Annotated in this window: 52 protein-coding genes and 2 pseudogenes (2 of these 54 only partly in view); 30 read left to right on the forward strand and 24 right to left on the reverse strand. The window is 66.9% G+C overall.

The window, feature by feature from the left end; all coding sequences use genetic code 11:
- From ACQPYR_RS14575 to ACQPYR_RS14610, 8 genes and pseudogenes are all read left to right on the forward strand, one after another.
- Positions 1-297, forward strand: partial view of a PaaI family thioesterase gene (locus ACQPYR_RS14575; RefSeq protein WP_433632398.1) — the 3' portion only. It extends 174 nt beyond the left edge of the window; only the last 297 of its 471 coding nucleotides appear in the window; its start codon lies beyond the left edge, outside the window; it ends in the stop codon at positions 295-297.
- Between the two features lies 1 nt (position 298).
- Complete coding sequence (locus ACQPYR_RS14580) at positions 299-1,777, forward strand: aldehyde dehydrogenase family protein (RefSeq protein WP_433632401.1); 1,479 nt, start codon at positions 299-301, stop codon at positions 1,775-1,777.
- Positions 1,747-2,262: pseudogene (locus ACQPYR_RS14585) on the forward strand (NAD(P)-dependent oxidoreductase); the annotation flags it as partial. The gene ACQPYR_RS14580 and the pseudogene ACQPYR_RS14585, both read left to right, overlap by 31 nt.
- Positions 2,248-2,664: an NAD-binding protein gene (locus ACQPYR_RS14590; protein WP_433635131.1), complete on the forward strand. Its 417-nt coding sequence runs from the start codon at positions 2,248-2,250 to the stop codon at positions 2,662-2,664. The pseudogene ACQPYR_RS14585 and the gene ACQPYR_RS14590, both read left to right, overlap by 15 nt.
- The gene (locus ACQPYR_RS14595; RefSeq protein WP_433632404.1) at positions 2,657-3,484 is read left to right on the forward strand and encodes an N-acyl homoserine lactonase family protein; all 828 of its coding nucleotides are present in this window, start codon (positions 2,657-2,659) and stop codon (positions 3,482-3,484) included. Before ACQPYR_RS14590 ends, ACQPYR_RS14595 begins: the two co-directional genes overlap by 8 nt.
- The gene (locus ACQPYR_RS14600; protein ID WP_433632406.1) at positions 3,481-4,629 is read left to right on the forward strand and encodes an acyl-CoA dehydrogenase family protein; all 1,149 of its coding nucleotides are present in this window, start codon (positions 3,481-3,483) and stop codon (positions 4,627-4,629) included. The genes ACQPYR_RS14595 and ACQPYR_RS14600 overlap by 4 nt, the downstream gene beginning before the upstream one ends.
- Positions 4,630-4,658: 29 nt before the next feature.
- The gene (locus ACQPYR_RS14605; RefSeq protein ID WP_433632409.1) at positions 4,659-6,704 is read left to right on the forward strand and encodes an acetate--CoA ligase family protein; all 2,046 of its coding nucleotides are present in this window, start codon (positions 4,659-4,661) and stop codon (positions 6,702-6,704) included.
- Positions 6,704-8,029: an MmgE/PrpD family protein gene (locus ACQPYR_RS14610; RefSeq protein ID WP_433632411.1), complete on the forward strand. Its 1,326-nt coding sequence runs from the start codon at positions 6,704-6,706 to the stop codon at positions 8,027-8,029. Before ACQPYR_RS14605 ends, ACQPYR_RS14610 begins: the two co-directional genes overlap by 1 nt.
- Positions 8,030-8,295: 266 nt before the next feature.
- On the opposite strand, the gene ACQPYR_RS14615 is transcribed toward ACQPYR_RS14610, so the two are convergent.
- The 5 genes from ACQPYR_RS14615 to ACQPYR_RS14635 are packed head-to-tail and all read right to left on the reverse strand — an operon-like array spanning position 8,296 to position 12,753.
- Positions 8,296-9,135, reverse strand: coding sequence for an enoyl-CoA hydratase-related protein (locus tag ACQPYR_RS14615; protein ID WP_433632413.1), 840 nt, complete (start codon positions 9,133-9,135; stop codon positions 8,296-8,298).
- A gap of 52 nt (positions 9,136-9,187) precedes the next feature.
- Entirely contained in the window at positions 9,188-10,408 is a 1,221-nt protein-coding gene (locus ACQPYR_RS14620; RefSeq protein ID WP_433632416.1) for an acyl-CoA dehydrogenase family protein, read from the reverse strand.
- Complete coding sequence (locus ACQPYR_RS14625; RefSeq protein WP_433632419.1) at positions 10,405-11,199, reverse strand: enoyl-CoA hydratase/isomerase family protein; 795 nt, start codon at positions 11,197-11,199, stop codon at positions 10,405-10,407. The genes ACQPYR_RS14620 and ACQPYR_RS14625 overlap by 4 nt, the downstream gene beginning before the upstream one ends.
- Entirely contained in the window at positions 11,196-11,936 is a 741-nt protein-coding gene (locus ACQPYR_RS14630) for an SDR family NAD(P)-dependent oxidoreductase (RefSeq protein ID WP_433632421.1), read from the reverse strand. The genes ACQPYR_RS14625 and ACQPYR_RS14630 overlap by 4 nt, the downstream gene beginning before the upstream one ends.
- 1 nt (position 11,937) lies before the next feature.
- Positions 11,938-12,753 (reverse strand): enoyl-CoA hydratase/isomerase family protein, encoded by an 816-nt coding sequence (locus tag ACQPYR_RS14635; protein WP_433632424.1) that lies wholly within the window; start codon positions 12,751-12,753, stop codon positions 11,938-11,940.
- Positions 12,754-12,921: 168 nt separating this feature from the next.
- On the opposite strand from ACQPYR_RS14635, the gene ACQPYR_RS14640 reads away from it, so the two are divergent.
- Genes ACQPYR_RS14640 through ACQPYR_RS14650 form a run of 3 tightly spaced genes read left to right on the forward strand, consistent with a single transcriptional unit; the run spans position 12,922 to position 15,821 of the window.
- A complete protein-coding gene (locus ACQPYR_RS14640; protein WP_433632426.1) occupies positions 12,922-13,404 on the forward strand; it encodes a MaoC family dehydratase in 483 nt (160 codons plus the stop codon).
- Between the two features lie 22 nt (positions 13,405-13,426).
- On the forward strand, positions 13,427-14,602 hold the full coding sequence (locus ACQPYR_RS14645; RefSeq protein ID WP_433632428.1) for an acetyl-CoA C-acyltransferase: 1,176 nt from the start codon (positions 13,427-13,429) through the stop codon (positions 14,600-14,602).
- Between the two features lie 34 nt (positions 14,603-14,636).
- Entirely contained in the window at positions 14,637-15,821 is a 1,185-nt protein-coding gene (locus ACQPYR_RS14650; RefSeq protein WP_433632431.1) for an acyl-CoA dehydrogenase family protein, read from the forward strand.
- Between the two features lie 98 nt (positions 15,822-15,919).
- On the opposite strand, the gene ACQPYR_RS14655 is transcribed toward ACQPYR_RS14650, so the two are convergent.
- Entirely contained in the window at positions 15,920-17,143 is a 1,224-nt protein-coding gene (locus ACQPYR_RS14655) for a CaiB/BaiF CoA transferase family protein (protein ID WP_433632434.1), read from the reverse strand.
- 203 nt (positions 17,144-17,346) lie between these two features.
- Here ACQPYR_RS14655 and ACQPYR_RS14660 point away from each other — a divergent pair, with 203 nt between their 5' ends.
- Both ACQPYR_RS14660 and ACQPYR_RS14665 read left to right on the forward strand, forming a co-directional pair.
- Positions 17,347-18,114: an enoyl-CoA hydratase/isomerase family protein gene (locus tag ACQPYR_RS14660; protein ID WP_433632436.1), complete on the forward strand. Its 768-nt coding sequence runs from the start codon at positions 17,347-17,349 to the stop codon at positions 18,112-18,114.
- Between the two features lie 6 nt (positions 18,115-18,120).
- Positions 18,121-19,233, forward strand: a complete 1,113-nt coding sequence (locus ACQPYR_RS14665) for an acyl-CoA dehydrogenase family protein (RefSeq protein WP_433632438.1) — start codon at positions 18,121-18,123, stop codon at positions 19,231-19,233.
- 49 nt (positions 19,234-19,282) lie between these two features.
- Here the strand turns inward: ACQPYR_RS14665 and ACQPYR_RS14670 are convergent, their stop codons facing one another.
- Positions 19,283-20,488, reverse strand: a complete 1,206-nt coding sequence (locus ACQPYR_RS14670) for a CaiB/BaiF CoA transferase family protein (protein WP_433632440.1) — start codon at positions 20,486-20,488, stop codon at positions 19,283-19,285.
- 252 nt (positions 20,489-20,740) lie between these two features.
- Here ACQPYR_RS14670 and ACQPYR_RS14675 point away from each other — a divergent pair, with 252 nt between their 5' ends.
- On the forward strand, positions 20,741-21,511 hold the full coding sequence (locus ACQPYR_RS14675) for a FadR/GntR family transcriptional regulator (RefSeq protein WP_433632443.1): 771 nt from the start codon (positions 20,741-20,743) through the stop codon (positions 21,509-21,511).
- Positions 21,512-21,567: 56 nt separating this feature from the next.
- Here ACQPYR_RS14675 and ACQPYR_RS14680 read toward each other — a convergent pair whose 3' ends face one another.
- Positions 21,568-22,383 carry an SDR family NAD(P)-dependent oxidoreductase gene (locus ACQPYR_RS14680; protein WP_433632446.1) on the reverse strand — a complete coding sequence of 272 codons (816 nt, stop codon included), beginning with the start codon at positions 22,381-22,383 and terminating at the stop codon, positions 21,568-21,570.
- Positions 22,384-22,641: 258 nt separating this feature from the next.
- Between ACQPYR_RS14680 and ACQPYR_RS14685 the strand changes: the two genes are divergently transcribed.
- Positions 22,642-23,985: a phenylacetate--CoA ligase family protein gene (locus ACQPYR_RS14685; protein ID WP_433632449.1), complete on the forward strand. Its 1,344-nt coding sequence runs from the start codon at positions 22,642-22,644 to the stop codon at positions 23,983-23,985.
- On the forward strand, positions 23,982-24,683 hold the full coding sequence (locus ACQPYR_RS14690) for a hypothetical protein (RefSeq protein ID WP_433632452.1): 702 nt from the start codon (positions 23,982-23,984) through the stop codon (positions 24,681-24,683). The genes ACQPYR_RS14685 and ACQPYR_RS14690 overlap by 4 nt, the downstream gene beginning before the upstream one ends.
- A 78-nt stretch (positions 24,684-24,761) precedes the next feature.
- Here ACQPYR_RS14690 and ACQPYR_RS14695 read toward each other — a convergent pair whose 3' ends face one another.
- The gene (locus tag ACQPYR_RS14695) at positions 24,762-25,592 is read right to left on the reverse strand and encodes an HpcH/HpaI aldolase/citrate lyase family protein (RefSeq protein ID WP_433632455.1); all 831 of its coding nucleotides are present in this window, start codon (positions 25,590-25,592) and stop codon (positions 24,762-24,764) included.
- A gap of 690 nt (positions 25,593-26,282) precedes the next feature.
- On the opposite strand from ACQPYR_RS14695, the gene ACQPYR_RS14700 reads away from it, so the two are divergent.
- The 4 genes from ACQPYR_RS14700 (at position 26,283) to ACQPYR_RS14715 (ending at position 30,932) form a co-directional block, all read left to right on the forward strand.
- On the forward strand, positions 26,283-27,422 hold the full coding sequence (locus ACQPYR_RS14700) for an acyl-CoA dehydrogenase family protein (protein WP_433632458.1): 1,140 nt from the start codon (positions 26,283-26,285) through the stop codon (positions 27,420-27,422).
- A 144-nt stretch (positions 27,423-27,566) separates the two neighbouring features.
- Complete coding sequence (locus ACQPYR_RS14705; protein WP_433632461.1) at positions 27,567-28,775, forward strand: amidohydrolase family protein; 1,209 nt, start codon at positions 27,567-27,569, stop codon at positions 28,773-28,775.
- 52 nt (positions 28,776-28,827) lie between these two features.
- Positions 28,828-29,952, forward strand: coding sequence for a serine hydrolase domain-containing protein (locus ACQPYR_RS14710; RefSeq protein WP_433632463.1), 1,125 nt, complete (start codon positions 28,828-28,830; stop codon positions 29,950-29,952).
- A 71-nt stretch (positions 29,953-30,023) separates the two neighbouring features.
- Entirely contained in the window at positions 30,024-30,932 is a 909-nt protein-coding gene (locus ACQPYR_RS14715) for an enoyl-CoA hydratase (RefSeq protein WP_433632465.1), read from the forward strand.
- 158 nt (positions 30,933-31,090) lie between these two features.
- Here the strand turns inward: ACQPYR_RS14715 and ACQPYR_RS14720 are convergent, their stop codons facing one another.
- The 10 genes and pseudogenes from ACQPYR_RS14720 to ACQPYR_RS14765 all read right to left on the reverse strand — a co-directional run bounded on the left by ACQPYR_RS14720 (position 31,091) and on the right by ACQPYR_RS14765 (position 41,595).
- Positions 31,091-31,609, reverse strand: a complete 519-nt coding sequence (locus ACQPYR_RS14720; protein ID WP_433632467.1) for a MaoC family dehydratase — start codon at positions 31,607-31,609, stop codon at positions 31,091-31,093.
- Positions 31,610-31,721: 112 nt separating this feature from the next.
- Complete coding sequence (locus ACQPYR_RS14725) at positions 31,722-32,915, reverse strand: thiolase family protein (RefSeq protein WP_433632470.1); 1,194 nt, start codon at positions 32,913-32,915, stop codon at positions 31,722-31,724.
- Positions 32,912-33,322 carry a Zn-ribbon domain-containing OB-fold protein gene (locus ACQPYR_RS14730; RefSeq protein WP_433632473.1) on the reverse strand — a complete coding sequence of 137 codons (411 nt, stop codon included), beginning with the start codon at positions 33,320-33,322 and terminating at the stop codon, positions 32,912-32,914. The genes ACQPYR_RS14725 and ACQPYR_RS14730 overlap by 4 nt, the downstream gene beginning before the upstream one ends.
- A 39-nt stretch (positions 33,323-33,361) precedes the next feature.
- A complete protein-coding gene (locus ACQPYR_RS14735; protein WP_433632476.1) occupies positions 33,362-34,519 on the reverse strand; it encodes an acyl-CoA dehydrogenase family protein in 1,158 nt (385 codons plus the stop codon).
- On the reverse strand, positions 34,516-35,733 hold the full coding sequence (locus tag ACQPYR_RS14740; protein ID WP_433632478.1) for an acyl-CoA dehydrogenase family protein: 1,218 nt from the start codon (positions 35,731-35,733) through the stop codon (positions 34,516-34,518). The genes ACQPYR_RS14735 and ACQPYR_RS14740 overlap by 4 nt, the downstream gene beginning before the upstream one ends.
- A 119-nt stretch (positions 35,734-35,852) precedes the next feature.
- Positions 35,853-37,391, reverse strand: coding sequence for an AMP-binding protein (locus ACQPYR_RS14745; protein ID WP_433632481.1), 1,539 nt, complete (start codon positions 37,389-37,391; stop codon positions 35,853-35,855).
- Between the two features lie 56 nt (positions 37,392-37,447).
- Positions 37,448-39,052: a class I adenylate-forming enzyme family protein gene (locus ACQPYR_RS14750; protein WP_433632483.1), complete on the reverse strand. Its 1,605-nt coding sequence runs from the start codon at positions 39,050-39,052 to the stop codon at positions 37,448-37,450.
- Positions 39,053-39,144: 92 nt separating this feature from the next.
- On the reverse strand, positions 39,145-39,999 hold the full coding sequence (locus ACQPYR_RS14755) for a hypothetical protein (RefSeq protein WP_433632486.1): 855 nt from the start codon (positions 39,997-39,999) through the stop codon (positions 39,145-39,147).
- A 4-nt stretch (positions 40,000-40,003) separates the two neighbouring features.
- Positions 40,004-40,750: an SDR family NAD(P)-dependent oxidoreductase gene (locus ACQPYR_RS14760; protein WP_433632488.1), complete on the reverse strand. Its 747-nt coding sequence runs from the start codon at positions 40,748-40,750 to the stop codon at positions 40,004-40,006.
- A gap of 102 nt (positions 40,751-40,852) precedes the next feature.
- Positions 40,853-41,595, reverse strand: a pseudogene (locus ACQPYR_RS14765) (SDR family oxidoreductase).
- Between the two features lie 114 nt (positions 41,596-41,709).
- Here ACQPYR_RS14765 and ACQPYR_RS14770 point away from each other — a divergent pair.
- Both ACQPYR_RS14770 and ACQPYR_RS14775 read left to right on the forward strand, forming a co-directional pair.
- Entirely contained in the window at positions 41,710-42,459 is a 750-nt protein-coding gene (locus ACQPYR_RS14770) for an enoyl-CoA hydratase (protein WP_433632491.1), read from the forward strand.
- Positions 42,460-42,493: 34 nt separating this feature from the next.
- Complete coding sequence (locus ACQPYR_RS14775) at positions 42,494-44,143, forward strand: AMP-binding protein (protein WP_433632494.1); 1,650 nt, start codon at positions 42,494-42,496, stop codon at positions 44,141-44,143.
- Between the two features lie 49 nt (positions 44,144-44,192).
- Here the strand turns inward: ACQPYR_RS14775 and ACQPYR_RS14780 are convergent, their stop codons facing one another.
- The gene (locus ACQPYR_RS14780; protein WP_433632496.1) at positions 44,193-44,801 is read right to left on the reverse strand and encodes a TetR/AcrR family transcriptional regulator; all 609 of its coding nucleotides are present in this window, start codon (positions 44,799-44,801) and stop codon (positions 44,193-44,195) included.
- On the opposite strand from ACQPYR_RS14780, the gene ACQPYR_RS14785 reads away from it, so the two are divergent.
- The 4 genes from ACQPYR_RS14785 (at position 44,785) to ACQPYR_RS14800 (ending at position 48,850) form a co-directional block, all read left to right on the forward strand.
- Positions 44,785-45,723 carry an SDR family NAD(P)-dependent oxidoreductase gene (locus ACQPYR_RS14785; protein WP_433632498.1) on the forward strand — a complete coding sequence of 313 codons (939 nt, stop codon included), beginning with the start codon at positions 44,785-44,787 and terminating at the stop codon, positions 45,721-45,723. The genes ACQPYR_RS14780 and ACQPYR_RS14785 overlap by 17 nt on opposite strands.
- Positions 45,720-46,967 (forward strand): cytochrome P450, encoded by a 1,248-nt coding sequence (locus tag ACQPYR_RS14790; protein WP_433632500.1) that lies wholly within the window; start codon positions 45,720-45,722, stop codon positions 46,965-46,967. The genes ACQPYR_RS14785 and ACQPYR_RS14790 overlap by 4 nt, the downstream gene beginning before the upstream one ends.
- A 49-nt stretch (positions 46,968-47,016) precedes the next feature.
- Positions 47,017-48,012, forward strand: coding sequence for an LLM class flavin-dependent oxidoreductase (locus ACQPYR_RS14795; protein WP_433632503.1), 996 nt, complete (start codon positions 47,017-47,019; stop codon positions 48,010-48,012).
- A gap of 85 nt (positions 48,013-48,097) precedes the next feature.
- Entirely contained in the window at positions 48,098-48,850 is a 753-nt protein-coding gene (locus ACQPYR_RS14800; RefSeq protein ID WP_433632506.1) for an SDR family NAD(P)-dependent oxidoreductase, read from the forward strand.
- Positions 48,851-48,913: 63 nt separating this feature from the next.
- Here ACQPYR_RS14800 and ACQPYR_RS14805 read toward each other — a convergent pair whose 3' ends face one another.
- A complete protein-coding gene (locus tag ACQPYR_RS14805) occupies positions 48,914-49,540 on the reverse strand; it encodes a PaaI family thioesterase (protein WP_433632508.1) in 627 nt (208 codons plus the stop codon).
- Between the two features lie 118 nt (positions 49,541-49,658).
- On the opposite strand from ACQPYR_RS14805, the gene ACQPYR_RS14810 reads away from it, so the two are divergent.
- On the forward strand, positions 49,659-50,423 hold the full coding sequence (locus tag ACQPYR_RS14810; protein WP_433632511.1) for a crotonase/enoyl-CoA hydratase family protein: 765 nt from the start codon (positions 49,659-49,661) through the stop codon (positions 50,421-50,423).
- Positions 50,424-50,518: 95 nt separating this feature from the next.
- Here ACQPYR_RS14810 and ACQPYR_RS14815 read toward each other — a convergent pair whose 3' ends face one another.
- Positions 50,519-51,997 carry a class I adenylate-forming enzyme family protein gene (locus ACQPYR_RS14815; RefSeq protein WP_433632514.1) on the reverse strand — a complete coding sequence of 493 codons (1,479 nt, stop codon included), beginning with the start codon at positions 51,995-51,997 and terminating at the stop codon, positions 50,519-50,521.
- Between the two features lie 50 nt (positions 51,998-52,047).
- The gene (locus ACQPYR_RS14820; RefSeq protein ID WP_433632516.1) at positions 52,048-53,268 is read right to left on the reverse strand and encodes an acyl-CoA dehydrogenase family protein; all 1,221 of its coding nucleotides are present in this window, start codon (positions 53,266-53,268) and stop codon (positions 52,048-52,050) included.
- 182 nt (positions 53,269-53,450) lie between these two features.
- Between ACQPYR_RS14820 and ACQPYR_RS14825 the strand changes: the two genes are divergently transcribed.
- Positions 53,451-54,311 (forward strand): NUDIX hydrolase, encoded by an 861-nt coding sequence (locus tag ACQPYR_RS14825; protein ID WP_433632519.1) that lies wholly within the window; start codon positions 53,451-53,453, stop codon positions 54,309-54,311.
- On the opposite strand, the gene ACQPYR_RS14830 is transcribed toward ACQPYR_RS14825, so the two are convergent.
- Positions 54,308-54,502, reverse strand: a complete 195-nt coding sequence (locus ACQPYR_RS14830) for a hypothetical protein (RefSeq protein ID WP_433635450.1) — start codon at positions 54,500-54,502, stop codon at positions 54,308-54,310. The two genes, ACQPYR_RS14825 and ACQPYR_RS14830, sit on opposite strands and share 4 nt — an antisense overlap.
- 343 nt (positions 54,503-54,845) lie before the next feature.
- On the opposite strand from ACQPYR_RS14830, the gene ACQPYR_RS14835 reads away from it, so the two are divergent.
- Positions 54,846-55,151, forward strand: coding sequence for a PaaI family thioesterase (locus ACQPYR_RS14835; RefSeq protein WP_433635132.1), 306 nt, complete (start codon positions 54,846-54,848; stop codon positions 55,149-55,151).
- A gap of 66 nt (positions 55,152-55,217) precedes the next feature.
- Positions 55,218-56,304, forward strand: the start of a protein-coding gene (locus ACQPYR_RS14840) for an ATP-binding protein (protein ID WP_433632522.1). 1,235 nt of this gene lie beyond the right edge of the window; the window shows 1,087 of its 2,322 coding nt (coding positions 1-1,087); its start codon is at positions 55,218-55,220; the stop codon falls past the right edge of the window.

Below are 56,304 nucleotides of genomic sequence, written 5' to 3' on the forward strand. Positions count from 1 at the left end.
CACGGCGGCGTTCTGGCGACAGTCCTGGACGCCGTCGGCGGGGGAGCAGTCGCGGCGGGTCACGACTACAACCTAGGCAGCCGTTTCACCACGGTGAGCATGACGGTGCAGTACCTCGGTGTCGCGCCCGGGGAGCCCGAGGTGATCGTGGAGGGCGTCTGCACCAAACGTGGGCGCCGGCTGAACTTCTCCCGGTCTTCGGTGATGACTCGGGACGGAAAGGTTCTCGCCGAGGCCGTGCTGACCGTCAGCGCGTCGGGTGAACGCCCACGAGTAGGCGATCGGGAAGGAGCGTGAGATGACAACGACATTCCGGCCCGAGGTTGCCCAAGTGCTCGGCAGAGCCCGCCTGACCGAGGTGCTCACCGCACATATCGGCGGTGAGTTCACCGGGTTGGGACGGGGCGGCTGGGTCGACGTCGACGACCCGGCCACCGGTGCGGTCGTGGCCGGCTTCGAGACGAGTTCGGCGGAGGTCGTCGACGCCGCCGTGCGCAACGCGGACGAGGCTTACCGGCGGTGGCGCGGGATATCGCCCGCCGAGCGCGGCAGGCTGCTGGCCGGCGCAGCCGCCGCCATCCGCCGAGACACCGATCTGCTCGCTCGGCTCGAATGCATCGATTCGGGCAAGCCCCTGTCCCAGGCACGGGCCGATATCGCCGGCAGCGCCCGCTATTTCGAGTACTACGCCGGGCTCGCCGACAAAATCCATGGCGAGACATTGCCGCAGGCTTCGGGCACCTTCGCGTTCACCCGTCGCGAGCCGCTGGGCGTCGTCGCCCACATCACGCCGTGGAACGCGCCGCTCACCCAACTGGCCAGAGGTGTCGCGCCGTGCCTTGCCGCGGGTAACGCCGTGGTGGTGAAGCCGTCCGAGATGACCCCGCTCACCTCGGTCTACCTCGCCCGGCTGCTTGTCGAAACCGGTCTCCCGCCCGGACTGTGCAATGTCGTCCTGGGTGCTGCGGATCCGACGGGGAAAGCGCTCACCGAGCACGACCTCGTCCGGCACATCACGTTCACCGGCTCGGTCGCCGGTGGGCGCGCGGTCGGCGAGGTGGCCGCCCGCCGAATCATCGGTGTCAACCTCGAACTCGGTGGTAAATCGCCGACGATCGTCTGCGCCGACGCGGATCTGGCGGCGGCGGCCGCGGCCGGTGCCCAGGCCGTAGTGCGTAATTCCGGCCAATCCTGCTTTGCTACCACTCGGTTGCTGGTGGACCGCGTGGTACGACAGCAGTTCGTGGAACTGCTCGCCGAGCGGATGGCGGGACTGTCAGTAGGGCACGGGCTCGACGACCCCGATGTCGGCCCGCTGATCTCCGACCGGCAGTTGCAGCGGGTCGCGTCTTTCATCGATTCGGCGCGTGTGGAGGGCGCCCAGGTGGTGATCGGTGGTGACCAGCCGTCGGTCGGTGGCCGGTTCATCAATCCGACGCTCGTCCAGGACGTAACCAACGAGATGCGAATCGCCCGGGAAGAAATCTTCGGGCCCGTTCAGTCCGTGCTCGAGTTCGAGACACTCGACGAGGCGATCGCGATTGCCAACGACACCGAATATGGGCTGTCCGCAGGGGTTTTCACCCGGGACGTGGCGACCGCGCACCAAGTGGCCGAGCGCTTGGAGGCCGGTCAGGTCCAGGTGAACCGGTACATCGGTGCCGGCGTCGAGGTGCCGTTCGGCGGTTACAAGAACAGCGGGCTCGGACGAGAGAAAGGGACCGAGGCGGTGCATCACTACACCCAGGTCAAGAGCATCATCATGGACATCGCATGAGCGAGCGCGGGCCGGAGGCGGCGACGCTGGGCTTCATCGGGCTCGGCGTCATGGGATCGCGGATGGGCGCGAATCTGATTAGGCGCAGCAACCATCCGGTCGTCGTCTACGATCCGGTGGCCGCGGCGGTGGCCGCCGCCACGGAACTGGGTGCACAGGCCGCCGACAGCGTCGATGACGTCGCCCGGGCCGCCGAGATCGTCTTCCTGTCGCTGCCTTCGATCGTGCAGGTCGAATCCGTCTGCGCCGAGCTTGCCGCCGCCGACCGCACACCTCGGGTCATCGTGGATATGAGCACGAGCGATGTCGCGGGCACCCGCGCGCTGGCCACCCGTCTCGCCGAAAGCGGAATCACGCTGGTCGACGCACCGGTCGCCCGGCTCCGCCAGGCCGCGGAGGACGGCACGCTGCTGATCACGGTCGGCGCGGACGACGAGATCTTCCGGGAGCTGCAGCCGCTGCTGTCCTGTATGGGCAGCGATATCGTGCATGCCGGGAACATCGGCAACGGCCAGGTTCTGAAGATCCTGAACAACATGGTGCTGTTCCTCAATATGAACGCCTTGGCCGAGGCCCTGGCGATCGGCCGGGCGGCGGGTGTCACACCGGACACGCTGTTCTCCACCTTGAAGCTCGGCTCGGCCGATAGTTTCGCTCTGCGCCGGACCGCATCGGCGACCATGTTGGTCGACGATTTCCCGGAGCGAGCGTTCCCCGTCGAGTACGCGATCAAGGATCTCGCGCTGGCGTTGAAACTCGCGCAGGAGTCCGATATCCCGGCTGCCGCCGGGCTCCAGACCATGGACCTGTTGCAGCGCACCCGCGATGCCGGGTACGGCGCGAACTACTACCCCGTGATGATCAAGCTGGTCGAAGGCGATGCCTGAGCCGGTCGCCGCACCCTGGCGGCTCTGGGGCGTCCGGATGGGTCGAGGCGAACGACAGACCCGCGATAATTTTCTGGTTCCGGGCGATCGGTGCGGCCACAGCGATATCGACTTCATCGTCTGGGTCGCTGCCCGGGGCGACGACGTGGTGGTCGTCGACACCGGATTCAGCCCCGAGGCCGGCCGGCGGCGCGGTCGCGAACTCGACCTCGGCCCGGGCGAGGCGGTCGAGCTGCTCGGGTTCCGGCGCAGCGATATTCGCGCGGTCGTGCTGACCCACCTGCACTTCGACCATGCCGGCAATCTCGGCGACTTTCCGGATGCGCGGATCGTCGTGCAAGGCGCCGAGATGGCGTATGTGACCGGCTCGGCGATGCGGCATCACCGGCTCAGCCATTTCTACGAACCCGACGATGTCGCCGAACTCGTCCGTCTGCTGTTCGCCGGACGCGTCGATGTGGTCGACGGGCATCATGAGGTGCTGCCGGGGATTCAGGTGGAGCTGGTGGGCGGGCACACCCGGGGTTCGCAGATCGTCACGGTCGACACCGATCGCGGGCGAGTTGTCCTGGCCGGCGACGCCATCCATTTCGCGGAAAACCTGCACGACGCGAATCCCTTTCCGGCCATGGTCGACGTCGAGGGCACGCTCGACGGCTTCGCCACGATCAGCAAGCTGGCCGACTCGCCCACCCACGTGATCCCGGGGCACGACCCGAAGCTGTTCGAGCAGTATCCGCTGCTCGATCCCGATGCGGCCCGCCGCATCGCCGTACTGCACGAGCCACCGCTCGTACCCAGTCAGGAGGACATCCAGTGATCGACGACCCGGAGGTGCTCGCCGAATTCCGTACGGCCACCGAAGCATTCGCGGCCGACCAGCTCGCACCCGGCGCCCTCGCCCGTGCGCACTCGCCGGACTACGAACGCGACACCGCGCGACTGCTCGCCAAGCAGGGACTGCTCGGACTGAGCATCCCCGAAGAGCTGGGCGGTCAGGGCGCCGGTCTGCTCGCCGCCGTCACCGCTATCCAAGCCGTGGCGAGCGGCTGCCCGCGCAGCGCGGATGTGGTGCAGGCGGGCAACTTCGGTCCGATCCGCACGTTCGCCCAGTACGCGTCCGAGGGCCAGCGGGCAAAGTATCTGCCCGGCCTCCTCTCCGGCGACCTGCTGATCGCACTGGGAATGAGTGAACCGGAAGCCGGTTCGGCCGCCACCGAAATGACCACCAGCGCGACGCGCAAAGGGGACGGCTGGGTTGTCAACGGCACCAAAGTTTTCTCCACTCACAGCGCCGACGCGGATGTCTATCTCGTCTACCTGCGATTCGGTCCGGGAACCGGCGGTATCGGATCCGTACTGATCGACCGCGGCACCCCCGGCCTGACCGTCGGCCCTCCGTCGCGGTACATGAACGGCGAGCACTGGTGCCCGCTGTACTTCGAGGACTGCTTCATCCCGGACTCGCAAATCCTGTTGGGGGAGGGTGGTTTCAAGAAGCAGATCAGCGGATTCAACGTGGAACGGCTCGGCAACAGCGCCCGCTCGATCGCGGTCGGCCGCTACGCCTTCGACCGGGCCAGGGAATACGTGCTGACCCGGGAGCAGTTCGGCCGGCCGCTGGCGGAATTCCAGGGGTTGCAGTGGATGTTCGCCGATGCCGCGGTCAAGCTGGAATCCGCACAGCTGCTGCTGGAACGCGCCGCGCGCAACGGCGATCGCAACGGCCTGCCGACCGCGGGAGAAACCGCGATGGCCAAACTGGCCGCGAATCAGGCCGGATTCTTCGCCGCAGACGTGGCGGTGCAGGCGATGGGCGCGACCGGATTCGGCGAGGAAACGCTCGTCGAATACTGCTTCCGCCGCACGCGCGGCTGGATGATCGCGGGCGGTTCGGTGGAGGTGTTGAAGAATCGCATCGCCGAGGACGTCTTCGGCCGCCGGTTCTCGCAGCGGGCGCGGTGACGAAGGTGGAATCACATGTCTACCGAGCGATGACCGACCCGCGGACGGTGGCCATCGTCGGTGCGTCGAACACACCAGGCAAGACCACGGCGCGCCCGCTCGGCTACCTGCGGGCACAGGGCTGGGACGGCGAGGTCTACCCGGTCAACCCCACCCGGGAGACGGTGCTGGGTGAGCGGGCCTGGCCCTCGCTGAGCGCTCTGCCCACCGTCCCCGATCATGTGCTCATCCTGACCGGAGCCGATGCCGCCGTCGCGGCGGTCCGCGAATGCGCGGCGCTCGGAGTGCCGGTCGCGACCGTGATCGCCGACGGGTTCCTGCCCACCGACGCCGAGGGCCGGCGCCGACGCGCGGAACTCACCGAGATCGTCGCCGGCTCCTCGCTGCGGCTGCTCGGGCCGAGCAGCCTCGGTATAGCGAACCTGCCTCGTCGAATGGCGTTGACCGGCAACGCGGCGTTCGCTGATGGGACCCTGCCCAGTGGCGATATCTTCGTGGCCTCGCAGTCGGGCAGCGCGCTGGGCGCGCTGCTGTCACGGGGCGCGGAAATGGGTCTCGGATTCGCGTCGATGGTCTCGACCGGGAACGAATTGGACCTCTCATTGGGGGAGATCTGCCGCGGCGCGGTGGACGACCCACAGGTTGCCGGTTTCGCGCTGTTTCTGGAAAACCTCACCCACGCAACGGATCTCGCCGATTTCGCCCGGCTGGCCGCGGAGCGGGGCAAGCCGGTCGTCGCCTACAAGCTGGGGCGCTCGGATGCCGGTGCCCGGCTGTCGGTTTCGCACACCGGCGCCCTGGCCGGCGACGACGCGGTCGCCGAAGCGTTCCTCACCTCGCTCGGCATCGCCCGGGTGCGGACATTCGAGACGCTGCTCGAATCCCAGCATCTGGCCCGGCGGATCCCGCTGTCTGCGACGCCGTCGCGGCCACGGGTCGGCGTCGTCTCGACCACCGGCGGTGGCGGCGCGATGATCGTCGACGCCTTGGCGGACCGTGGCGCGATTCTCACTGGTCCATCCGCCGAAACGGCAGCGCGCCTAGCGTATCTGGGAGTGCACACCCACGGCGCCGCCCTGATCGACCTCACGCTGGCGGGGACGAAGTACGCCACGATCAAGGCCGTCCTCGAGGTGCTGCTCGACGCACCGGAGTTCGACGCCGTCGTTGCCGTGCCGGGCAGTTCGGCGCGGTTCACCCCCGAGGTCAGCGTGGCGCCGATCATCGAGTGCGCCGATCGCGGCACGCCGCTGGCGGCCTTCGTGGTCCCCGCCGCCCCGGAAGCGCTCGCGATGCTGCGGGCCAAGGGCGTCAGCGCCTTCCGCACCCCCGAATCGTGCGCGGATGCGATCGCGGCCGTGTTCGCGCGGCGCGCGCCGGTCCGGACGGAGGTGGCCGTACCGCCCGTAGCGGTCGCGCCGAAACCGTTGGACGAGAACGATTCCTACACTCTGCTCGAGGAGATGGGGGTGCGGGTCGCGCCGCGCGCGGTGGTGCGCCTCGACGATCTGCCCGCCGAACTGCCGATAGGCGGCCCGGTGGCGGTCAAACTTCTCGACGCTTCGGTGGCCCACAAATCCGAACTCGGCGGGGTGGTGCTCGGCGTCACGACCGGTCCGGGACTCGCAGCGGCGGCCGCGCAGATCCGCGATACGGCCGGACAGCGCCGGCCCGGGCTGAATGTGGACCGCCTGCTCGTACAGCAGATGACGGACGGTGTCGTCGAAGCCCTGATCGGTTTCCGGCGTGACCCGGACGTGGGCCCGGTGGTGGTGGTCGCGGCCGGTGGCGTGCTGACCGAGCTGTATCGCGACAGCAGCGTGCGCCCGGCGCCGGTCGACCCGGCCGAGGCTCGCGCGATGATCGATGAGGTGACCGCGTTCCGCGCCGCCGACGGCTACCGCGATCTGCCGCGCGGGGACCTGGACGCCCTGGCGCACGCGGTGAGCGCGGTATCGCGGCTCGCACTGCGGAATCCGGTCGTAGCCGAGGCCGAACTCAATCCCGTCCTGGTCCGTGCCGACGGTGTGGTCGCTGTCGACGCGGTGGTCTCGGTGTACCCGCAGGAGCTGTGATGGCGATCGACACAGTGGTGGAGGCGCTGGCCGCGCAGGCAGTCGAGCATCGCACGCGGATGGCGGAACCGGACGTCGAACGTTGGTCGCGCCGGGCGTTCGTGGACTGGCTGGGAGTGAGCCTGGGCGGCTCCGCCGGTCTGCCGGCCCAAGCCTTGCTCGCAGGGTTGCTGCCGGCAACCGGGCCCAGCCGCATCATGGGTAGCACCGAACGGGTAGCACCCTCGGTGGCGGCGATGGTGAACGGCGCTGCGGCACATACCCAAGAACTGGACGACATCTATGCACCCGGGCTTTATCACCCGGGCGCCCCGACAGTGGCCGCCGCACTGGCGGAAGCCGACCGGATCGATACGAGCGTCGGACGGCTGTTGCGTGCGATCGCCATCGGTTACGAGGTCGGGTGCCGTGTCGCGGCAGATTTGGGGCCCACCCACTATGCGCACTGGCATACGACCGGCACGGCGGGAGCGCTCGGCTCCGCGGCCGCCGTGGCGGACCTGCACGATGCGGACGTGCCTACGTTCGCGAACGCGTTATCGCTGGCGGCAACGATGTGCGGTGGCCTGCAGCAGACATTCCGCAGCGACGCCGAGGGCAAACCAATGCACGCCGGCGCCGCCGCGCAGGCCGGTGTCGTTGCCGCGGCCGCCGCGGCCGGTGGCCTGAGCGGCGCGCGCAACGTGCTGGAGGGTCCTGCCGGGCTGGGCGTCGCGACCGGGACCGATACGAACTGGCAGATCTCACGCGCGGCGTGGGACGAGGCGCCGGCCATCGAGCGCATCACCGTCAAGCCGTATCAGTGCTGTGGCCACGCCTTCGCGCCGATCGACGCCGCGCTGTCGTTGCGCGACCGCGTTCGCGGGCACACGGTGGACGAGGTCGTGGTCGAAACCTACTCTGCGGCGGTGGCGGTGGCGGGTATCGCCGAGCCGGTCGGCCCGGCCGAGCGGCGGTTCAGCATCGCGCACCTGGTTTCCGCCGCGCTCACCCACGACCCGGCGCAGGCGTTCGATCCCGCGATCGAACCCGACGCGCTGCTGCGTGCGCTGACCCGCCGGGTGCGGCTGGTAGTGGATAACGAGATCGAAGGGCGGTTCCCCGCCCGCCGCGGAGCACGGGTGAGCGTCTCGGTGAACGGCGAGCGGTTCAGCGCCGATGTTCCGGACCGCTCCGGCAGCCCGGAACGTCCCCTCGACGATGAGCAACTGGCGGCGAAGTTCGTGACAGCCAGCGGTCTCGAGGCTGCGCGGGCCACGGACCTGCTCGACCGACTGGCGGCGACGGAACCGAGCCGGCCGGTCCATACGCTCGACCTCGGCTGAAATCGCGGACGACAGCGGCGTTATCCAGATCATGTCGGGGTAACGCCGCTGTCGTCTGCTCCTCCCCGGCGCCCTGTGTACCGCAGCTACGCTGCGCCGATGGCCGCTCTCTTACTAGGGCGGGTACGACAAATGACGCCACCCCGATCAGTCGGTGGCGCCATTCGTCTTTTCCGGCGACTGTCAGATCTTGACGGCGCCGTGCTCGATGGGCGCCGGGGTGATTCTGCCCGGACGCCTTCCGTCAGGTTCTCGTTCCGCTGTGGTCAGTCCGGCAACGGAGCCGGCACCGTCCGCGTGGCCGGGTCCCACGGGGAGAAGGCGGGCGGGCGCTTCTCCAGATAGGAGGTGACGCCTTCTTTGAAGTCGCTGTGGCCGCGCAGCGTGTCGTACCACCAGCGGATCGCCATCGTGCGGGCTTCCTCGTGGGTGGTTTCCCATGCTTCGTAAACCTGCTGCTTCATGATCCCCATCGCCACGGGAGAGCTGTTGGCGGCGAGCCCACGCGCGTATTCGAGCGTGCGCGGCATCAGCTCCTCGGGCTCGAAGACCCGGTCGACCAGACCGAGGTTCAGCGCTTCCTGCCCCATCACGATGCGCGAGGAGAACAGCAGGTCCAAGGCACGGGAGGTACCGATCTCGCGCGGCAGCGTGAAGGCGAGACCGTGCTCGGCCATGATTCCGCGCTGCGAGAAAGCGCAGGTGACCTTGGCTTTCGACGACAGGAAGCGGATATCGCAGTTCATCGCGGCGATAAGACCGATACCGGCGCAGGCGCCGTTGATGGCCGCGATCACGGGCTTGCGGATCGAACGCGGCGTGGTGATCGGTGCCCGTTTGTGCGGCTCCGTGGTCAGAGTCGGGTCGGCGGTCTGCGCGGCCAGTGCCGAGGTGTCCATGCCCGGGCAGAAGCTGCGGCCGGCGCCGGTGACCACGATGACCCGGACCTCGGGGTCGTTTTCGCATTCGTGCAGTAGCCGGTAGTACTCCAGCTCCATCGGCACAGACCACGAGTTGTTGCGGTCCGGGCGGTTGAAGCTCAGGATCGCGACGCCGTCGGTGTCCTCGCGCAGTACTGGTCGGTCCGAAGTACTGGAATCGGTCATGAGTGCCTCCTGGCGGATCCGGTGCGGTCGAACGGGGCGCACCGATCGGAAATTATTGCGGGCGGGGTTCTTTGGGCAGACCGAGCACCGACTCGGCGAGGATGTTGCGCTGCACCTGAGAGGTGCCGGCGTAGATGGTGCCGGAGATCGCCGCCATCCAGGTTTCGGTCCAAGACGCCGAGGAATTCGGCGCGCCGGGATCGTCGGCCCGATAGTGCCGGATCGGTGCGCGGCCGCTCGGCGCGAGCGCGTCCGTTCCGAGCAGACTCACCGCCAGATCCGTGGTTTCGCGGTGATGCTCGCTCCAGTAGAGCTTCGAGACGGAGGCGTCGCGGCCCGGCGCCTCGCCTTTGAGCCATCCGGTGAGTGTCCGTAGTCCGAGATAGCGCATGATCTCGACCCGGGTGTAGGCGCGGGCAAGCTGGTCTCGGACCAATTCGTCGGTGGCGAGGCCGCGTTCGCGGGCCAGGTCGATGAGCCGGTCGACTTCGGCGCGGAACGAGATCGGATTGGTTGCGGCTTCGTCGCCACGCTCGAGGCCCAGCAGCGCCATGGCGGCTTGCCAGCCTTGTTCGGGGCCGATCACGACATTCGCATCGGCCGTGCGAGCCCCGTCGAAGAACACCTCGTTGAAGTTGCTTCCGCCGGTCATCATGGTGATCGGCCGGATCGTGATGCCGGGCTGATCCATCGGGACCAGCAGCATGGTGATACCCCGGTGCCGGGGCGCTTCGGGGTCGGTACGCACCAGCAGGAAGATCCAGTTCGCGCTGCGCGCGTCGGAGGTCCAGATCTTCTGGCCGTCGATGATCCATTCGCCGTCGACCAAGCGCGCCCGGGTGCGCAGACCCGCCAGATCCGATCCGGCGCCCGGCTCGGAGAAGCCCTGGCACCAGGTGTCCTCGCCGCGCACGATCCGCGGCAGGAAATGCCGCTTCTGCTCGTCGGTGCCGTAGCGCAGCAGCAGATTGCCGATCATCTTGATCGAGAAGTTGTCGTTGAGACCATAAGGCGGGACATCCGCCTTCGCGAACTCCTCGGCCAGGACCACCCGCCCGAGTTTGCTCAACCCCGCGCCGCCGTATTCGGTCGGCCAGCTGGGCGCGATGTATCCGGTTTCGGCGAGCTTGCCGCGCCACCAGGCGGTGAACCGGCGGGCTTCGTCGCTGTCGAGAGCGCCCAGGCCCGCCCAGTCCGGCGGGAGTTCGCGGGCGAGGAATTCGCGGACTTCGGCGCGCAGTTGCTCGGCCTCGGGAGGGTAGTCGATATTCATCGGCGCTCCGTGCTGAATCGGGGTGACCGCTTCTCGACGAAGGCGCGGAATCCCTCGCGGCCGTCCGCGCTGTCGTGTAGGTCGGTGGCCACGGCCCGCTCGCGGACGATACCTTCGGCGACGGTCCCGGTCGCGGTCTCGCGGAGCAAGGATTTGGTCATCCGAGGGACCAGGGCCGCCCCGGCGGCGAGTTCGTCGGCGAGCGCTCGTGCGTCGGACAACACCGACTCCGGCGAGTCGCTGAGGTGATTCGCGAGACCCAGTTCGTAAGCGCGGGCCCCGGTGATCGTCCGGCCGAGCATGATCATCTCGATGGCGATACCGTGCGGGAGCAGTCGTGGCAGCCGCTGGGTTCCTCCCGCGCCCGGCAACACACCGAGTTTGGCCTCGGGCAGCGCGAGCTTTCCGGATCCATACACCACCCGCAGGTCGCAGGCCAGGGCGAGTTCCAGTCCGCCACCCATCGCGGCGCCGTCGATCGCGGCCACGAAGGGCAGCGGACTCGCTTCGATCAGCTCGAGGGCGTCGGTGAACGTGTGGATGAACTGCTCGAACTGGTCACGATGGCCGAATCCGGCGATTTCGTCGATATCGGCTCCGGCCGAGAACGCTCGCCCGGCGCCGTGCACCACGACGGCCCGGACCCGGGCATCGCCCTCCAGTTCGCGGACGGCCGCGGCGAGGGCGGTGCAGGTCGAGGTGCCGATCGGGTTGAGCCGCGCGGCCCCGTCGAGGGTCAGGGTCGCGACGGGGCCGCCGCGCTCGACCGTGACGCTGGTGGCCGCGCTCATGCCATCGTGAGGCCGCCGCTGACGGACAGCGTCTGGCCGGTGATGTAGGCGGCGCCTTCGCTTGCGAAGAAGACGACGGCGGGGGCGACATCGTCGGGCTGCCCGATGCGCTTCATCGGAACCGCCCGGCGCGTCGCCTCGAACATCTTCTCGCTGTAGTCGGCGACCTGTTGGAGCAGTGCGGTATCGGTCGGTCCGGGACACACCGTATTCACGGTGATGCCCTTGGTCGCCACTTCTCGGGCCAAGGCCTTGCCGAAGGAGATGACCGCGCCCTTGGTGCCCGAGTAGACCACTTCACCGGACGATCCGACCCGACCCGCGTCGGAGGAGATGTTGATGATCCGCCCGGACCGGCGCTCGATCATGCCATCGAGCACGGCACGGGTGACGGTGACGGTGCCCAGATAGTTCACCGACACGATCTTCTTCCAGGTGTCCTCGGTGGACTGGACAAACGGTTCGATCTTGTCGATGCCCGCGTTGTTCACCAGGACGTCGATCGGACCGAGATCGGCTTCCGTCGTCGCGATCGCGGCCGCAACCGCGGAACTGTCGGTGATATCGACTCCGACCCCGATGCTGCGCGTGGGCAGCGTGGTCGCGAGTTCGGCCGCCGCCGCCTTGTCGAGATCGCAGGCCGCGATCGAGTATCCGGCCTTGGCCAGGTGGCGGGCGATGGCGCCGCCGATCCCGCCGCACGCGCCGGTCACCAGCGCGACTTTGGTGTCTCCCATATCAGTTCCTCTCCTCCGCCGGTTCCGTCACGAACTGCGGTGCGCGCTTCTCACGGTGCGAGGCCAGCCCTTCGCGCACCTCGGGACCGCCGAATCCGATGAACTCCATACCGAGGGACGCCTCGAACGCGGGGATCGCCGAGCGATACCAGTGATTGAGGCTGTGTTTGGTCCACTGGACCGCGGTGGGAGCGCCCTGCGCCAGCCGGGTCGCGATGTCCTCGGCCGTGGAGATCACCTCGTCGTCGTCGACGCAGAGCGAGACCAGGCCGATGCGCTCGGCCTCCTCGCCGCTCAGCGGATCGCAGGTGAGCAGGTAGTACTTGGCCTTGGCCATACCCATCATCAGTGGCCAGCAAATGGCGGCATGATCGCCGGCCGCGACGCCGAGTCTGGTGTGACCGTCGATGATCTTGGCCTTCTTGCCCGCCACCGAAACGTCGGCCAGCATCCCCACCACCAGGCCCGCGCCCACGGCGGGGCCGCGGATGCCCGAGACCACCGGCTTGTCGAATGCGACGAGGTTCAGAACGAGATCGCGTGCCTCACGCATCGTCTGCAGCCGGGTGTCGTAGTCGTTGGTCATCTGCTCGATGTGGTCGAAATTGCCTCCGGAGGAGAAGGCCTTTCCGGCGCCGTAGATCAGGACCGAACGCACCTCGGGATCCTGCCCGAGGACCGGCCAGACGTCGGCGAGGTCGCGGTGCATCCGAGGACTCACCGAGTTGAGCGCCGGCCCGTCCAGGATCAGATGCATTACCCCGTGCTTGCCGAGTTCGAGTCTCAGGCTCGGGAAATCGGCGTATCGCTCGCCCATGAAACTTCCTTCGATCGACCAGTGAGTTCTCCGCCGGTCGCATCCGACCACACGACTCCCCTGGTGTTCGCTTATCTTCAGACTATATAGTTCTATCATCTAAATAGTAAGACTGTTAGTGGCGCCTACACCGTCTCGGGTGTCGGTCCCGGCGAGAGGAAGTACTTCGTGACCGGTCAGAACATCGACGATGCCGGCGGGCCCTTGGTCTTCACCGGTCTCGAGCAGATTCGGGAGTCGGTGGGCGAACATCTGGGGCACAGTGCGTGGTTGACCGTCGAACAGTCACGAATCGACCAGTTCGCCGAGGCCACCGGGGATCACCAGTGGATTCACGTCGACGCCGAACGCGCGGCGACGGGCCCGTTCGGGGCGACGATCGCGCACGGTTGGCTCAGTGCTTCCTTGCTACCCGTGTTGACCAGCCAAATCTATCGTGTGCAGGCCAAGATGGCGATCAATTACGGCGTCAATCGGCTGCGCTTCGTCTCGCCGGTGAAGGTCGGCTCGGACGTTCGTGCCTCCTCGACCCTCGTCGAGGTCACCGAGCACGGCCCGGCCGTGCAGCTCACCGTGCAGACCGAGGTGGAGATCGCCGGTAGCGACAAACCGGCGCTGGTCGTCGAGTCGCTCGGCCGCTATTACCTGTGATCACCAGCTGGTAAGGAGACATATGTCCGACGTGATGATCGTCGAAGCCGCCCGGTCCGCGGTCGGCAAGAAACGCGGTGGCCTCGCCCACTACCCGGCCCCCGATTTGTTCAGCGATATCCTCGCCGCGACCGTGGAACGGGCCGGGATCGACTCGGCCGTCGTCGGCCAGGTAGCCGGTGGCTGCGTGAGCCAGGTCGGCCAGCAGTCCGGCAACGTGACCCGCAGCGCCTGGCTGGCCGCGGGGCTCGACGAGCGGACCGCGGCGTTCACCGTGCATACCCAGTGCGGCTCGTCGCAGCAGGCGTTCACGCTCGCCTACGGGCTCGTCGCCGGCGGTGTCACCGATGTCGCGATCGCCGGTGGCGTGGAGTCGATGAACCAGGTGCCGATGACCGCGTCGGTGCTGCCCGAACTGGGACGCTCGAAGACCGAGCGCTATGAACAGCACTACGAGATCACCACTCAGTTCGAGGCGGCGGAGCGGATCGCCGAGAAATGGGGACTGTCGCGCTCCCAGCTCGAGCAGTTCGCGGTGACCTCGCAGGAACGAGCGGCTCGTGCGATCACCGAACAGCGCTTCGCCTCGCAGATCGTCCCCGTGACGGCGCCGGTGGTGGACGAGACAGGCGCGGTTACCGGCTCGCGGATCGTCGCGGTCGACGAGGGGCCACGACCCACCACGGCGGAAACCCTTGCCGGACTGCGGCTCAACCTGCCGGACCGGCCCGGTGCCCAGCACACGGCGGGTACGTCGTCCCAGATCTCCGACGGGGCGTCGGCGCTGTTGCTGATGACCGAGGCGCGGGCCGGGGAACTCGGCGTGCGCCCGCGGGCCCGGGTGGTCGGCACCCTGCTGATCGGCAACGACCCGGTGATGATGCTGACCGGGCCGATCCCCGCGACGCAGGCACTGCTGGAGCGCACCGGATTGACCCTCGAGGACATGGACGTCATCGAGATCAACGAGGCATTCGCGTCGGTCGTCCTGGCGTGGGCGCACGAGACCAAGGCCGATATGAGCCGCGTCAACGTCAACGGCGGAGCCATCGCGCTCGGACATCCGCTCGGAGCCACCGGCGGCGTACTGCTGACCAAGGCGCTGAACGAGCTCGAGCGCATCGGCGGGCGCTATGCCCTGGTCACGATGTGCGTCGGCGGCGGCATGGGCACCGGCACGATCATCGAGCGACTGTAGGGCCGCTCACCCCACCGACTGGAGGACCGTCACAGTGGATTTGACACTCACCCCGGAACTCGCGGACTTCCAGCAGGAAGTGCGTACCTGGTTCGACGAACACGTCGTCGGGGAGTTCGCCCGGCATCGCGGTGTCGGCGTGTCATGGGACGCCGAAGCTTTCGACGTGCGATTGGCGTGGGATCGAGAACTCGCCTCCGGCGGCTGGTTGTGCATGGGCTGGCCGAAGGAGTACGGCGGACGTAATGCCTCCGTCGACGAGCAGCTCATCTACCAGCTCGAATACGCGCGGGCCGACCCTCCGTTCCGGGCTACGACGCAGGGGCAGGATCTGTTCGGACCGACCTTGCTGGCGTTCGGCACCCCGGAACAGAAGGCTCGCTTCCTGCCGCCGATCACCAGGGTCGAACAACTGTGGGGGCAGGGGTTCAGCGAGCCCGGCAATGGCTCCGACCTCGCCGGTCTGCGCACTCGGGCCCGGCGCGACGGCGACCGATGGGTCATCGACGGACAGAAGGTCTGGACGTCGCACGGAGGATTCGCCGACTGGCTCTACGTGCTCTGCCGCACCGATCCCGAGGCTCCGCGCCACCGCGGTATCTCGATGCTGCTCGTACCCGCCGACCAGCCGGGCGTCGAGATCCGGCCGATCCGCAACATGCTCGGCGGTGACGACTTCTGCGAGGTGTTCTTCAACGCGGCCACCACCGCCGCGGACCTCGTCGTCGGCGAGGTGAACCAGGGATGGGGTGTGGCGATGGGTGCCCTCGGCACCGAGCGTGGCACCACTCTGCTCGGCGACCACTTGCGGATCCAGCACGAGGTCGACGCGATGATCGAAGCGGCTCGGTCGCAGGGGCGGACCCCGAGCGCCGCGCTGCGTCGCGACCTGGTCCGGGCCTGGACCGAGGCACGCATCATGGAATGGAACGGTCGTCGGCTGATGACGGCCATCAAGGGCCGCGGAATCGACGCCACGGTGCAGGCCTCCTTGAGCAAGGTCTTCGCCAGCAGCGCTCACATCCGCATGGGGGAAACCGCCATGCGTGCGCTCGACGTGGCCGCCGAAGTTGTCGGTGACGAGTACCAGCTCAACCGGCTGCAACAGGTGTTCCTGGGCAGTCGATCGGAGTCGATTTTCGGTGGGACCACCCAGATCCAGCTGAACGTACTCGCCGAGCGCACCCTCGGCTTGCCGCGGGAGCCGCGCCTAGCCTGAGCGCGGTCAGCGCCGGAGGAGGCAGCTTGCGTTACCCCGTAGGCGCGAGCGCTCAGGCCGATCCAACACAGCGTGAGCCGGGCACGGACCGAGACCGGTCAGATCACCCCGTCTGCGGCGAGGGCGGCGATCTTCTCGGCGTCGTAGCCGAGAAGATCGCCCAGCACCGCGTCCCGGTCCGCGCCCAGCGACGGCGGCGCGGTGTATTCCGCGACCGGGGTGCCCGACATCCTGATCGGATATCGCAGGCCCGGAATCGGTCCCTTCTGCGCATGCTGCATCATGATCTGCAGCTCGCGGGAGCGCACGTGCGGGTCTGCCAGCGCCTCGGCGATATCGTTGACCGGGCCGACCGGGACATCGACGGCTTCCAGTTCGGCGAGCCAGTGCGTGGCGGGCTTGCTCTGGAAGATCTTCTCCAAAAATTCCAGCAGTTCGAGCCGGTGGCCGATCCGCGCGGCGATCGAGTCGAACCGGGGATCCGACGCGAGTTCCGGGTGCCCGAGGGCACCACACGCACGACCGAATTGGGCATTGGACGAGGCCACCAGGAAGATCATCCGGTCGTCGGCACAGCGGAATGCCTGCGAAGGGATTCCACCGAATCCGCCGTTGCCGCGGCGTTCGGGGACTGTTCCCGAGACGAGATAGTTCTCGACGTAGTGGGACATGCTCGCGATACCACAGTCGAGCAGCGAGACATCGAGATGCTGGCCCTCACCGGTGCGGTCGCGGTAGCGCAGACCCGCCAGGATCGCCGACGTCGTGTAGAGGCCCGTGAGGATGTCCACCAGCGACAAGCCGGACTTCATCGGCCCGGCGCCCGGCTGCCCGTCAGGCACCCCCGACACGCTCATCATCCCGCTGACCGCCTGGAAGATCCCGTCGTAGCCCGGCCGGGAGCGGTACGGACCCTCCTGGCCGAATCCGGTCACCGAACACATCACGATATTCGGGAACTGGGTGTGCACGTCCTGCCAGCCGAGGCCGTACTTGTCGAGTACGCCGGGGCGGAAGTTCTCCACCACCACATCGGAGCACGACATCAGTTCGCGCAGGATCTCCTGCCCGCGGGCGGTGGTGAAATCGACGGTCACCGACCGCTTGTTGCGGTTACAGCTGAGGAAGAACGCCGCCATTCCGGCGGTCGGGTCCTCGCCCAAGAAGGGTGGACCGTACTCGCGCGCGTCGTCGCCGTGCCCGGGCTGCTCGATCTTGATCACGTCGGCACCCAGATCTGCCAGCTGTTGCGTCGCGAACGGCGCGGCAAGAATCCTGCTCAGGTCCAATACTCTGACGCCGTCGAGTGCCTTCGGTGACATCGTCGCTACCTCTTTCCGATGGGGGCCGGCCGGTCGGTCCGGCCCTGGGGTCTACTCGTGCTCGCACATCGCCGGGCGATTGTGACAACGTGAACGGGTTTAGGTATAAATAGTTGTATCTTTCTACTGTTCCGATCGTCAACGTCACTGCTGTCGACGTGGAGATCCGAATTCGGCAACCGACTCGCACGAGGAGTGTGAACATGACAGACGAGCCCGTACTCGTCGCCACGGACGGTCCCGTCAGGGTGATCACCCTCAACCGCCCCGACGCCCGCAACGCCTTCAGTTCGGACATGCATCTGGCGCTGCTGGCGGCGCTGCGCGAAGTGTGCGCCGACCCGGACGCGCGCGCGATCGTTCTCACCGGGGCCGGCCGCGCGTTCAGCGCGGGCGGCGATATCGAGGACTTCGCGGTCCTGGCAGATGATCTCGCTCTTCGCCGCGCTCGGCTGCGTGAGGGGCGGCAGATCTTCGAAGATCTCGTCAACGTGCATCTGCCCGTGGTGGCCGCGGTGAACGGGCCCGCGGTGGGATTGGGCTGCACTCTGGCAGCCGCGTGCGACATCGTGCACATCGCCGATTCGACTTATATGGCCGACCCGCATGTGCAGGTGGCCTTGGTAGCCGGTGACGGCGGGGCGGTCGCGATGCCGCTGAGTATCGGCCTGCTCAGGGCCAAGCGCTACCTGCTGACCGGCGAGCGTATTCCCGCTGCCGAGGCTGTGGCCTTGGGACTCGCGACCTATGCCGACCCCGCCGATCAGCTGTTCGAAAACGCGATGGCCAGTGCCCGCGGACTCGCGGACCTGCCCCCGCAGGCGGTCCAGGACACCAAAATGGTCCTCAATCAACATCTTCGGCAAGCCTCGGTCTCCATGCTCGGATACGGCCTGGCCGCTGAGAGTCAGTCACACGACACCTCCGAGTACCGCTCGGTCCCGGACAAGTTTTCCGCCCGGAAGGGGTGAGTCACGGTGGAGTTCGCACTCAACGACGAACAGACCACGCTGCAGGAAGTAGTGCGGGAGTTCTTGACCGAACGAGCCGGTGAGCAAGCCGTCCGTGCTCGGATGGCCGAGCCCGCCGGCTTCGACCGGCAATTGTGGAAGCAGATGGGCGCGGAAATCGGGTTGCAAGGCATTGCGATCCCGGAGGAGTACGGCGGCGCCGGCTTCACCTTCGTCGAACTCGGGATCGCGCTCGAGGAACTCGGCCGGGCGCTGACGGTGTCGCCGTTCCTGGCTTCCGGCGTCATGGCCGCGCAGCTGCTGCTGGCGCTCGAGGACGAGGCGGCCCGTGCGCGGTGGTTGCCGGGGATCGCAAGCGGGGATCTGGTGGCCACGGTGGCCCTCGCCGAGGACGAGGGCTCGTGGCAGCCGGATTCGGTAACGCTGGCCGCGCAGTCCGCAGACGGCGCCTGGCGGCTCGACGGACACAAGTCCTATGTCGTCGACGGTGCCGGTGCCGACCTGATTCTGGCGGTCGCGCGGGCAGGCACGGAGCTGGGTGTCTTCGCGGTCGAAGCGACCGCGCTCGGGCTCGAGCGGACGCCGCTGTCCACGATGGATCAAACGCGCAAGCTGGCCCGGCTGTCCTTCTCCGACACCCCCGCCGAGCGGCTCGCCGGGTCCGATCCGACGTCCGCGGTCGTCCGAATGCTCGACTTGACATCGATCGCGCTCGCCGCCGACGCCCTCGGTGGTACCGGGCGAGTGCTCGACATGGCAGTGGAGTACGCCAAGGTGCGCGAGCAGTTCGGTCGGCCGATCGGGTCGTTCCAGGCGATCAAGCACATGTGTGCCTCGATGCTGGTCGAACTCGAGTCGTCGCGGTCCGCGGTCTATTACGCGCTGTGGGCTGCCGCTACCGGGCAGCCCGATGTACCCGTCGTGGCCCCGATGGTCAAGGCACACTGCGTCGATGCCTATCTGCAGGCGGCGGGCGACAACATCCAGATTCACGGTGGGATCGGGTTCACCTGGGAACATCCGGCTCACCTTTATTTGAAGCGGGCGAAAAGCTCCCAGGCTCTGCTCGGGGGTTCCGATTTTCACCGGCAGCTGCTCGCCGACCGACTCGGTATCTGAGCGAAACGTCTCGGGCCCGGCCGCTACATCGCGACCGGGCCCGAGACGTTTACGCCGAATGTGGCTCTCGAGCGGGTGACTCGACCACCACGCCCGAGTCGACCAGTGTGCCGACCCGCTCGGTGGCGATGCCCCAGTCGAGCAGCACTTCCCGCGAATGGGCACCGGGAATCGCGGGTGGCCGGGCAATGGCGGCAGGCGTGGCGCCCAGCCGTGGTGCCGGCGCCGGCTGGACCACGCCGAATTCCTCGACGAACGTGTGCCGAGCCAGATTGTGCGGATGGTGCCTCGCCTCGGCGAAGGTGAGGACCGGGGTGACGCACGCGTCGGTCCCATCGAACAACGCGGTCCAGTGTTCGCGGGGTTGTGCGCGGAAGATTCCGGCGAACAGTTCCTTCAGCTCATCCCAGTGGGCCGGATCATCACGGTCGGGCAGCTCGTCGAGCGACAATCCCAGCAGATCGACCATCGTCGCGTAGAACTGCGGTTCGATCGGAGCGACCGCGAGATATTTCCCGTCCGCGGTCTCGTATATCGCGTAGTAGGGGGCGCCTCCATCGCAGAAGTTCGTGCCGGGCCGATCCAGATTCCAGCGCCCCTGCGCCGTCATCGAATAGATCAGCGTCGTCAGCGAGGCCACGCCGTCGACCATGGCCGCGTCGATGACCTGGCCGGATCCGGAACGCTGCGCCTCGTGCAGTGCGCTGACGATACCGAAGGCCATCATGAGCCCGCCGCCGCCGAAATCGGCGATGAACCCCGGGGGTGACGGGGGAGGGGAGTCGGCCGAGTGCTGTAGCAGCGTCAGAGCACCGGTGAGCCCGAGGTAGTTGAGGTCGTGTCCGGCCATCCGGCTGAACGGTCCGTCCTGACCCCAGCCCGTCATCCGGGCGTAGACCAGTCGCGGATTGCGACTGTGGCAGGTCTCGGGGCCGAAACCGAGTCGCTCGGCGACACCGGGCCGGAACCCCTCGATGAGGATATCGGCGACACCGACCAGGTCCAGCAGCGTTGCCAGCCCCTCAGGCTGTTTCATATCGATCGCCACGGAGCGTCGTCCACGTGCCAGCGCATAGACCTCCGGCCGGCCCGACACCGGTCCCGGTCGGTCCACCCTGACCACATCGGCACCCATATCGGAGAGCAGCATCGCAGCATACGGACCGGGACCGAGACCGGCGATCTCGATGACCTTGACTCCCTGCAGGGGGCCGTGCCGGGCAGGGGTCCCGCGATCGCCGTCAGTCGCCGTCATGGCGGTCCAACCGAAGCTCAGATAGGTAAATCATTAAGTTATTATGGCAAGGGTGCTGTCGACCGAGCAAGACCGGGTGAATTCTTCGGGGCCGCTGCGAAATTGAGAAGTATCGGCACAACCGAGGGTGTTGTTCGTGACACACCGGCGTCGCTCGGCCGGGGTCTGGGCGCACTATACGGTATAGTTTGATAACTAGATGATCGTGCGACGTAGCACAATCTACCGCAACAAAGAACCGAGAGGAAGGCAGTGGCTCAGCTCGATACGGTGTCCGCCGACAGGCTTCAGCCGCCCCGCTTGCCCAAGACTGCGGAGCTGATCGCCGACCAGTTGCGTCGGCAGATCATTCGCGGCGACCTCGCCGAGGGAGCGGCCCTGCCGTCGGAGGCCGAGCTTCTGGAACGGTTCAATGTATCCCGGCCGACACTGCGGGAAGCTTTCCGGGTACTCGAGTCCGAATCGCTGATCACCGTGCGTCGCGGTGCCCATGGCGGTGCCCGAGTGCAGGTGCCGAATATCGACGTGGCCGCTCGGTACGCCGGCTTCGTCCTCGAGTTTCGCGGAACGACGCTGGCTGATGTATATGAGGCGCGGATTCTGATCGAACCGCCCATCATCGGACTGCTGGCGGCGCGCCGAACCCCTGCGGATGTCGAGCGGTTGCGCGCCGCGCTCGCCGAACACGACGCCGCGGCGGATAGTCCCTTGCTGGCGATCAGGACGCATACCGCATTCCACGCCCTGCTGGTCGAGTTGACCGGCAACCAGACCCTGCGAGTGCTGACCGGCATGGTTCAGCACATCATCGACAGGGCGAACATCGACTGGGTGGAGGCGAAGGTCGCGAGGGCCGAAGAGACCGGTATCGCCCTGGGGCTCAAGGCCCACCATCGGGTGGTCGACCTCATCGAAGCAGGTGTCGAGTCGGGTGCCGAAGAGGTGTGGCGCAAACATCTGACCGAAGCGCGCGACTACCTCTTGCGTCCGGACGTCACGACGGTGCTCGATCTGATGGGCTGATTCCGCCGAACTCTCGTGTGGGCCGACCGGTGTCGATGGCGCCGGTCGGCCCGCTGCTATGAGGTGAGGCGGCCGAGCATGCCCAGACCGGTTGCCATGGTGGTCCCCGCGTCGACGGGCAGAACTGTGCCGGTGATCCATCGGGATTCGGGGCCGGCCAGGAACAGCGCGGCCCAGGCGAGGTCCCACGCGTTTCCTTCGGTGCCGAGCAGATTCGCTTTGCGGCGCACATTCCGTGCACCGGTGTCGCTGCCCTGGTCGCCCATCGGTGTGTAGAGGTGGCCGGGCACCAGACAGTTCACTCGGATGCCGTCGGGCCCCCAGCGGTATGCGTAGTCGGTGGTCATCGACAGCACTGCGCCTTTGCTGGCCGCGTATGCGCCCCCGCCGAATCCGCGTAGCGCCGCGATCGAGGAGACATTGATGACCGAGGCCATGGGACTTTTCGCCAGATAGCGGTGTGCGGCCTCGCTGACCAGTGCGGTGCCCTTGGTGTTCACCGCGAACACCCGGTCCCATTCGCCGACGGCGATGCCGGCGTTGTTCATGACCACGTCGATGCGACCGGCCTCGGAGGCGAAGCGCTCCACCGCCTTGTGTACCGCCTTCTCGTCGGTGATGTCTGCGGTCAATGCGATGGCTGTACCACCCTGGCGTGTGATCAGGTCGCAGGTGGCCGCGGCACGTCCGGGCGAGGCGTCCAGCACGCCGGTCACAGCACCCTGCGCGGCGAACAACGACGCGCTGGCAGCACCGGTGCCGAGGAAGTCCCCCGAACTTCCGGCGCCGGCGACCAGCGCGGCCATACCGGCCAATCGGGTGCCCCGGCCGTCGGCATAGCCGCCGGGTTCGGGGGTGGTCGCTGCGTCCAACGGGCTTCCTTCCTCGCGAATTCCAACAGGTATCTCATTCATGTCTTTTTCGAAGGAGCGCCGTCTCGGCGACGGTTCCGGTCGAAATATTGCCGAAAAATCCGAATCGAGCTCAGAAATCAGATAGATTATTACACTATGTGCTGCTGCTGTTGAACGAGGCGAGAGGGAACGGCGTTCCCTCCGCCGGAGGGCCTGTCTCGCCCTACGGTGGCACCGACATCGCTTGCTGATGTATGACCTACGAAGGAAGACGACGTGGACGCAACCAGGTCCAGTACGCTCGAATCGGGCGTGGACGATCCGAACCGGCGGTTTCTACAACCGGACATCGAAACGATGCCGCGGGAGCAACTGCGCGCTCTGCAGGAAGAGCGGGTGCTCGAGTTGGTGCCCGCCGCCTACGAGAACTCGCCGTTCTACCGTGAGCTCTGGTCGGCCGCTGGTGTGGATCCGGGGCGGGTGCGTTCTCTCGATGACTTCTTCGAGTTGGTGCCGACCTTCACGAAAGACGACGTCCGTGCCTATCGGGACCGGACCGGCGATCCCTTCGGCGGCCTGCTGCAAGTGCCGACGAGCCGACTGACGTCGATCATGACCACATCGGGCACGACCGGTATGCCGGAACTGCTACCGGAGATCTGGGAGACCCTGCCCCCACTGCCGGCTTGCTCGGCCCGCGATCTGTGGGAGATCGGTGTCCGGCCCGGCGACCGTGTGCTGGTACCGGCGGGCGTGATGCGCGGCTTCTATGACACGTTCTACCAGCAGATGGGGCTCGTCCCGATCTATCTCGACGCCTGGATCGGTCACGCTTCGGAGGTGGTCGCGGCCCTGCGGCGATTCCGGCCGACCTATATGCAGTTGTTGATGCCGACGCTGCTCGATCTGGAGCGGGTCGCGGATACCTACGACCTGCGAGAAGCGTTGTCGTCGCTCAAGGGCGCAGCCTTTGCCGGGCAGCCGCTCGGTGCGGCCCTCGCTGCCAAGGTGCGGAACGAGTGGGGGCTCGAGCTGTTCACCTACACCAGCGCCGGTGATACGGGAACCGCCTGGGAGTGTCGTGAGCACAACGGCTATCACCTCTGGGAAGACCTGGTCCTCGCCGAAACACTGGAAACCGACAGTCTGCGGGCTGTCGCGGCAGGCGAGATCGGCGAACTTGTCGCCACTGATCTGGACAATCGGGCAGCCCCGCTCATCCGGTATCGCAGCGGCGACCTCGTTCGGCTCGATGCAGGAATCTGCGGTTGCGGCCGTACCCATGCACGGCAGTGGATCATCGGCCGCCTGGGTGACGAGACGATCGTGAAAGGTCGGCCGGTAGTGGTCAGCGAATTGTGGCAAGCGATCGAAACGCTGGAAGCGACTCATGACGGGATGTTCCAGATCATTCGTGAGTCGCGAGTGGTCGACCGCCTGCGTCTGCGGGTCGGCTACCAGCCGGCCGAGGGCTTGGACCTGGACGGCCTGCGCGTCCAATTGCACGGTGTGATCACCGCGCAGGTGGGCGTCGAGCCGGAGATAGAACTTGTTCCGGTAGACGATTTGGTGGCCCGCAACTCCAGTGTGGCCAAGTTCGCGAGGGTGGTGAAGGCATGAGCCGGGAATCTATGACGGCAGCCATGGCCGGGCGGCACCCGTCGCTGGCCGGGATCGGACATTTCGCTCGTCCGGATGGTAATCGCGCGTTCGAGATCGGTTGGCCGGAATGCGATCGGGATACCGCCTGGGCGGCGCGGCTCTTGGAGGTCTGGGGTCTGGCGCCTGGCCAGCACGCGTTGTTGATCGGCCGCAATTCCGAAGGCCCGTGGCTCGGCCCGGTGGTTCGGGCCCTGCGGGAGTCGGGTGTGGTGTTCAGCAATGCCGAACCCTATGCCTGGGACGTCCGGCGTGCCGCGACCATCGTGAGCTTGTTGCCCGTGAAGGCGATCATCGGGCTGCCGGGGGAGATGGTGGAGCCGCTGCTTGCCGATGACCGGGCGGCCGCGGCCATGGTGGACAAGGCGCCGGTGATCTGGGCGCGGCGCGATGCGCTCGAACCGCTGCGCACCGCCGGACTGCGGCCCGCGGAGATGGCAATGCTGGGACCCGCGTTCGGCCTGTCGTGCCGGGAAGACACCGGGCTGCATCTCGATCCCGAGGAGTGGCAGGTCACCGCCGCCTCGGCGCGACCGCATCTCACGGTCACCGGAGACCGCCGGTACCGGGGACGGGACATCGAGTTGAACATGAACGGGACGATCGACGAGGCGCCGTGTGCCTGCGGTCTGCCCGGCCCCAGGATCCGCACCGAATAGCGCGGATACGGAACGGCCGGCCCCCGATGGTGGTCGAGCGTTTACGGGGGCGCGGCGTTTGCCGCGCCCCCGCTTCTTTCAGTCCACAGTCCCGGGATGTGCGATCGAGGATCGCGCAAGGATTCGCCGCGCTCGTTCGAACACGGGCTTGTCGATCATCTCCCCGTCCGCACGGACCGCTCCGGCTTGTCCGGTGAACGTCGCGACAACGCGCTGAGCCCACGCAATGTCTTCCTTGCTGGGCCGGAACGCGGCTGCCGTGGCGGCGATTTGCGCCGGATGGATGCAGAGCTTCCCGCCGAATCCCAGCGCGCGTGCCTGCTCAGCAGCCTCGGCGACGGCATCGCTGTCTCGAATCCGGACACTGACGCCATCGATCGGCGCCGGTAGATCGGCAACTTTCGATGCCAGGACCAGTGTGGACCGGGCCAGAAGCAATGATCGGTCGTCCTCGATCGCATCGATGTCATGTGCGAAGTCGACGGAGCCGAAGGCCAGCCGTCCGACCGCGGGGCAGGCAGCGAGTTCGTGCGCATGGTGTATCCCGAGCGCGGTTTCGACCAAGGCGACAACTCCCCGGTCGCTGCCGAGACACTCGCCGATCGTCGAAAGGTCCGCTGCTTTTTCTGCCTTCGGCACGACGACCCCGCGCAGTCCGGGAGAGGTCGCGATCGTGTGGATGTCGCTGTCGGCCCAGGGGGTGTCGACGGCATTGATCCTGACCCATGCCCGGCCGCCGTCCGACAGCCATTTCGCGGCGGCGGCCCGGGCACGTGCCTTGTGGTTGTCGGCGACGGCATCTTCGAGGTCGATGATGATCTCATCGGCGCCGCTTTCGGCTGCTTTGGTAAACCGGTCGGGCCGGTCGCCGGGCACGAACAGCCAAGTGGCCGAAGACATTCCGATCATGAGGGATCTCCGGGGGTGCGCGGATGCGTGTTCGAGTGGGCCGGGTGGGAAAGGCGTTCGGACCAGAGCCGGAGGCAGGGGAGTTGCGGCAGTTCGGGCCGGAGATCGCAGTCGACGGCCACATGTGCGTACGGATGGTCCCGCATGCGTCGCGCGAACGCCTCCGCTGCGGCGAGATCGCACTGATAACTGAGGCGGATTCCTACCGACGGGAATGTGACGCACACGCGGCGACGGTGAGGATCGAGCACAGGGGGAATCGATGGCACAGCGATCACATCCAGATCAGTATTCATGCTCTGTGTAGGGGCGGCTCGAGGGATTCGATCGGCCGATTGATCCGACGCCTGTAGCCGTAGAAATCACCATATTATAAAACTATATGTTCCCGCTGTAGTGGGTCCGGTGATCCGTCCGGTCGGAGCGCTCGGCATCGAGCCGTATTCGGGCCCCCCTCACTGCGCGGCATCGGGGCAGCACTCTAGCGGCTGCGACCCTCCCGATGAGGCGTGATCTTGCGTTGCCGCATCCGGACGGCGCATCGGAATCCGAACTGCGAGGCGGGCATCCATCGTGATGGAGCTCGCAAGCGACGGCATGAACGCCCGTATAGTATAATAAGTTATATAATGCAGGCTTACGTATGCCCGCGCGGCTCAGTGTGGGAAGGATGCACTCGTGGATTTTGGGATGACCGATGAGCAGGAGATGCTCCGGAAGACCGCCCGGGATTTCGTGACGAAGGTGTGCCCGCCGGAGACGGCGAAGCGGTGGGACGAGGAAGGGGTGCTCCCGGCTGAGCTCTTGGACGGTTTCGCCGGTCTCGGCTGGTTCTCGCTCCCGTTCTCCGAGCAGGACGGTGGCGAAGGCGGTGGCCCGCTGGAGCTCGCCCTGATCGCGGAGGAGCTCGGGCGCGCGAGTTTCGATGTGGCCATGTGCTTCATCGGGGTTCTGATTCCCGCCATGACCGTGAACCGGTGGGCGAATCCGGAGCAGAAGCGGTGGGTGCGCGAGCAGATCATGACGGGCAAACATCGGCTCGCGGTGGCGATGTCGGAGCCGGAGTCCGGATCCGATGCCGCCTCTTTGCGGACCAGTGCCGTCGACGCCGGCGACCACTATGTGGTCAACGGTCAGAAGATGTGGTGCACGGGCGGGAGTCAGCCCAACACGACGATCGCGATGTACGTGCGGACCGGTGCGCGGGAGCCCAAGCACAAGGGTTTGACTCTCCTGCTGGTCGATCCGAACGCCGAGGGGGTGGAGATCCGCCGCACGCCGACGTTGGCGCGTCACATCCTGGGTACCACCGAAATCACGCTGTCGAATGTCAAGGTGCCCAAGCAACGTCTGGTGGGGCCCGAGGGGGAGGCGTGGAAGGTCATGCTCTCGAATCTCGAGCTGGAACGCGTTCTGCTCAGCGGCGGCTATGTCGGAGCCGCGCAGGCGACGCTCGACGAGATGCTCGAGTATTCGAAGGTCCGGCATGCGTTCGGCCGGCCGATCGGTGAATTCCAGGCGCTGGCTCACGCGATGGCGGACCTGCAGGTGGAAATCGACTCGGCACGCCTGCTGACGCGGCGGGCCGCATGGATGCTCAAGCAAGGGATGCCCTGCACGCGCGAGGGCGCAATGGCCAAGCTCAAGGGCTCGGAGACGTATGCCAACGCCGCTCGCCTCGGCATGCAGGTGATGGCCGGTCACGGGTTCTCGACGGAAAGCGTCATGAGTTTCCGTTATCGCGAATCCATCGTGACCACGATCTCCGGAGGGACGAGCCAGATCCAGCGCAACGGGATCGCCCGCAGCATGGGCCTGCGAACCTACTGATTCTCCGTATCCGGAAGGGGTCCTGTTCGGTTCGGCCCTGAGGAGCTTGTGATTGGATCTATCAATACGATAGAATCTCTCACAAATCTAGTTATCGTTTTCGATCGCTGTCGATGCGACCGACTGTGCGAAGGGACTTCACGAATGGCACTGATCACCAACTCGGTAGGGGTGCTCCCCTACAAGTTGCTGGATTTCGATCAGCACTCTGTCGAGGCGGAGGACTGCTTCACTCGGTTCATGCCCAAGGACAAGCTGGACACCGCGGTGCGGCCGATCGCGACGGCCGACGGCAAGGGCAAGCTCCTGCTGGCGAACGACCGGATCGTCACCGCCCTCGAAACAGACAATCTCGACCAGGCGTACGTGCCCGGCTCGCTGGTCGATATGCTCAAAGCCCGCTCATCCGGTGACGCGACCGACGCCGAGCGGTTCTACGAACCGATCCAGAAGGAATACCGGGACAAGGACGCGCGCCTGGTCCAGTTGACCGAGCAGCAGATCGAGCGGTCCATCATGTACCCGGGCGGCTGGGGCCTGTTCGTGTGGGCCTACCTGCGGGGTGACGTACTGTTCGACAACCTCACCTCCTTCAACCGGTGGATCGACGAGGACTGGGGTTTCAACACCCAGAACCGGATCTACGCCCCGGCCCTGCTGTCGCTGGACAACCTCGACCGGGCCTGCGAAGAACTCGACCGGGTGTTGGCGGCCGGCGCTCGATTCATCATGCTTCCCCCCGGGCCGGTCCACGGCCGGTCGCCCGGCGACCCCTACTTCGACCCGTTCTGGGCCCGGGTCAACGAGGCGCGGGCGGTGGTGTCCTTCCACATCACCGAGTACCACTATCAGGAAAACGTTGCGTCACACTGGGGTTGGGGCCTGGTCCCGCCGTTCCAGTTCTCCGCGTGGCAGTGGCAGAACACCTACGGTGAGCGGCCGATCACCGACACGTTGTCGGCCCTGATCTTCGACAACCTTTTCGGGCGTTATCCGAACATCAAGGTTCTGGTCAGTGAGTACGGCGCGGAATGGGTCCCGCACTTCATCCGGCACATGGACAAGAGCCGCGGCATGGCCCGCAACGGGCGCTGGCTGGGTGGTCAGCTGGACGAGCGGCCGAGCGTCATTTTCAAGCGGCATGTGCGCGTCGTGCCTTACCCGGAGGACGACACCGTCGATCTCGCCGCTCGGCTGGGCGGCGTCGATGCCCTCGTCATGGGTTCGGACTGGCCGCACGCCGAGGGCCTGCGCGAGCCCGCGGACTTCTACGCCAAGGTGGAGGGTCTCGGCGAGGAGGCGCGCAAACGCTTCCTGCGCGACAACGGGCTCGAACTGCTCGGCGCCGAGTAACGATCGTGGTTCCTACGCAACCGGCCCGGCCGAGGAAAGGGCGCGAACGCGAATGACGGGCAGTGAAGTCGTCCCATCGAGTCGAGAGGTCGTCGCGGCCGAGGAAGTCGGTGTCGATCCGTATCGACTCGACGTATTGCTCCGCCGGATTCGACTCGAGGTGGAACACGGGGCGCTCCCCTCCGCTCAGGTGGCCGTCGCCCGGAACGGTCGGCTGGTTGCGAACGAGACATGGGGTGCCGGGGCGCCCCGCTACCTCCTGCAGTCGGTGGGCCGGACCATCGTGGCGAGCGCGATCTGGAAACTCGTCGGTGACGGCAAGCTCGACGTAGCGGAACACGTCGCGGACATCATTCCCGAATTCGGTTCCAACGGAAAAGAAGTCGTCACGCTCGCACATATGCTGACGCATACCGCGGGTCTGGCCTTCGCCCCGCTCGGGTTTCCGAAAATGACCGATCGGGATGCGCGCCTGGCCGCCTTTGCCAAATGGCGCCTCGACGGCACGCCGGGCGAGGTTCTGCAGTATCACTTGACGTCCACCGCGTGGATCATCGCGGAGGTCGTCGAACGTCGGTCCGGGTTGTGCCTGGCCGATTACCTGCGCCGGGAGATCGCCGAGCCGCTCGGTCTCGACTTCGCCCTCGGGCTGACCGAGGAGGAGCAGATTGCCACCGTCGCGCCGATGGTCTGCACGGACGGCGACGGCTCCGACGTCGACCCGTGGGGACCCTGGTTCTTCCGGGACCGCCGCGTGGTGGCAGCCGGCGAGCCGGCGCATTCCGTCTGCGCCGGCGCCGCCGATGTCGCGCTGCACTATCAGGCGTTGCTCCACTCGCCGCTGTGGTCGCGTGAAATCATCGCCGAGGCGACCCGGCCGCAGGTGACCGCGGTCCCGGCGGGCGACAAGCTCTACGGGGGCGGGGTGAAACCGGCGTCGGTGGGCCTCTTCGTGAACGTCCGAGGTGACAACCCGGATGGCTGGATGCCGGCGACCGGCTCACCCGCCACATTCGGCCACGCCGGCTCCGCATACCAGATCGGTTTCTGTGATCCGGAGAGCGGGGTGTCGTTCTGCGTGCTCAGCAACGGCTATCCGCAGACCGGATACGACCTGACGCCGCGCGGTTCCTCCATGCTGATCAACTGGTCGAATCTCGCGGCGGATCTGACCTGACCGAAACAGACCGTCCGAGGGCGCACGGTCGGTCATGGCCGGCGCCGACCGAGAGGAATGGCCGCGCAGCTATGACAGCCGTGGACAAGTTCGAGTTCGTTCGTTATGAGGCGCTCGACGATGGGCAGATCGTCCGGATAACGCTGAACAGGCCGCAGGCCCGCAATGCGCAGAATCGGGGGCTGCTAGTGGAGTTGGACGAGGCGTTCGGTCTCGCCGAGGCCGACGACACCGTCCGAGTCGTGATCCTCGCCGGTGCGGGCACGGCCTTCTCGGCGGGACACGATATGGGTTCGGCGGTACAGCGGCAGGAGACCGAACCGGGTCCTGCCGCCCACCCCTCCACGCGCGTCCACGGTGGTAGCCGAGCAGGCGCGGTCGAGCAGCAGATGTTGCAGGAATGGCAGCATTTCTTCGCCAACACCCGCAACTGGCGCAACCTGCGCAAGATCACTGTCGCGCAGGTCCAGGGCAACGTGCTCTCTGCCGGTCTGATGCTGATGTGGGCCTGCGATCTCATCGTCGCGGCCGAGGACGCCGTCTTCGCCGATGTCGTCGGGACCCGGTTGGGGATGTGCGGTGTGGAGTATTTCGCACACCCCTGGGAGTTCGGTCCTCGGAAGACGAAGGAACTTCTGCTCACCGGGGATGCGCTGGATGCCGAGGACGCCTATCGCCTGGGCATGGTCAGCAAGGTCTTCCCGCTGGAGGAGCTCGAGCGCCGGACCGTCGAATTCGCCCGCCGGATCGCCGAGCGCCCCACGATGACAGCGCTGCTGATCAAGGATTCGGTGAACCAGACGCTCGACGCGATGGGCTTCAGCACCGCGCTCCAGAACAATTTCTATCTGCACCAGCTCAACCACGCGCACTGGCGGGACGTGAACGGTGACGGCTACCCGGCCGCGAAGCCGGGAGTGGATGCACCCGATTGGCGCACGGCGGGGCAGCCACGGCTGGCGCGGCGCGATATTCCCTGAACGTCGGTCCGCAACGTTCGCCCGACCTCGCACCCGAGTTGCCCGTCCGCAACGGGGGAAGGTTTGCAACAGTTCCATCGAACACAAATGGGTGGCACCGCGCAGCGGTGCCACCCATTTGTGACTTCCGGGAATGTCCAGATCGGCCTGTCGTGCCGTCAGGACCGCGTTACCTCGGGCTCGACGTAGTCGGCTCCGCGAATCAGCCGGACGGGGGTGAATACCAGGACCTCTTCGTCGCGCTGATTGCGTACGCTCACGTGAGCGGTGACCACCCCGCGGCCCGGTTTGCTCGACGCCCGTGATTCGGTTGTCCGCACCAGGGCGTGCAGGGTGTCGCCGACGTACACCGGGCGCTTGACCGACAGCTCCATGTGCATAAAAGCAAGGCCGGTCCCGTTGAGGACATTGGTCTGCAGGATCAGGCCTTCGGCGATGCAGTAGATCATCGCGCCGGGGATCAGCCGGCCGGTGTAGCCGCCGGCGGACGCATGCGAGTTGTCGTAGAACAACGGTTCGTTGAACCCGCCCCAGGTGATGAACTGGACAAGGTCCGCTTCGGTAATCGTGCGGCGCGCGGTGCGGAAAACCGATCCGGGGATCATCTCCTCCCATGTCTTACCGCGCACCAGCGGTTCGACCTCGGCGCTGGAAAGTTGTGGTTCGGTCACGGTCATGGATCTCCGATCCTGAGTCTCTGATGCGGGCCCGAGACGGGCTTTGGATAAATAGTTTAACTGATTATCTGCGTTGGACTTCCGCCAGCACATCTCGGCGTTCGGTGGCGCCTCAGGCCCGGAGAGGGGCTTCCCGGCGCAGCACAGCACCTTGCGCGTTGAAGAAGAAACCGCCCGGAGTGAGCATGGCCGAGGCCGCACCGTCGACCTGCCTGCTTCCGGCGTCTCCGCGCAACTGCACAACCGCCTCCCGGAGGTGCCCGGCGCCCTGCGAGCCACCTTCGGACAGACTGCCGCCGTGCGGGTTCACCGGCACTCGCCCGCGCAGCAGGATTCTGCCTTCTCCGGCATCCCAGTTGTCGCGCAGGAAATCACCGGCCTCGCCGTCTGCGCAGAATCCGTAGGACTCGAAGGCGCGCAGAGTGATGATCGAGAAGCCGTCGTAGGGCAGGAAGACGTCCACATCGTCGATCCAGAGGTCGCTGCGTGCGCGCAGAGCGGCAGCGGTGACCTGTTGCCCGGTGTTTCGCAGATCGGCGGTCAGATGTTCTTCGGGGTGTGCGGTGATTCCCATCGCCAGCGCGTGGACCAGCACCGGGACCGTCGGCAGATCCGCGGCCAGATCTGCCGATGTGACCACGAAGGCGTCGGCACCGTCGATCGGTACATCCATGTCGTAGAGGCAGAGGGGCTCCCGGATCATTCGTGCGCCGAAATAGTCCTCGCGGCTCATCGGAGTCCGCATGACCGCGCCGGGATTGTCCGCCGCGTTGCGGCGGCCGTTGAGCGGGATCAGGGCCAGATCTTTGCGGGTGCGGCCGAATTCGGCCAGATAACGGGCGGCCCAGGCGGCGTAGCCGGTCGATCCGAACATGCCCCACGGCTCGGTGTCGGTGTGCCCGTCACCGGTGGAGGCACGGCCGTCGGGAAGCCCGAACGCCGCGCGCGAGCGGAACGCGCCCGCTCCGAGCCGATACATCGAGTGATAGACGACCACGGCTCGACAGGTGCCCGACGCCACCGCGTGCACCGCGCTCATGAGTCCGTTGACGATCGGTGGTTTCGCGGGCGCCCAGAACGTGACGTTCGGCAGACCCAGGGCCGAAACCACGGTCGCCGCATCGACGCCGCCGGTGATGACGCCACTTCCGACGACCCCGTCGATGTCCTCGCGGTGGAGCCCGGCATCCCGGATCGCCTCGATCACCGCATCGGTGACCATCGAGAGCTCGGTGGTGTCCCGGTCGCGCGCGTACGGAGAGCGGCCGATACCGCTGATCGCCACGATGTCCTTCAACGAGGTCATCGAGCCACCCCCCGGAAGGCGGGCCACGGCGCGCCGTCGCGTTCGATCCAGGTCAGCTCCACCGGCTGGCCGATCCGCTGCCGTTCGGGCGGGGTATCGACCAGGGGAGCCGCGATCCGTAGTCCGGGCTGCTCGGCGAGTTCGATCGCGGCCAGCGGCCACGGTGGTGAGTAGGGAACGCCCGGTGGGCCCTGATGGAGCAGGGTGAGCACATGCACGTGGCCGCGGCCGGTCACTTCCCGCGGCGCGTCCACGGGGGACCAGCAGAAGGGGCAGCGTGAGCGTAGCGGCAGATGCCAGCCCAAGCATTCGTCGCAGTGTCCGGCGAGCAGTCGGCGCTCGAGCAGGCCCGCGTAGTACGGGGCGTTCACCTGATCGAGACGGATCCCGGGATATGCCGCGAACACAGCGTCCAATCCTGTTTCCGGAGTAGAGGTTTTCACGTTTCAGACACCCATTCGGTCGAGTAGCCGGTGATGCGCCGCGGTAGGACCACCGAGGAGGTTCTGTGCCGCACGGGCGCGGCGGAAGTACAGATGCGCGGGGTGTTCCCAGGTGAATCCGATACCGCCGTGCACCTGGATCGTCTCCGCAGCGACGTGTTCGAAAGCCTCGGAGGCGGTGATATAGGCGGCCACGGCCATAGCGGAGGCATCCCGCTGCCTCTCGGCGACGGCCGTACATGCCGCCTCGGTGGCAGCGTCGGCCAATTCAGCCCGCATGAGCATATCGGCGAGTTTGTGCTTGATCGCCTGGAATGATCCGATGGGACGGCCGAACTGGACACGTTCCTTGGCATATGCGACCGACATCTCCAGGCAGCGGCGCAGGCCGCCCACTTGCTCCGCGGCAAGTGCGAGCCCGCCGAGGTCGACGACGTGCCGCAGCACCGAGGACGCCTCGCCGGCCGCCCCGACGAGGACCGCTGGTGTATCCACGAGAACCACCTCGCCGAGCGGCCTGGTGCCGTCGAGAGTGTCCAACGCACGAACGGCGAGGCCGGTGGCACCCCGTTCTACGGCGAACAGGCTCGGGCCCTGGGGTGTGCGTGCCGACACTAGGAGAAGGTCGGCCGTACCGGCATGGGGCACAAACGATTTGGTTCCCGTGAGCAGCCAGCCCCCCGCGTCCGCCGGGACCGCGGCCGTCTCGCACGTATCGGCGTCCCAGCTGCCCGCCGCCTCGGCGACCGCGAGGGTGGCGATCGTGGTGCCGGCCCCGATGCTGGGCAGATAGCGGGCGCACGCCGGCTCGTCGCCCGAGGCCAGCAGGGACTGGGCGGCGAAGACGACCGAAGGTACGAACGGCGAGCACAGCAGTGCCGCCCCCATTTCCTCCAGGACCACGCGCAGTTCCGGGAATCCGAAGCCGTCGCCGCCGAATCGCTCGGGGATCGCCAGCTGCATCAACCCGAGCTGCTCGGCCATCTCTGACCACACTTGCGGGTCGTGCCCGAGCCGGTCCGGATCCTCGGCGATCTTGCGGACCGCTTCCTCCCCGGAGTGCTCGGTGAGAAAGTCCCGCACCGTGGCACGCAGGTCAGCTAATTCCTCGGCTCCCGCGCTGTTGGTATTTACCCCGTCACTCGCTGCATCGCCGGTCATCGCGTGCCCTCCTTCGGCAGGCCGAGCACGCGCTCGGCCAGGATGTTCTTCATGATTTCCTCGGTACCGCCGAGGATGCGCAGCGCCGGCGCGCTCAGCAGCAGGTCAGCCCAGGCGAAGGTGCCCCAGCCACCGGTATCGGCGATGATCCGCGGCCCGAGCGCGTCGGCGGCGAATCGTGATCCGCGGATCAGGTTCTGGGCGAGCGCGAGCTTCGAGATCGACCCTTCCGGGCCGGGCGCGCTGCCCGCACGCAGCCTGCGGGCCGCGCGTTCGTTGAGCGACTTCGCCGCCTGCACACTCGCGAGCAGGGATGCGAGGTCGCGGCGCAGGGCGCCGTCGTCCGCCCGCGAGACGGCGCGCAGCAGCCCGCTCAACCGATCGGCGGTGAGCGCACCGGCGGCTGCGCCGCCGCTCTCCCCGCCGACGGTCGCCCGTTCGTTCATGAGTGTCGTCATGGCCACCTTCCACCCCTCGTCGACAGGGCCGAGCCGCTGGGTGTCCGGGATTCTGACGTCGGTGAGGAAGACCTCGTTGAACTCGGCGCTGCCCGTCATCTGACGGAGCGGGCGAATTTCCACGCCCGGGGTGTCCAGATCGAGGAGGAAAGCGGTGATGCCGCGATGTTTGGGCGCATCGGGATCGGTCCGGCACAGTAGCTCGCCGACCTGGGCGTGTTGGGCGACCGAGGTCCAAACTTTCTGCCCGTTGATCACCCAGTGGTCGCCGTCGCGGACCGCGCGCGTGGTAACGCCCGCCAGATCCGAACCGGCGGCCGGTTCACTGAACAGCTGGCAGGCAATGACCTCGCCGGAATACATCGGCCGCAGGTACCGCTCATGTTGCTGGGGGGTGCCGTGGGCGAGGATGGTCGGCCCGATCATCCCGAGCCCGATAACGGCGAGGACGCCGGTGTCAGGGACGTCGTACTCGGCCTCGAGGGCATCGTAAGCGAGGTCGTGCACTTGGCCGAGGCCGCGGCCGCCGAACTCGGCCGGCCCCGTGATCCACCCGAAGCCGTTCTCGAACCGGGTGCGCTGCCACGCTCGTGCCGCGTGGACGGCGGCCGCCTCCTCCTCGGCGGGCAGGGTGCTGAAATAGCCGACACGGTCGCTGCCCTGTCCCCAATGGAACTGCTCGGTGCTCCGCCGCAGGGCATGGGCGTCGAGGAATGCCCGCGCTTCGCGGGTGAAGTCGGCAAGGTCGGTCGCCACGGCGATCCTCCGTCTTTCCGGTCCGGACGTCACCGGACGATGGTCTGTCTCACAGTGCGAGACCGGCTGATTCGCGGCATGTTCGTCTGCCGCGCGGTATCTACGCGGTAGCCCTGCGGCTACACGCGGATGACGTCCCCGCCGGGGTATCCGCCGCCGCCGAAGCGCAGATCCAGCGCGGAATAATCCTTCTCCTCGCCGTCACGGGGGATTTCGTCCACGAAGACAACGGATTTCGGCTTCTTGTACGACGCAATGCGTTGTTTGCAATAGGTGATCAGCTCGTCCTCGGTCACCGTGGCGCCTTCCCGCAGGACGACGACGGCTACCACCGACTGCACGAAGCGTTCGTCCGGTGTTCCGATCAGAGCGGCCTCACGTACCGCGGGGTGGGTCTCCAGGCAGAACTCGACCTCTTTGGGGAAAATGTTCTCGGCGGCGGATTTGATCATCCGGGTGCTGGTGCCGACGAACTCGATGGTGCCATCGGCTTCGCGGCGGCCCAAATCCGTTGTGCGCCACCAGCCGTCGCGCATGCGCCGGGCATTGGTCTCGGGCCGGTTCCAGTAGCCGGCGTGCACGATCTCGCCGCCGATCGCGATCTCACCGACCTCGCCGACGCCGACCTCGTTCCATTCGTCGTCGACGATGCGTACCCGCGAGAACGGGCCGGGACGACCGGAATTGCCGGTGCCGTGCCCGCCGTGTCCGTTGAAGATCGCCAGTCCGGTTACCTCGGTCTGCCCGAAGCCGCCAGGGAACAATCCCCAGAGCGCTTGCTCGGTACCGACCAGGCCGTCTCCCCACAGTTGGCCGTATACCCCGGCCTTCAGACTCGTCAGGTCGTGCCGGGCCGGATCGTATTTCTCCTTCATCTGCAGGATCGTCGGCGGCATCAAGAAGGCGGCGGTGACCTTCTCCCGCGTCACGATGTCGAGCAGTTCCTGCGCGTCGGCGCGGCGGACGAACACATTCGTCGCGCCCTGGACGAACGCCGCCATCGCCTCCCACTGGAAGTTGCCGATGTGGAACAGCGGCCCGGAGTTGAGGAATACCGAGTTGCTCGCGGTGGAGTTGAGATACGACGATTCGATGCCCATGCAGATGAGGTTGTGCTGGGTGATCATCGAGCCGTTGGGTCGCCCGTCGATCGCTGCGGTGTAGATGACCAGTAGCGGCAGGTCGGCGTCGACGGTGTCCCAGACATCGGTCGCCGGCTGTGCCGCGAGAATGGTGTCGACGTTGTCCGCGCCCGGAAGGTCGTGCTGCCACCAGACGGCGCCGCCGTCGGTGAGCTCCCTGGCCGCGCGAACCGTGTCGCCGATTTCCTCGTCCTGCCAGACCACCACGGTCGGTGCGAAATCGTCGATCACGAATGCCATCTCGTAGGCCGACATTCGCCAGTTGACCGGGCAGACCATGGCACCGAGTTTTCCGCAGGCGCCGAGGAGTTCGAAGACTCGCGCGGAAGTCTGGCCCAGCCACAGGACGCGGTGACCGGACTGGACGCCCTGCGCTGCGAGGGCATGGGCCAGCCTGTTCACGCGGTCGTCGAACTCCGGCCAGGTGAGGCGTAAGTCGCCGTCGATGACCGCGGTCTTGTCCGGAAAGCTGCGACGGTGCTCGCGAATGACATCACCGACGGTGACGAGACGCATGGGACCTCCTGAAGGCGCGTGCTCGATGAAAGGCATGAATCAGTTTTATAATTATGCTACATATCCGGTAAGTCAACCGGATGCTGGTCGAGTAGTTGCTGCGCCAGCAGAACTTTCCGAACCTTGCCCGACGGCGTCAGTGGGAACGACTCGACGATGCGCCAGTCCCGGGGAACCTTGAACCCGGCGAGGCGTTCGCGGGCGAACTCTTCGAGCTCCGCGAGGTCCGGCAACCCCGCAGCAGGCCGGACGAATGCGACCGGCACCTGACCCCACTTGTCATCCGGTGCGGCAACGACGGCCGCTTCGGCGATGGCCGGGTGCTGGACGAGAACCGCCTCCACCTCGGCGGGGTAGATGTTTTCTCCGCCTCTGATGATCAGGTCGCGCAACCGGCCACGCAGTGTGACGATGCCGTCGGAGTTCATCTCGGCGAGGTCGCCGGTGTGCAACCAGCCTTCCTGGTCCACAACGCCCGACCGCCGGTTTTCGTTCTCGTGCCAGTATCGGCCCATAGTGAGCCTGCCGCGTACGCACAGTTCGCCGGCAACGCCCGGTCCGAGTGGCTTCCCCGTGCCGATATCGGCGATCCGGACTTCGCGGTGCGGGTTGACTCGGCCGATCGTCGTCGCCTTGACCCACGCGGGGTCCCCCACGCGAGTCTGTATCGCCGAAGGAGCTTCCGACTGTCCGTAGCCGTTGAGGATTTCGCCGCCGAACGCCCGCTCGACCCGGGTGATCAGCTCCGGGGCGATATCCGAACCGCCGAGCATCATCCACTTCAGCCGTGGCAGATCGGGCGAATCATCGCAGGCCTCCAGCATCGAGATGAACATCGTGGGTACGCCGCCGAAGTAGGTGACCTCCGCGCGCCGCAGCAGGGCGAGCGTGGCCGCCGGCTCGAAACTGGGCAGTACGACGAAGGCGGAACCGCGTAACAGCGCCGCGGAGCTGGTGCACACCGACCCGCCGACATGATGGAAGGGGAGCGGGGAGCACACGATATCCTCCTCGTCGAGGCCGATGGTCACATGCGACAGCGGCCCGACGTTGGCCCCGACGAGGTGGTTGAGCGCCGCTCCCTTCGGCGCACCGGTCGTTCCCGAGGTGTACTGGATCCGCAGTATCGATTCGGGTGACACGTCGGGGAGCGCCGTCGGGGTGATCCGATCGCCCTGTGTCACCGCCTCGAGCGGTAGAACCACGGGGTGCGGAGTCACTTCCAGTCCTTGCGCGAATCCGAGCAGGTCACGACCGCGCCACACCGGCCCCGCCAGCAGAACCCGCGTCCCGGAGTCGGCGATGATATGTGTGGCTTCGGCGGTAGTCAGTGCCGGGTTCATCGGGACCAGCACCATTCCCGCCAGTGCGGCGCCGTACTCGGCCAGAATCCAATCGACGGAATTGGCCGCCCAGAGTGCCACGCGGTCTCCCGGGGCGGCCACCTGCTGCAACCGTGCTGCTGTCGATTCGACGCGGCCGAGCATCGTCATGAAGTCCAAGCGACGCAGGTTGTCGTCTTCTTCCCAGAGCAGGGCGGTGGCATTGCCGCGGCGTCGGGCGGTCTCGCGGAACCGCGCGCCGACCGAGCTCTCTACGAGTGCCGGGATTGCTCCTCCCTGGCTGACGGCGGGGTGATGCGATTCACTTCTCACAGGCATTAGTTAACTATATCGCCGGAATGGTGGCCGAGCAGGGGACGATCGAGCCGATTTTCCGGGCTCGCACGGGATATAAGGTAATTAATTTGGTTCTAAGTGGTCGATGAGTGAGGGGTGAAAGACATCATGACGTCGGCGATCATGGCCGGTCGGCCGTCCGGCGCCGCGACTTCTCCGCGCGCTACCCCGGATGTCCGGCCGCTGCGGATCCGGATCCCGTGCACCGGCACCGGGCCGGGACCCGGGCCGGCGCCGCGAAGGTAGTGGCAGTTCAGGGACAACACCTCCGGCGTGCGCACACCGTCGTTCACGGCCGAGACCGCGCAGAGTTCGGCCAGCAGCGCGCCGAGCCCACCGTGCAGTGTGCTGGAACGGTTGTGGAACGGTGTCGGATCGGCAAGCTCGAAGGACGTCCCGCCGAGGTCCTTGCGGAACCCGGTGAGGCCGAGCATGCGACCGAACGGAGTGCTCGTGGGGTCGACCGGATCTCCGGCCGGCCCGCGGGGTGCGGGCGGCGCCGCGTACTGCGGAGGCGAGGTATCGCCGCGATCCGTGGTCCGCGGCTCGCGGATCGCCCACCAGCTGGTGGCCCGAGCGAATTCGGTATCCGAATCGTCGAGCACGCACGCCGTTGCCAGCACGTAGTCGCCGCGCCGAGCGGCGGGCGCGGCCACGGCCCGGATCTGGCCGATCGGGTGCGGGCGGCCCGTGACATGTACACCGAGCATGGCCGTGGAGAGCGCACGGTCGGGTTCCAGCGTGCCGACCGCCAACCCGGTCGCGGCGTCGCACAGCAGTGCGGCCAGACCGGCGGCACCGGCTCCGGCCCACTGGGGCCCGAGATCGAGGGCGGTCTGTACGTGTCCGTCGGTCGTCGACGAGCTGCGAATGCCGAGACGGACCAACGCCGGAACCGGTGGCAGGGCCGTCCACCATTGCACGGTCACGCGCTCAACCTCCCATACTCAGGCCGCCGTCGACCGTGAGAACGGAACCGGTGCAATACCCGGCATCGAGCAGGAATTCGACCGCGGCCGCGAGTTCGTCCGGATTGCCCCGTCGGCCGACCGGGATCATTCCGAGGATGGCCGCACGAGTCTTCTCCGGCATCGAGGCGGTCATGTCGGTTTCGAACACGCCCGGCACCACGGTGTTCACCGTGATTCCGTGTCGAGCCGTCTCCCGCGCGAGCGACCGTGTCAGTCCGTGCAGTCCGGATTTCGCAGCGCCGTACGCGGCTTCGCTGGGGCTGCCCATGACCGCGGTAACCGAGCTGACGTTCACGATCCGGCCGTAGCCGGCGGTCCGCATGAGCGCGATCGCGACGCGGGACAGATGGAATGCGGCCGAGAGATTCACCGCCACGATGCGCTCCCACTCGGCGACGCCGGTGTCCGTCGAGCGGGATTCGAGCAGCAGGCCCGCGTTGTTGACCAGGTGATCGATGCGGCCGTACTCGTTGTGGACGTCCTCGACGAGCCGCACACATGTCTCCGGATCGCCGAGGTCTGCCTGCACCACGGTGACGCCGTCCAGTTCTCCCCGCATGCGCTGCGCGGCGGCGGTATCGCCCCGGTAGACGGCGACGACGCGGATGCCGCGCATCGCCAAGCGCCTCGTGACGGCCGCACCGATACCTCGGGTGCCTCCGGTCACGAGGGCAACGCGAGACGTGTCGCCGTGCCCTCTGTCAGACATCGAGCGGTCCTTTCTCTTTCCCTTGTCGGGCAACGCTTGCGAATATCTATCGAATAACTGGCCTGATCGGTGCTGGTCGTGGCCGATCGGACAGCCGTCGCATCACATGAGCTGGTTCCCGGCGCCGATCAGCAACTGGGTACCGGTCATGAACCGCGATTCGTCGCCGGCGAGGAAGGCGCCCGGCCGCGACGTCCTCCGCTTCTTGCATGCCCTCCGGCAGGGCGGTAGTGGTGACGTGTTTGAAGAGCCAGGATTCGTAGTCGGTCGGCGTCGGGGTGGCCGCGCCGTCGACGAACGGACCTACCGCCATCGCGGTGTTGACGCCGTTCGGGTGGATCGTGTTGACGCGGATGTTGTACTGCGCCACTTCGACCGCCAGTGTGCGGCACAGGCCGACGAGTCCGGTCTTCGCCGTTCAGGTTCACTTCGATCGCGATGTCCCACTGCTGCTCGGTGAGCTCCCACATCCGACCGTTCGCAGTGGTGCCGGCGTTGGCGACGACGATGTCGAGCCGGCCGAAGCGACGCACGCCCTCGTCGGCGACCGTCGTCAGCGCTTCGAGGTCGCGCACGTCGGCCCGGGTGACCAGGGTCCGGCGCCCGGTCCGCTCGACCAGCCGCCCCGTTTCCGCCAGCTCCTCCGGCGTGGCAGGCGCCGTAATCGTGAAATCCACCGCGCCCGCCACGTCGACTGCGATGATGTCCGCGCCTTCTTCGGCCAAGCGCCCGCAGTGCGCGCGGCCTTGTCCGCGTGCCGCACCTGTCACGAACGCGACGCGTCCGTCGAGCCTGCCCACAGATTTTCCCTCTCGTCGAGCCGTCGATGGACGTGAATTCTCAATGATCGAACTGTATACAGAAGCTGGCGGGCGGCTCAACGCAAGGCGGGAAGAAGGAGACAGGCTAATGTGAATAATTATCTATCTGATAATATCCCTCTCGGTCAGGAGGATTGCATGACAACAACCGACGACGCGGTGCTCTACAGTGAGGCCGCCGGGGTGGCGACCATTACGTTGAACCGGCCGAGTGCGCGCAACGCGATCAACTCGGCGCTGGCCACCGGCCTCTCGGCGTGCCTGCGCGAGGCGCTGGCGGCAGAGTCGGTTCACGTCATTCTGCTGACCGGCGCCGACCCGGCCTTCTGCGCCGGCCTCGACATGAAAGAGTTCACCCGCACTCAGCGACCGCCGGAGGGGGCGACGGCCGCGATCACCGCCCTCGCAGACTCCACCAAGCCCACAATCGGGGCGATCAACGGCGCTGTCGCGACAGGAGGGCTCGAACTTGCGCTGGGCCTGGATCTTCTCATCGCTTCCGACCGGGCGCGCTTCGCCGACACCCATGCGACGGTCGGGATCCTCCCCGGCGGAGGAATGACTGCGCGGTTGCCGCGCGCAGTGGGGCCGCGGTTAGCGCTGGACATGTCGCTGACCGGGCGCGTCCTCGGCGCCGAGGAGGCATTGCGCAGCGGATTGGTGTCCCGGGTCGTCCCTCACGAGGAATTGATGCCGGTCGCGCGCGGGATCGCCGAGACCATCGCCGCGAAGGATCCTTACGTCATACGTGAATTGCTGGCGCTGTACCGGTACAGCGGCGAGCACTCGCTGCCGGAGGCGCTGGCGCACGAATTCGCCGAGCGGGAGGCACGCCGGGCCGCAGGGGGGCAGCTCGTTCCCAAATCCGCGATTGGGGCGCGGCCCTAGGCTCCTGTCGGATCCTGGAGGAAGAACAGGACATATGCCCGATCGCACCACGCCGCCGGACCCCTGGTGGTACATCCCGCAGGAGTTGCGGATCCGCTACGACCTCATCTGCCGCAGTATCCCGAATGCTCTGCGCCGGACCGCGGTCTCCTATCCGAACGGGCGCGCGCTTGTCGGTGAGGACGGCCACCGCACCTTCCTCGAACTCGAGGCCGACATGCTGCTGGCCGTGCGCGCGGTGCAGGCGTTGGGAGTAAAGCGGGGTGATCGAGTCGCGATCTGGGCTCCCAACTGCGGCCGGTGGATCCTCGCCGCCCTCGCCGCCCTCGGTGCCGGTGCCGTTCTGGTACCGATGAACACGCGATTCAAGGGTGAAGAAGCCGCCTACATTCTGCGCAAGAGCGGGGCACGGCTGTTGTTCGTCGCCGACGGCTTTCTCGGCAACGATTACCTGGACATGCTGGCTCGTGCGGATCCGGGCAGTGCGGTGCTGCGTCCGGGAGCGACGGTACTGCTCAGCGGGACCGCGCACGGCGACCGGATCGGCTGGGAGGAGTTCCTCGCCGACGGTACGGCGCTGCCGATCGAGCAGGCGACGGCCGCCATCGACGCGGTGGGGCCCAACTCGGTGTCCGATCTCATGTTCACCTCGGGGACCACCGGTCACCCGAAGGGCGTGGTCATCACCCACGGCCAGTCTTTGCGCGCCCACGGGTACTACTCGAAGCTGATGGGATTCCGCCCCTCGGACCGGTATCTGATCATCCCGCCGTTCTTCCACTCTTTCGGATACAAGGCCGGTTGGATGGCCTGTCTGGTGCACGGCGTCGCGATCCTGCCGCAGGCAACGCTGGATGTCGATGACGTGATGCGCCGGATCGAGCAGGAACGCGTGTCGATCCTGTTCGGGCCGCCGACGGTGTTCGAGGCCATTCTGGACTCACCACGCCGGTCCGAATTCGATCTCTCCTCGATACGCAACGTCATGGCTTCCTCGACCGTCGTCGCCCCGGACCTCGCCGCCCGGATCCAGGAGGAGCTGCGCCCCGAGACGATATGGAGCGGCTACGGGCTTACCGAGGCGTCCGCCCTGGTGACCTCGACGATCCCGTCCGACGACCTCGACCACATCGTGCATACGGTCGGCCGCCCGGCCTGGGAGGTGGAGGTCCGGCTCGTCGACGGGGGCGGAACCGACGTCCCCGTGGGCTCTCCCGGCGAGCTCTGGGTGCGCGGATACAACGTCACGTCGGGCTACTGGGAGGATCCGGAATTGACCGCGGAGGCAATCGATTCCGATGGCTGGCTGCACACCGGTGACATCGCGACCTCCGATGCCGACGGCTACCTCAGGATCACCGACCGGATCAAAGACATGATTCTGGTGGGCGGTTTCAATGTGTACCCGGCGGAGGTGGAGCGCATTCTCGGGGAGCATCCCGCCGTGGAGTCGATCGCGGTCGTGGGCGCACCCGACGCGCGGCTGGGTGAGGTCCCCGTCGCCTACGTGGTGATCCGGGACGGCGCGACGCTGACCGAGGAGGATTTCTTGGCCTGGTCGGCCGAGCGTATCGCCAACTTCAAGCGGCCACGCCGGATGATCATCCTCGATGCGCTCCCGCGCAATTCCAGCCTGAAGGTACTCAAGAACGTGCTGCGCGAACGGGCGACCGCACTGGAATGAGGCACCGGCACGCACTGTAGCGGGGGCCGAAATCTGCCGTCGGACCTGGTTATGAGGCGCACAGCGTGGCCACCTGACTCAGCAGCGCTCGCCGGCAGACCTCCAGGTTCAGTGAGCTGTCGGTGAACCACTCCCAGACGACGCCCCGGATCATGGCCATGACAGCGGTGCTGACCAAGGTGGTGTCCAAGTCGCGGCGCACAGTGCCGAGTGCTGTGCCCTCCCGTAACGCGGCCTCGATCCGGCGCCGGAACGCCACGTTCTGCGCATGAACAACGGGCCGCAGCTCCGGCAACGCGGTGACCGCCTCGAAGGTGACGACGAGGTATGCGCGGCATGCGTCCGGATTTCGGTCCAAGCCGTCGAGCACCGCGGCGATATCGGCTTCGATGCGCGCGAATCCGCGGTGGGATTCGTCCAGTGGATTCTGTGCCAGCACGTGCTCCACGACTGCTGCCAGCAGCTTCGGTTTGGAGCCGAAGTAGTGCGTAGCCAGGCTTCTGCTGTAGCCGGCGCGCTCACCCAGGTCCGCCAGCGTCATATTCGCGTATCCGCCGTCGGCGAGCAACCGGACCGCCGTCTCGATGATGGCCGCGCGGGCGGCTCCACGGCGTTGCGCCTGAGTTCGTTTCGGTGTGCGAGTGATTGACGTCACCATGCGCCCCATGTTACTAGTTAAGAGTCCAATTAATTTATTTACCTATTTTCCGTCGGTCGGTGCAGACCTGGAGGTTGATGTGGTCGACAGTGCAGTCGCCGTGGTGACCGGCGCCGCGGGTGGTCTCGGACTCGGGTTTGCGGAAAGCCTCGTGTCCAGGGGGATGAGGGTGGTGATCGCCGATATCGACGGCGATGCACTGGCCTCGGCCGAAGAACGCCTGCGTGAGCAAGGGGCGGAAGTACTCGCTGTTCGCACGGATGTCACCGAGGCAAAGTCGGTGATGGAGCTCTCCGCGCGTACCTTCGACCGCTTCGGCCGGGTCGACGTGGTCTGCCTCAACGCCGGAGTGTCCATGCGGGGGCGAGCGTGGGAACTGTCCATCCCGGACTGGCGCTGGGTTTACGACGTCAACGTCTTCGGTGTAGTTCACGGGATCCGCGCGTTCGTTCCGGCGTTGCTGGATGCCGGCGCAGGTCACATCCTGATCACTGCCTCGAACAGTGCCGCGACCACGCTCGCGGCGCTCGCCCCCTACGTGTCCAGCAAACATGCGGTTGTAGCTGTCGCGGAAACCTTGCAACACGATCTTCGCGATGTCGGTTCCGGCGTGCAGGTCTCGGTCGTACTGCCCGGCGCAATTCGGTCGAGGATGGCGGACGCGCTGCGCAATCGCCCGGCCGACTACGGCAGCGCGTCCATCCCGGAGGACGTGACTCGCGCGAGCCGCGCGTTCCTCGACCGGTTCGGGGCGGATCCGCGAGCGATGGCAGACGACGTTCTTCGGCACGCCCTCGACGAGGGTCGCTTCTGCATCTTCACCGACCCGGCAGACGCGGCGATGCTCGTCACCCACACAGAAGCCCTGCGCGACGGCGAGTTGCCGCCCGTCATCGCGCCGGTCTCACAGGAGGTCAAATGAATCAAGCAATCGTGGCGTCGGCGGACGCGGAGGCACGCGCGCGTGCCGCCGGAGTACCGATCGTCGATTTCGACCCGGAAAGCGATCCGGCATTCAAGGCCGACCCACTCGGCATGATTCTGGCGGCGCAGCGGTACGGCGATGTCTTCTACAGCACGGCGGCACGCGGTTTCTGGGTCGTGACCCGGCACGAACTGTGCCGGATGATCAGCCAGGACCTGGAGGCCTACTCGAACCGGGAAACGTTCACCTTCTACCGCAACCCACCGCCGATCTTCCATATCCCGGCCAACCTCGACCCGCCCGACCATGGCAAGATCCGGCGGTTGATCGGGCCACTGCTCTCGGCCGCGGTGGTGCGCAAGCTCGAGGAGCGGGCCAGGGCCTCGGTCGCGAAGATCGCCGAGGAGGTCATCGCGCGGGGCCACTGTGACTTCATGGCCGATGTGGCACTTCGGATTCCGGCCGAGGTCTTCCTCGAGCACATGGGTCTGCCGCTCGACCGCGCCGACGAGATCACCGCGACCCGGCTGCTGCCGGGCAAACTCAACGCCAGCAACGACCCCGACGGCACGCAGCTGGCCGCGGCGGTAGCCGCGGTGCGCGAAATGTTCGAGGAGGTGGTGGCCGAGCGCCGCCGTCGGCCCGCCGACGACATCCCGAGTTATCTGCTGTCCCAGACCGTCGACGGCAAGCCGCTCACCGACGAAGAAGTGCTGCAGCTGTGCCACACCCTGCTCGGTACCTCGCTGGGCACGACCGCATCGACCATGACATTCATGTTCCAACGGCTCGCCGGAGAACCCGAGCTCCGGCGGAGCATCAACGAAACGCCGGAGATCGTCAAAGGTCTCGTCGAGGAGGCGCTGCGGTGCTACCCGGCTATTCCGATGGTGTCGCGAACCGTTCGGTCCGACCGCGATTTCCACGGGATCCCGTGGAAGGAGGGTGACCGGCTGGTGCTTCTACTGTCCGCGGCGAACGCCGACCTCGACGTGTTCCCGGAGCCGAACCAATTCGATCCGGACCGCCGCCCGGTACGTCACCTGGGGTTCGGTGCCGGCCCGCACCGATGCGCCGGTTCGCTCCTGGCGCAGATGGAGCTCCGAGTTCTCGTCGAGGAATGGCATCGGCGTATCCCGGACTACTACGTCGGCGATCTGTCCGAACTGACGCACGAGGTGTCGGTCGCGGTCCGCATGACGACCTTGCCCCTTGTGGTCGGCGCGCCGGCCGCGCAATGAGCCTCTTCCCGGCGCACAACCCCTCAGACATCGCAAGGAACAAGTAGATATGCCCCATCTTCGCCTCTCGTTCGATCTTCGCCGACCGGAGTTCGTCACCGCCAGTTCGGCGGAGCTCGCAGCGACGATGCTCGACATCTGCGAGTGGGCCGACGGCCTCGGCTTCGACATGACCTACTTCGGCGAGCATCACGGTGCGGAGGACCACTACCTCCCCTCACCGCTGGTCGCCGCGGCCGCCGCCGCCGGGCGTACCTCGCGGATGCGGTTCCGGCCCATCCTGCTCACTCCGCTGTATCACCCGATCCGCCTCGCCGAGGACATCGCGGTGGCCGACCTGGTCAGTAATGGCCGAATGAGCCCGGTCTTCGCCGCGGGCTACCGGAAGCAAGAATTCGACATGTACCACGTCGAACTGAGTGAGCGGCGCGAGCGGTTGCTCGAGGCTGTGGAGGTCTGCAAGCGCGCCTGGACCGGCGAGCCGTTCGACTTCTGCGGCACCACGGTGACCGTCACCCCTCGGCCCGCCCAGCATCCGCGCCCGCCGATCATCATGGGCGGGGCGGCGGAGGTGCCCTCCCGGCGTGCCGCCCACCTGGCCGACGGCTTCGACCCGGCGGAACCCAAGGCATGGGAGTTCTACCGGGATGAATGCCTGAAGCTGGGTCGCGACCCCGGGCCGTGGGTGCCCCGCAGCCCGACATTCCTGTACGTGACCCATGATCCCGACGTGGCGTGGGCGGAGGTCGGCCCGAACCTCCTGCACGCTGCGAACACCTACGCTCGATGGATCGCGCAGTCCTCGATGCGAGAAAGCGAGTGGTACCCCCCGATCTCATCCGTGGACGAGTTACGTGCCGGGAATGCCTACGAGATCGTCACTCCCGAGCGTTGCGTCGAAATCGGTCGCGAACTCGGCCCCGAGGGGCACCTGGTCTTGCGGCCGCTCTTCGGTGGGACCGAACCGGAAAACGCGTGGGCCAGCCTGCGGTTGTTCGAGTCCGAGGTATTGCCGCACCTCGAGGTGCCCGCCCGGGTCCCATGACGGGCTGAGATAGACGATGCCTCGGGTAGCTTTTCCTGAAAGAGGCATCACATTCAACTGATTGTTTCCCAGAGTGGAGTGGTTTATGACAGGGACACGACTAGCCGGACAGACCATCTTGGTCACCGGGGCGGGGCAGGGGATCGGCCGGGGCACCGCCCTCGCACTGGCGAAAGAAGGGGCGCAGGTCGCCCTCGCCGGTCGGACGAAGGCGAAGTGCGAGGTCGTCGCGAAGGAGATCGAAGGCTTCGGCGGGACCGCGCTCGCGCTCGGTTGCGATGTGACCGAGCGGTCACAGGTGGACCGGGCGGTAGCGGACCTGGTCGAGCATTTCGGGGGCTTGACCGGGCTGGTGAACAACGCCGCCTCCAGCGTTCAGCAGCCACTCGCACAGGTCACCGACGCCGACGTCGAGTTGTGCTGGCGCTCCGGTGCGATGGGCACCCTCTACGGAATGCAGGCGGCGTTACCGCACCTGCGCGCCGCGGGCGGTGGTTCGATCGTCAACTTCGGTTCGAGCACGGCGGTCGACGGCAACGCCACCTTCGGTGCCTATGCCATGGCGAAGGAGGCGATTCGCGGGCTGTCCCGGGTGGCCGCGCGGGAATGGGGGCGCTACAACATTCGAGTGAATGTCATTGTGCCCGTGGCTAATTCGCCGGCATCCGTGGAATTCGGCGAGGAGCACCCCGAGCGTTTCGAGGCGGTGCAGAAATCGCTGGCCCTGCGCCGGGTGGGCGACTGCGAGACCGATATCGGCCGCGCCGTCGTCGCCCTCGTATCGGACGATCTCTCCTATATGACCGGTGACACCCTGATGCTGACCGGCGGTAAGTGATTCACCGGTCCAGCGGACCCTTTTCGGCACCGACCCGGGGCGGTCGGTGCTGAAAAGGGGCGGTCAGTGCTGACCCGGGCGCAGCTGGACGAACAACCCCTCGGCCTCGGCGCACAGCGTGGCGCCGTCCCGGAGTGTGCCGCGCAGGATCCGTTTGCGGCCCTCCTCGCTGACGAACCATGCCTCGATGTCGAGATCCTTCTCGACCGGCGTGATACTGCGGTAGTCGACGTGCAGATACGCGGTGCGGGCCACGGTGCGCCCGCCGGACCCGGACAGCCGGCCGAGCAAGTCGTCGAAGACGAGCGGAATCGTGCCGCCGTGAGCGGCGCCGTTGCCGCCGAGGTGGAAGCGGCCGAAACGAACGCGTCCGCGGACGCTCTTGTCGTCCATGACGACGTCGCGGACCAGGGGTAGCAGAGTCGAACCCCGGCCTGGCAGATCGGCCGAGAACCCGCTGATCTGCGACCATTCGTCACGCTCGAAGCGGGCGAGGAGATCGGCCACGCGCTTGATGCCGATCGCCGCTTCGGTGGCGGCGTGCTCGTCGGGGACCGCGGCGGCGATCCGGTCCTGCAGCTCGCGGGCCGCGTCGATCATCTCCGCGTAGCCGGCGGGCGGTACCGGAGTGGTCCTGCTGCGCCACCAGTTCGGAGGGATCGGGTCCGTGACTTCCTGCGGCTGTGGCATGGATGGGTGTCCTTCCTTTCGACGACGCTTCTCATCGCCGCACTGTTGCGCACAATATAGGTATATTAACTAAATACATTAACTCAGTATTTTCCGGCTACGAAGGGACGGTGTACCGGTGTCGGACGAGGTCGTGACCGAACGCGCTGGCAACATACTGATCATTACGTTGAACCGGCCGGAGGTTCGCAACGCTGTGAACGAGACCGCCGCGCACGCGGTGGCAGCGGCGGCGGACCTGCTCGACGAGGACCCGACGCTGGTTCTGGGCATCATTACCGGCGCGGGAGGTACCTTCTGCGCCGGAATGGACCTGAAGGCCTTCCTGAACGGTGAAATTCCCCGGATCGAAGGACGTGGGCTGGCCGGCATCGCGATCACCCCGCCGCGTAAGCCGCTGATCGCGGCTGTCGAGGGACATGCCGTGGCGGGGGGCTGCGAGATCGCCCTGGCCTGCGACATGATCGTCGCCGCGCGCGACGCCTCGTTCGGTCTTCCCGAGGTCAAACGATCACTGGTCGCAGGGGGTGGCGGGCTGCTGCGGCTGCCCGAACGGATCCCGGCCGGCATCGCGATGGAGTACGCGTTGACCGGTCGATCGTTCGGGGCGGAGGATGCCGCCCGGTGGGGCCTGGTGAACCGGCTGACCGAACCCGGCGGGGCGCTCGCCGGTGCGCGAGAGATCGCCGTGGAGATCGCCGCCAACGGCCCGCTGGCCGTTCAGGCCAGCAAAGAAATCCTCATGTCAGCACGGAATTGGGCCGGCGCCGATCGCTGGCAGCGGCAGCGGGAAGTGGCCGACCCGGTGCTGTTCTCGGAGGATGCGAAGGAAGGGGCCCGGGCTTTCGCCGAGAAGCGGGCGCCTGTGTGGCGTGGCAGGTAAGCAGCGAGCATTTCTCGGTCGTAGCCGGGCCCGACGAACCCGAACCCGGCTACCGCGCCGCGCCCATCGAAGTAGAACGACGGGCGCGGCGTCGATCAGATGCCGACCTCCGCTGCGGCGCGTTCGGCGAGTACGCGGCGCAGAATCTTGCCGTTCGGATTGCGCGGCATGTCGGAGATGAACTCCCATGCCGCCGGCACCTTGAATCCGGCGAGCCGGGCACGAGTGTAGGCGCGCAGCGCCTCAGGGTCGGGTTCGGCTTCGGCGGCGACGATATAGGCCTTGATGGTTTCACCCAGCCGACGGTCCGGCACCCCGACGACAATCGCCTCCTGAACCTGTGGGTGGGTGAGAAGCACCTGTTCGACCTCGAGCGGGTACACATTTTCGCCGCCCCGGATGATCTTGTCGCCGCGCCGTCCGACCAAATACAGATAATCGCCGTCGATCCGGCCGAGATCGCCGGTGTGCTGCCAGCCCTCGGTATCGACCAGGAACGAGTGCGGGGCCCGCGCCCACACCTCGCCGACGCCGTCTCCGTCCGGATCATTGATCCGCAGTTCCGTCCCGGGCGCCGCCCGGCCCACCGACTTCAGCAATTCCGGGCGCGGGCCGGCCGCGAGCCGATGGTCCTCCGGAAGTAGCACCGCCACGGGGGAGCCCTCGGTCTGACCGAACAGATTGACGAATTCCGCGTCCGGCATGACGTGCTGGATCCGCCGCATGGTCTCCGGGTGGATGGGCGCACCACCGTAGGCGAGCACTCGCAGACTGCTCGATGTCAGGGCTCCGGCCGACAGCAACATCTCGAAAACCGACGGGATCGTCACCGCATGGGTGGGACGCGCGGTGTCGAGCGCCTTCCACGCCTCCACCGAGAACGCCGGGAACACCGCCAGCGAGACGCCGTTGCCGAGTGCCACCGCGATATTTCCGAGACCACCGACATGGTGGAACAGCGACGTCGTGACGACTCGGTCCTCCGGCCCCAGACCGAGGAGATAGCCGTTGACGTCGGCCCGGCGTCCGAGCGGGAATTCCTTCACCTCGACGCGCTTGGGCAGCCCGGTCGTGCCGGAGGTGTGCATTGCCAGCACGACCCGGTCGGGGTCGATATTCGGTTCCAGCGGGCTGTCGCTGGCGAGTTCACCCTCGACCACGACCACTCGCCGACCGGTTTCGGCCCCGAGGCGGGTGGCGAGGTCGGCGTACTCGGGTTCGGTGACGAGCAGATCACCCGCCAGCCGGGTCAGACAGGCGGCCAGTTCGGGCTCGGTCATCCGCGGCGCCAGGGGTGCCAGCGGGCGGTTCGCCACCGCCCCCGCGACCAGTAGGGCGATCGAGTTCGGCCGGGTGGTCAGCAGCGCCGGTACCAGTTCGCCGGGTGTACCCGATTCTCCGCGCAGCAACTCGGCGCCACCGGCGATCATCGTGCTGAACCGAGCCCGCGACCAGGTATGTGGACCGTCCGGTGTGGCCTCGACCAATGCGATCCGCTCCGGGTCCTGACGGAGGTGGCCCAGAACGCGCTGGGTCCAGGTCTGAAATGCGGAAGGCTGGTAATCGTCGTACATGAACTCTCCGGATGGGGCGAGGGGCTGGCGAGAGATGCTGGTGAACCCGATCAGGACGGCCGGGGTTCCTTCGGCAGGCCGAGCACGGACTCGGCGAGGATGTTGCGCTGAATCTCTGAGGTGCCGGCGTAGATCGTCCCGGAGATCGCGATCATCCAGGTGCCGACCCAGGAAGCCGACGAGTTGGGGGCGTCGGGGTCGTCCGCGCGGTAGTGCCGGATCGGCCGGCGGCCCGTCGGGGCCAGCGCGTCGGCGCCCAGCAGATTCACCGCGAGATCGGTCGCCTCGCGGTGATGCTCGCTCCAATACAACTTCGAGATCGACGAATCGCGGCCCGGTGTCCGGCCCGCCAGCCACCCGGTCAGGGTTCGCATACCGAGATACCGCATGATCTGGGCCCGGGTGTAGGCACGGGCGAGATCGTCGCGGACGGCTTCGTCGCGGTGGCGGCCGTGTTCGGTCGCCAGCGCGATCAGCCGATCGACCTCGGCCTGGAAGTAGATCGGGTTGGTGGCCGCCTCGTCGCCGCGTTCGAGTCCGAGCAGTGCCATCGCCGCCTTCCAGCCCTCGCCGGGGCCGATCACGACGTTCTCCCGGGCGGTGCGAACACCATCGAAGTAGACCTCGTTGAAGTTGTCGCCGCCGCTGAGCATCGATATCGGGCGAATCGTGATACCGGGCTGATTCATCGGTACGAGCAGCATGGTGATACCCCGGTGCCGGGAGGCGTCCGGATCGCTGCGTGCCAGCACGAAGATCCAGTTCGCGGTGCGCGCGTCCGACGTCCAGATCTTCTGGCCGTCGATCACCCAGGTATCGCCGTCCAAGCGGGCGCGCGTCCGCAGACCGGCGAGATCAGACCCCGCGCCGGGTTCGGAGAAACCCTGGCACCAGCGGTCTTCGCCGCTGACGATGCGCGGGAGGAATTGCCGCTTCTGCTGCTCGGTGCCATAGCGCAACAGCAGGTTGCCGATCATTTTGATCGAGAACACGTCGTTCTTACCGTTCAACGGCACGCCGGCGGTGGCGAACTCCTCGGCCAGCACGACTTGTTGCAGCCGGGTCAGGCCGGCGCCACCGTAGTCGGTCGGCCAGCTCGGTGTGAGATATCCGCATGCGGCCAGCCGGGTACGCCACCACGCTGTGAACGAGCGCGCGTCTTCCTCGTCCAGGCTGCCCAGGCCGCTCCAGTCGCCGGGAAGTTCGCGTGCGAGAAAGGCTCGGATCTCGGCGCGGAAGTCTGCCATGTCCGGCGGATATTCGAGGTTCATGCCCGATGGCCCGGGCTGGATCGCGTTGTGGACATACGGTTCCCTTCCGCGTGTGCGCCTCGGGTGAGAACGCAAGCATGGTATAGATTTATTATATAACTATATAGCGGCCTTCGGGAGGGGTCCGAGGAACCCGCTCGGACAGCACCGAACCGGCCGCAACTGGTGGGAGTGGGTGGTACATGAACACGGCGGATGGATCTGCGACAGGTGGACGGCCGAATTCGCTACGCCCGCTCTCGGCACGCGGTGTCGAACAGTTGGCGGAATTCGACGGCAACGCCGTCCAGGCCCGTGACGCGTCGACCGTCGTGCTGCTGCGCAACTCCCCGAGCGGGCTGGAGACACTTTTCTTGCGCCGGCAGCCCAGCATGGCCTTCGCGGCCGGGATGCACGTTTTTCCGGGTGGGGGAGTGCAGCGGTCCGACAGGGAGGCCGACACGCCGTGGGTAGGGCCGTCGCCCGAGAGATGGTCGGACATTCTCGGGTGCCCGCCGGAGCTTGCCCGCGCCCTTGTCGTCGCCGCGGTCCGGGAGACGTTCGAGGAAACCGGAGTATTGCTCGCCAGCCCGGACGAGGCCACCGTTGTCGCGGACACGTCGACCTCGGCACTGCAGGATGCGCGCATCGCTCTGGAAGCGAAACAGTTGTCGTTGCGGGAGTTCCTCCAAGAGCGCGGGCTCGTGCTGCGGGCTGATCTGCTGCACGCGTGGGCGCACTGGATCACTCCGGCGCACGAACCCCGCAGGTTCGATACCCGTTTCTTCGTCGCGGCGCTGCCGCGAGGCCAGCGGATCGGGGCGTTGCCGCGCGAAGCGGATCGGACACTGTGGCTCCCGGTTCGGGCGGCGGCCGACGCAGCGCGTGCGGGCGAACTCGCGATGATGGCACCGACGAGTCACACCTGCCGGAGTTTGGCGGGGCTCGCCCACGTGGACGAACTGGCGGCCGCGGCGGCGCGGCCACTGGTGACCATCGAACCGAGAGTCGTCGAGATCGCCGGTCGGCGTTACCTCGATGTGCCTCCGGCGCACGAGTTCTAGTAGTGGGTGGCGATGAAAGCAAAGCTGACGAATTCGGAATGCGGCGACCGTGCGGGCACGTGCGGTCCGCCGACACCATCAGCCGAGCCGAACACCGGCCCCGACTCTGGGAAGGTGATGTTCCGGCTTCCCCTGAGACCGCTCGCCACGGCCGATGCGCCGCGCGTCGACTCGATGTCGCTGGCGATCATCGCGGATGCCGCGGTGGGGACCGCGGTGGTCAGGGGGCGGCCGGGGCGAGCGGCCGGGGTGATGGCCGAGCTTTGCATGGACCACGTCGGCCCTCCGGATTCAGGCGCTACCGCGCTCCACATCGTTGCGGAGGCTTTGGAGACCGGACCTGATGCGGGGACCGGCCGCGCGACGATCCGGGACGACACCGGAACCGTGGTAGCTCAAGTGACGGGCCTGGTCGCCCTCGATCCCGAAGGCGAACCGGCGCGGACCGGGATACGCCCGCCATTCCTCGATCCTCCGGACGCCCGGCTGGTGCCGCTCGATTCCGACTCCGTGCAGGTGGAAATTCGTCCCGATATGCTGAACGATCGGGGCACTGTCCACGGGGGTGTTCTGCTGGGGTTGGGACACAAGGCTCAGGAGTGGTATCAGCAGTGTCACGGGGTTCGGTGCCGGCCGCTGCGGGTCACGATCGACTATCTCCGACCGGCACCGGATGACCGGCACCTGGTGCTGCGGTCTTCGCTCGAACGGCGTGGGCGTCGCTTATGGATCGTGCGTACCGTGATTCTCGACCGGTCCGGCCGGACGGTGGCGGTTGCGCGGGGGACAGGTGCGGTGACCGCGCACGAATCGATAGCTTCTCTCGAATTGAGAGGTTAAGGTCACAGTGTCGGGTGCCGACGCATCCGGCGCCGATCTGATCGGGCTTCATGAGGAGGCTTCTGGGTGGTGTCCGCGCGAAAGGGGCCGGTCGGCAATCTGCCCGCTCGGTTGGACGAGTTCGTCGGACGAAACCTCGAGCTGGCCGACGTCCGCCACGCGATGGAATCCTCGAGACTCGTCACTCTGGTCGGGCCGGGCGGGGTGGGGAAGACGCGGCTGGCGCTGCAGGTGGCCGCATACCTCCAGCGCGCGTTCCCGCACGGTGTGTGGTTCGTGGATGTCGCGCCGTTGCAGGACCCGGAATTACTCGCCTCCACGGTGGCATCGGTGCTGGAGCTGCCCACCAGATCCGCACGCTGGGCGCCGGGACTGCTCGGACGGCAATTGGCGGATCGGGCGATGTTGCTCGTCCTCGACAATTGCGAGCACCTGAGCGAGGCATGCGCGGAACTGGTCGACACGTTGCTGAAGGCGGCGTCGCACTTGAAGGTGCTGGTGACCAGCCGCCAGCCGCTCGGGGTCAGAGGCGAACATATTCGGACCGTGCAGCCGCTGCGGGTACCGGCAGTGGGGCGGGACGAAGACCTCGACGAGCTGGCGCGCTGCGATGCGGTGCGCCTGTTCCTGGAGCGCGCTGCCGCTGTGGAGCCCGGGTTCTTACTCACGGCCGACAATGCCGCGGCGGTTGCCGGGCTGTGCCGGCGGCTCGACGGGTTGCCGCTGGCCCTGGAACTGGCTGCCGCGCGGATCCGCCATCTGTCCCCGCAGCAGATACTGAACCGACTCGATGGACGATTCCAGTTGCTGCGTACGGATAGTGCACTCGCCGCCCCCCGCCAGCGCAGCTTGCATTCGTTGATCGGGTGGAGCTACGACCTGTGCACCCCCGCCGAACGAGAGTTGTGGTCCCGGCTGACGGTCTTCTCCGGATCCTTCAGCGCGCCTGCTGCCGAGGCGATCTGTTCGGGAACCATCGTCGCGCGGGAAGACGTTCTCGACCTGCTCGCGCGGCTCGTCGATCGATCGATCGTCGTCACGGTTCGCCAGTCGTCGGAGGTGCGTTATCGGATGCTGGAAACCATCCGGGCCTTCGGTCGGGACCGGATCGCCGCGAGCGGCGACGAGGAGAACCTACGTCGGCGCCACCGCG

Origin of the sequence: Nocardia sp. CA-120079, assembly GCF_050955745.1 — a bacterium.
Lineage (GTDB): Bacteria > Actinomycetota > Actinomycetes > Mycobacteriales > Mycobacteriaceae > Nocardia.

Excerpts from the sequence above, each read along its gene's own strand:
- ACQPYR_RS14750 (WP_433632483.1), bottom strand. The coding sequence starts at position 39,052 with ATGCCTGTGAGAAGTGAATCGCATCACCCCGCCGTCAGCCAGGGAGGA.
- ACQPYR_RS14580 (WP_433632401.1), top strand. The coding sequence starts at position 299 with ATGACAACGACATTCCGGCCCGAGGTTGCCCAAGTGCTCGGCAGAGCC.
- ACQPYR_RS14835 (WP_433635132.1), top strand. The coding sequence starts at position 54,846 with ATGCTGAACGATCGGGGCACTGTCCACGGGGGTGTTCTGCTGGGGTTG.
- ACQPYR_RS14770 (WP_433632491.1), top strand. The coding sequence starts at position 41,710 with ATGACAACAACCGACGACGCGGTGCTCTACAGTGAGGCCGCCGGGGTG.
- ACQPYR_RS14815 (WP_433632514.1), bottom strand. The coding sequence starts at position 51,997 with ATGTACGACGATTACCAGCCTTCCGCATTTCAGACCTGGACCCAGCGC.
- ACQPYR_RS14605 (WP_433632409.1), top strand. The coding sequence starts at position 4,659 with ATGACCGACCCGCGGACGGTGGCCATCGTCGGTGCGTCGAACACACCA.
- ACQPYR_RS14830 (WP_433635450.1), bottom strand. The coding sequence starts at position 54,502 with ATGATCGCCAGCGACATCGAGTCGACGCGCGGCGCATCGGCCGTGGCG.
- ACQPYR_RS14610 (WP_433632411.1), top strand. The coding sequence starts at position 6,704 with ATGGCGATCGACACAGTGGTGGAGGCGCTGGCCGCGCAGGCAGTCGAG.
- ACQPYR_RS14590 (WP_433635131.1), top strand. The coding sequence starts at position 2,248 with ATGGGCAGCGATATCGTGCATGCCGGGAACATCGGCAACGGCCAGGTT.
- ACQPYR_RS14670 (WP_433632440.1), bottom strand. The coding sequence starts at position 20,488 with ATGACGGCGACTGACGGCGATCGCGGGACCCCTGCCCGGCACGGCCCC.
- ACQPYR_RS14760 (WP_433632488.1), bottom strand. The coding sequence starts at position 40,750 with ATGTCTGACAGAGGGCACGGCGACACGTCTCGCGTTGCCCTCGTGACC.
- ACQPYR_RS14690 (WP_433632452.1), top strand. The coding sequence starts at position 23,982 with ATGAGCCGGGAATCTATGACGGCAGCCATGGCCGGGCGGCACCCGTCG.
- ACQPYR_RS14795 (WP_433632503.1), top strand. The coding sequence starts at position 47,017 with ATGCCCCATCTTCGCCTCTCGTTCGATCTTCGCCGACCGGAGTTCGTC.
- ACQPYR_RS14820 (WP_433632516.1), bottom strand. The coding sequence starts at position 53,268 with ATGAACCTCGAATATCCGCCGGACATGGCAGACTTCCGCGCCGAGATC.
- ACQPYR_RS14615 (WP_433632413.1), bottom strand. The coding sequence starts at position 9,135 with ATGACCGATTCCAGTACTTCGGACCGACCAGTACTGCGCGAGGACACC.
- ACQPYR_RS14660 (WP_433632436.1), top strand. The coding sequence starts at position 17,347 with ATGACAGACGAGCCCGTACTCGTCGCCACGGACGGTCCCGTCAGGGTG.
- ACQPYR_RS14790 (WP_433632500.1), top strand. The coding sequence starts at position 45,720 with ATGAATCAAGCAATCGTGGCGTCGGCGGACGCGGAGGCACGCGCGCGT.
- ACQPYR_RS14595 (WP_433632404.1), top strand. The coding sequence starts at position 2,657 with ATGCCTGAGCCGGTCGCCGCACCCTGGCGGCTCTGGGGCGTCCGGATG.
- ACQPYR_RS14625 (WP_433632419.1), bottom strand. The coding sequence starts at position 11,199 with ATGAGCGCGGCCACCAGCGTCACGGTCGAGCGCGGCGGCCCCGTCGCG.
- ACQPYR_RS14630 (WP_433632421.1), bottom strand. The coding sequence starts at position 11,936 with ATGGGAGACACCAAAGTCGCGCTGGTGACCGGCGCGTGCGGCGGGATC.
- ACQPYR_RS14720 (WP_433632467.1), bottom strand. The coding sequence starts at position 31,609 with ATGACCGTGACCGAACCACAACTTTCCAGCGCCGAGGTCGAACCGCTG.
- ACQPYR_RS14620 (WP_433632416.1), bottom strand. The coding sequence starts at position 10,408 with ATGAATATCGACTACCCTCCCGAGGCCGAGCAACTGCGCGCCGAAGTC.
- ACQPYR_RS14695 (WP_433632455.1), bottom strand. The coding sequence starts at position 25,592 with ATGATCGGAATGTCTTCGGCCACTTGGCTGTTCGTGCCCGGCGACCGG.
- ACQPYR_RS14710 (WP_433632463.1), top strand. The coding sequence starts at position 28,828 with ATGACGGGCAGTGAAGTCGTCCCATCGAGTCGAGAGGTCGTCGCGGCC.
- ACQPYR_RS14780 (WP_433632496.1), bottom strand. The coding sequence starts at position 44,801 with ATGGTGACGTCAATCACTCGCACACCGAAACGAACTCAGGCGCAACGC.
- ACQPYR_RS14635 (WP_433632424.1), bottom strand. The coding sequence starts at position 12,753 with ATGGGCGAGCGATACGCCGATTTCCCGAGCCTGAGACTCGAACTCGGC.
- ACQPYR_RS14775 (WP_433632494.1), top strand. The coding sequence starts at position 42,494 with ATGCCCGATCGCACCACGCCGCCGGACCCCTGGTGGTACATCCCGCAG.
- ACQPYR_RS14700 (WP_433632458.1), top strand. The coding sequence starts at position 26,283 with ATGACCGATGAGCAGGAGATGCTCCGGAAGACCGCCCGGGATTTCGTG.
- ACQPYR_RS14805 (WP_433632508.1), bottom strand. The coding sequence starts at position 49,540 with ATGCCACAGCCGCAGGAAGTCACGGACCCGATCCCTCCGAACTGGTGG.
- ACQPYR_RS14715 (WP_433632465.1), top strand. The coding sequence starts at position 30,024 with ATGACAGCCGTGGACAAGTTCGAGTTCGTTCGTTATGAGGCGCTCGAC.
- ACQPYR_RS14825 (WP_433632519.1), top strand. The coding sequence starts at position 53,451 with ATGAACACGGCGGATGGATCTGCGACAGGTGGACGGCCGAATTCGCTA.
- ACQPYR_RS14745 (WP_433632481.1), bottom strand. The coding sequence starts at position 37,391 with ATGCGTCTCGTCACCGTCGGTGATGTCATTCGCGAGCACCGTCGCAGC.
- ACQPYR_RS14800 (WP_433632506.1), top strand. The coding sequence starts at position 48,098 with ATGACAGGGACACGACTAGCCGGACAGACCATCTTGGTCACCGGGGCG.
- ACQPYR_RS14705 (WP_433632461.1), top strand. The coding sequence starts at position 27,567 with ATGGCACTGATCACCAACTCGGTAGGGGTGCTCCCCTACAAGTTGCTG.
- ACQPYR_RS14645 (WP_433632428.1), top strand. The coding sequence starts at position 13,427 with ATGTCCGACGTGATGATCGTCGAAGCCGCCCGGTCCGCGGTCGGCAAG.
- ACQPYR_RS14725 (WP_433632470.1), bottom strand. The coding sequence starts at position 32,915 with ATGACCTCGTTGAAGGACATCGTGGCGATCAGCGGTATCGGCCGCTCT.
- ACQPYR_RS14735 (WP_433632476.1), bottom strand. The coding sequence starts at position 34,519 with ATGACCGGCGATGCAGCGAGTGACGGGGTAAATACCAACAGCGCGGGA.
- ACQPYR_RS14655 (WP_433632434.1), bottom strand. The coding sequence starts at position 17,143 with ATGTCACCGAAGGCACTCGACGGCGTCAGAGTATTGGACCTGAGCAGG.